44 protein-coding genes, 1 tRNA gene, 2 pseudogenes and 1 riboswitch (1 of these 48 only partly in view) are annotated in these 57671 nt (G+C 57.9%); of the genes and pseudogenes, 22 read left to right on the top strand and 25 right to left on the bottom strand.

From position 1 onward, the window contains the following. The first annotated feature begins 431 nt into the window (after window positions 1–431). A complete protein-coding gene (locus ACE2AA_RS10315; RefSeq protein WP_141301369.1) occupies window positions 432–1031 on the top strand; it encodes a sterol desaturase family protein in 600 nt (199 codons plus the stop codon). 19 nt (window positions 1032–1050) lie between these two features. Here the strand turns inward: ACE2AA_RS10315 and ACE2AA_RS10310 are convergent, their stop codons facing one another. Together ACE2AA_RS10310 and ACE2AA_RS10305 are read right to left on the bottom strand one after the other, a co-directional pair. Next, window positions 1051–2355: an LTA synthase family protein gene (locus tag ACE2AA_RS10310; protein ID WP_395369681.1), complete on the bottom strand. Its 1305-nt coding sequence runs from the start codon at window positions 2353–2355 to the stop codon at window positions 1051–1053. Between the two features lie 73 nt (window positions 2356–2428). Beyond that, window positions 2429–2767 carry a hypothetical protein gene (locus tag ACE2AA_RS10305; protein ID WP_395369679.1) on the bottom strand — a complete coding sequence of 113 codons (339 nt, stop codon included), beginning with the start codon at window positions 2765–2767 and terminating at the stop codon, window positions 2429–2431. A gap of 424 nt (window positions 2768–3191) precedes the next feature. Here ACE2AA_RS10305 and ACE2AA_RS10300 point away from each other — a divergent pair, with 424 nt between their 5' ends. After that, window positions 3192–4355 (top strand): beta-3-deoxy-D-manno-oct-2-ulosonic acid transferase, encoded by a 1164-nt coding sequence (locus ACE2AA_RS10300; protein ID WP_395369677.1) that lies wholly within the window; start codon window positions 3192–3194, stop codon window positions 4353–4355. Window positions 4356–4470: 115 nt separating this feature from the next. Here the strand turns inward: ACE2AA_RS10300 and ACE2AA_RS10295 are convergent, their stop codons facing one another. Both ACE2AA_RS10295 and ACE2AA_RS10290 read right to left on the bottom strand, forming a co-directional pair. After that, a complete protein-coding gene (locus ACE2AA_RS10295; RefSeq protein WP_395369675.1) occupies window positions 4471–5568 on the bottom strand; it encodes a hypothetical protein in 1098 nt (365 codons plus the stop codon). A gap of 291 nt (window positions 5569–5859) precedes the next feature. Further along, window positions 5860–7140, bottom strand: coding sequence for a hypothetical protein (locus ACE2AA_RS10290; RefSeq protein ID WP_395369674.1), 1281 nt, complete (start codon window positions 7138–7140; stop codon window positions 5860–5862). A gap of 791 nt (window positions 7141–7931) precedes the next feature. Here ACE2AA_RS10290 and ACE2AA_RS10285 point away from each other — a divergent pair. Continuing rightward, on the top strand, window positions 7932–9827 hold the full coding sequence (locus tag ACE2AA_RS10285; protein WP_227001016.1) for a glycosyltransferase: 1896 nt from the start codon (window positions 7932–7934) through the stop codon (window positions 9825–9827). Window positions 9828–10140: 313 nt separating this feature from the next. Then, complete coding sequence (locus tag ACE2AA_RS10280) at window positions 10141–10389, top strand: hypothetical protein (RefSeq protein ID WP_395369672.1); 249 nt, start codon at window positions 10141–10143, stop codon at window positions 10387–10389. Window positions 10390–10602: 213 nt separating this feature from the next. Here the strand turns inward: ACE2AA_RS10280 and ACE2AA_RS10275 are convergent, their stop codons facing one another. Together ACE2AA_RS10275 and galE (ACE2AA_RS10270) are read right to left on the bottom strand one after the other, a co-directional pair. Beyond that, window positions 10603–11403, bottom strand: coding sequence for an ABC transporter permease (locus ACE2AA_RS10275; protein ID WP_141261285.1), 801 nt, complete (start codon window positions 11401–11403; stop codon window positions 10603–10605). 469 nt (window positions 11404–11872) lie between these two features. After that, window positions 11873–12886 carry a UDP-glucose 4-epimerase GalE gene (gene galE / locus ACE2AA_RS10270; RefSeq protein ID WP_395369668.1) on the bottom strand — a complete coding sequence of 338 codons (1014 nt, stop codon included), beginning with the start codon at window positions 12884–12886 and terminating at the stop codon, window positions 11873–11875. Between the two features lie 806 nt (window positions 12887–13692). Here galE (ACE2AA_RS10270) and ACE2AA_RS10265 point away from each other — a divergent pair. The 3 genes and pseudogenes from ACE2AA_RS10265 (at window position 13693) to ACE2AA_RS10255 (ending at window position 17599) form a co-directional block, all read left to right on the top strand. Beyond that, the gene (locus tag ACE2AA_RS10265; RefSeq protein ID WP_395369670.1) at window positions 13693–15348 is read left to right on the top strand and encodes a glycosyltransferase family 2 protein; all 1656 of its coding nucleotides are present in this window, start codon (window positions 13693–13695) and stop codon (window positions 15346–15348) included. Between the two features lie 175 nt (window positions 15349–15523). Continuing rightward, a complete protein-coding gene (glf, locus tag ACE2AA_RS10260; RefSeq protein WP_141262615.1) occupies window positions 15524–16672 on the top strand; it encodes a UDP-galactopyranose mutase in 1149 nt (382 codons plus the stop codon). Between the two features lie 173 nt (window positions 16673–16845). Beyond that, window positions 16846–17599: pseudogene (locus ACE2AA_RS10255) on the top strand (IS5 family transposase). 97 nt (window positions 17600–17696) lie between these two features. Here ACE2AA_RS10255 and galE (ACE2AA_RS10250) read toward each other — a convergent pair. The 7 genes from galE (ACE2AA_RS10250) to ACE2AA_RS10220 form a co-directional block, all read right to left on the bottom strand. Next, window positions 17697–18710: a UDP-glucose 4-epimerase GalE gene (gene galE / locus ACE2AA_RS10250; RefSeq protein ID WP_395369668.1), complete on the bottom strand. Its 1014-nt coding sequence runs from the start codon at window positions 18708–18710 to the stop codon at window positions 17697–17699. 350 nt (window positions 18711–19060) lie between these two features. Further along, window positions 19061–20389, bottom strand: coding sequence for a polysaccharide biosynthesis/export family protein (locus tag ACE2AA_RS10245; RefSeq protein ID WP_227002442.1), 1329 nt, complete (start codon window positions 20387–20389; stop codon window positions 19061–19063). Between the two features lie 290 nt (window positions 20390–20679). After that, window positions 20680–21702 carry a UDP-glucose 4-epimerase GalE gene (galE, locus tag ACE2AA_RS10240; protein WP_395369667.1) on the bottom strand — a complete coding sequence of 341 codons (1023 nt, stop codon included), beginning with the start codon at window positions 21700–21702 and terminating at the stop codon, window positions 20680–20682. A 235-nt stretch (window positions 21703–21937) separates the two neighbouring features. Further along, window positions 21938–22999, bottom strand: coding sequence for a CorA family divalent cation transporter (locus ACE2AA_RS10235; protein WP_395369665.1), 1062 nt, complete (start codon window positions 22997–22999; stop codon window positions 21938–21940). Window positions 23000–23118: 119 nt separating this feature from the next. Beyond that, window positions 23119–23517, bottom strand: a complete 399-nt coding sequence (locus ACE2AA_RS10230; RefSeq protein WP_395369664.1) for a DUF3597 domain-containing protein — start codon at window positions 23515–23517, stop codon at window positions 23119–23121. Between the two features lie 77 nt (window positions 23518–23594). Continuing rightward, complete coding sequence (gene ahcY, locus ACE2AA_RS10225; RefSeq protein ID WP_141261278.1) at window positions 23595–24893, bottom strand: adenosylhomocysteinase; 1299 nt, start codon at window positions 24891–24893, stop codon at window positions 23595–23597. Between the two features lie 80 nt (window positions 24894–24973). Then, window positions 24974–26023: a dipeptidase gene (locus ACE2AA_RS10220; RefSeq protein ID WP_193557676.1), complete on the bottom strand. Its 1050-nt coding sequence runs from the start codon at window positions 26021–26023 to the stop codon at window positions 24974–24976. Between the two features lie 191 nt (window positions 26024–26214). Between ACE2AA_RS10220 and ACE2AA_RS10215 the strand changes: the two genes are divergently transcribed. From ACE2AA_RS10215 to ACE2AA_RS10195, 5 genes and pseudogenes are all read left to right on the top strand, one after another. Beyond that, window positions 26215–27051, top strand: coding sequence for an aldo/keto reductase (locus ACE2AA_RS10215; RefSeq protein WP_141261276.1), 837 nt, complete (start codon window positions 26215–26217; stop codon window positions 27049–27051). 214 nt (window positions 27052–27265) lie between these two features. Continuing rightward, window positions 27266–28444 carry a transglycosylase SLT domain-containing protein gene (locus tag ACE2AA_RS10210; protein ID WP_408887409.1) on the top strand — a complete coding sequence of 393 codons (1179 nt, stop codon included), beginning with the start codon at window positions 27266–27268 and terminating at the stop codon, window positions 28442–28444. A gap of 36 nt (window positions 28445–28480) precedes the next feature. Then, window positions 28481–29098, top strand: coding sequence for a peroxiredoxin (locus tag ACE2AA_RS10205; RefSeq protein WP_395369662.1), 618 nt, complete (start codon window positions 28481–28483; stop codon window positions 29096–29098). Window positions 29099–29175: 77 nt separating this feature from the next. Next, window positions 29176–29927 (top strand): annotated as a pseudogene (locus ACE2AA_RS10200) (IS5 family transposase). 162 nt (window positions 29928–30089) lie between these two features. After that, a riboswitch (cobalamin riboswitch) is annotated at window positions 30090–30269 on the top strand. Between the two features lie 26 nt (window positions 30270–30295). Next, window positions 30296–31021: a CbtA family protein gene (locus ACE2AA_RS10195; protein ID WP_395369661.1), complete on the top strand. Its 726-nt coding sequence runs from the start codon at window positions 30296–30298 to the stop codon at window positions 31019–31021. On the opposite strand, the gene ACE2AA_RS10190 is transcribed toward ACE2AA_RS10195, so the two are convergent. Beyond that, complete coding sequence (locus ACE2AA_RS10190; RefSeq protein WP_141301337.1) at window positions 31012–32205, bottom strand: extracellular solute-binding protein; 1194 nt, start codon at window positions 32203–32205, stop codon at window positions 31012–31014. The two genes, ACE2AA_RS10195 and ACE2AA_RS10190, sit on opposite strands and share 10 nt — an antisense overlap. Window positions 32206–32448: 243 nt before the next feature. Between ACE2AA_RS10190 and ACE2AA_RS10185 the strand changes: the two genes are divergently transcribed. The 4 genes from ACE2AA_RS10185 (at window position 32449) to ACE2AA_RS10170 (ending at window position 38261) form a co-directional block, all read left to right on the top strand. Next, window positions 32449–33567 carry a lysophospholipid acyltransferase family protein gene (locus tag ACE2AA_RS10185; protein WP_395369659.1) on the top strand — a complete coding sequence of 373 codons (1119 nt, stop codon included), beginning with the start codon at window positions 32449–32451 and terminating at the stop codon, window positions 33565–33567. A gap of 171 nt (window positions 33568–33738) precedes the next feature. Then, window positions 33739–35958 (top strand): EAL domain-containing protein, encoded by a 2220-nt coding sequence (locus tag ACE2AA_RS10180; protein WP_395372190.1) that lies wholly within the window; start codon window positions 33739–33741, stop codon window positions 35956–35958. A gap of 123 nt (window positions 35959–36081) precedes the next feature. Beyond that, the gene (locus ACE2AA_RS10175; protein ID WP_141261269.1) at window positions 36082–37815 is read left to right on the top strand and encodes a bifunctional diguanylate cyclase/phosphodiesterase; all 1734 of its coding nucleotides are present in this window, start codon (window positions 36082–36084) and stop codon (window positions 37813–37815) included. Continuing rightward, complete coding sequence (locus ACE2AA_RS10170; RefSeq protein WP_395369657.1) at window positions 37812–38261, top strand: hypothetical protein; 450 nt, start codon at window positions 37812–37814, stop codon at window positions 38259–38261. The genes ACE2AA_RS10175 and ACE2AA_RS10170 overlap by 4 nt, the downstream gene beginning before the upstream one ends. Window positions 38262–38359: 98 nt before the next feature. Here ACE2AA_RS10170 and ACE2AA_RS10165 read toward each other — a convergent pair whose 3' ends face one another. The 7 genes from ACE2AA_RS10165 to ACE2AA_RS10135 all read right to left on the bottom strand — a co-directional run bounded on the left by ACE2AA_RS10165 (window position 38360) and on the right by ACE2AA_RS10135 (window position 46196). Continuing rightward, window positions 38360–39367 (bottom strand): NAD-dependent epimerase/dehydratase family protein, encoded by a 1008-nt coding sequence (locus ACE2AA_RS10165; RefSeq protein ID WP_395369655.1) that lies wholly within the window; start codon window positions 39365–39367, stop codon window positions 38360–38362. Window positions 39368–39551: 184 nt separating this feature from the next. Beyond that, window positions 39552–40877, bottom strand: coding sequence for a UDP-glucose dehydrogenase family protein (locus ACE2AA_RS10160; protein WP_395369654.1), 1326 nt, complete (start codon window positions 40875–40877; stop codon window positions 39552–39554). A 59-nt stretch (window positions 40878–40936) separates the two neighbouring features. Beyond that, window positions 40937–42112 carry an AGE family epimerase/isomerase gene (locus tag ACE2AA_RS10155; RefSeq protein WP_395369652.1) on the bottom strand — a complete coding sequence of 392 codons (1176 nt, stop codon included), beginning with the start codon at window positions 42110–42112 and terminating at the stop codon, window positions 40937–40939. Next, window positions 42109–43569 (bottom strand): D-glycero-beta-D-manno-heptose-7-phosphate kinase, encoded by a 1461-nt coding sequence (gene rfaE1 / locus ACE2AA_RS10150; RefSeq protein WP_395369650.1) that lies wholly within the window; start codon window positions 43567–43569, stop codon window positions 42109–42111. Before rfaE1 ends, ACE2AA_RS10155 begins: the two co-directional genes overlap by 4 nt. Window positions 43570–43905: 336 nt before the next feature. Next, window positions 43906–43980: transfer RNA gene (locus ACE2AA_RS10145), tRNA-Thr, on the bottom strand. 98 nt (window positions 43981–44078) lie between these two features. After that, a complete protein-coding gene (gene dksA / locus ACE2AA_RS10140; RefSeq protein ID WP_010508899.1) occupies window positions 44079–44492 on the bottom strand; it encodes an RNA polymerase-binding protein DksA in 414 nt (137 codons plus the stop codon). Window positions 44493–44603: 111 nt separating this feature from the next. Continuing rightward, window positions 44604–46196 carry an efflux transporter outer membrane subunit gene (locus ACE2AA_RS10135; RefSeq protein ID WP_395372188.1) on the bottom strand — a complete coding sequence of 531 codons (1593 nt, stop codon included), beginning with the start codon at window positions 46194–46196 and terminating at the stop codon, window positions 44604–44606. A gap of 222 nt (window positions 46197–46418) precedes the next feature. Between ACE2AA_RS10135 and ACE2AA_RS10130 the strand changes: the two genes are divergently transcribed. The 3 genes from ACE2AA_RS10130 to ACE2AA_RS10120 all read left to right on the top strand — a co-directional run bounded on the left by ACE2AA_RS10130 (window position 46419) and on the right by ACE2AA_RS10120 (window position 50284). After that, entirely contained in the window at window positions 46419–47129 is a 711-nt protein-coding gene (locus ACE2AA_RS10130) for a TetR/AcrR family transcriptional regulator (RefSeq protein ID WP_141301332.1), read from the top strand. Between the two features lie 376 nt (window positions 47130–47505). Then, window positions 47506–49713, top strand: coding sequence for a TonB-dependent receptor (locus ACE2AA_RS10125; RefSeq protein ID WP_395369647.1), 2208 nt, complete (start codon window positions 47506–47508; stop codon window positions 49711–49713). Window positions 49714–49756: 43 nt separating this feature from the next. After that, window positions 49757–50284, top strand: coding sequence for a GNAT family N-acetyltransferase (locus ACE2AA_RS10120; protein ID WP_395369646.1), 528 nt, complete (start codon window positions 49757–49759; stop codon window positions 50282–50284). A gap of 173 nt (window positions 50285–50457) precedes the next feature. Here the strand turns inward: ACE2AA_RS10120 and ACE2AA_RS10115 are convergent, their stop codons facing one another. Together ACE2AA_RS10115 and ACE2AA_RS10110 are read right to left on the bottom strand one after the other, a co-directional pair. Continuing rightward, a complete protein-coding gene (locus ACE2AA_RS10115; RefSeq protein WP_141301326.1) occupies window positions 50458–51837 on the bottom strand; it encodes an ammonium transporter in 1380 nt (459 codons plus the stop codon). Further along, the gene (locus ACE2AA_RS10110) at window positions 51834–52172 is read right to left on the bottom strand and encodes a P-II family nitrogen regulator (RefSeq protein ID WP_141261259.1); all 339 of its coding nucleotides are present in this window, start codon (window positions 52170–52172) and stop codon (window positions 51834–51836) included. Before ACE2AA_RS10110 ends, ACE2AA_RS10115 begins: the two co-directional genes overlap by 4 nt. Window positions 52173–52395: 223 nt before the next feature. Between ACE2AA_RS10110 and ACE2AA_RS10105 the strand changes: the two genes are divergently transcribed. Both ACE2AA_RS10105 and ACE2AA_RS10100 read left to right on the top strand, forming a co-directional pair. Continuing rightward, window positions 52396–54102: an alginate export family protein gene (locus ACE2AA_RS10105; protein ID WP_395369643.1), complete on the top strand. Its 1707-nt coding sequence runs from the start codon at window positions 52396–52398 to the stop codon at window positions 54100–54102. 103 nt (window positions 54103–54205) lie between these two features. Further along, window positions 54206–55480: a chloride channel protein gene (locus tag ACE2AA_RS10100; RefSeq protein ID WP_395372187.1), complete on the top strand. Its 1275-nt coding sequence runs from the start codon at window positions 54206–54208 to the stop codon at window positions 55478–55480. Window positions 55481–55786: 306 nt separating this feature from the next. On the opposite strand, the gene ACE2AA_RS10095 is transcribed toward ACE2AA_RS10100, so the two are convergent. Together ACE2AA_RS10095 and ACE2AA_RS10090 are read right to left on the bottom strand one after the other, a co-directional pair. Further along, on the bottom strand, window positions 55787–55963 hold the full coding sequence (locus tag ACE2AA_RS10095; protein WP_162851937.1) for a hypothetical protein: 177 nt from the start codon (window positions 55961–55963) through the stop codon (window positions 55787–55789). A 107-nt stretch (window positions 55964–56070) separates the two neighbouring features. Continuing rightward, a complete protein-coding gene (locus tag ACE2AA_RS10090; protein ID WP_141261255.1) occupies window positions 56071–56922 on the bottom strand; it encodes an aromatic ring-hydroxylating dioxygenase subunit alpha in 852 nt (283 codons plus the stop codon). Window positions 56923–57104: 182 nt separating this feature from the next. Here ACE2AA_RS10090 and ACE2AA_RS10085 point away from each other — a divergent pair, with 182 nt between their 5' ends. Next, on the top strand, window positions 57105–57671 hold the 5' portion of the coding sequence (locus ACE2AA_RS10085; RefSeq protein ID WP_395369642.1) for a Rieske 2Fe-2S domain-containing protein. 99 nt of this gene lie beyond the right edge of the window; 567 of the gene's 666 nt are visible here — the first part of the coding sequence; it begins with the start codon at window positions 57105–57107; its stop codon lies off the right edge, out of view.

Genomic DNA, 57671 nt, shown 5'->3' with positions numbered 1-57671 from the left:
GACGGTTTGGGAAAATGAGATTGGACCATACAGTCATTGATGGATATATCATGATACCCATGTCGCGATCAGGAAGGGTGGGGATTATCCGGACGGGTATGAAACCTTCCCGCGGAATTGCTGTTACTCTGATGAGTGGTAGTCCGAGAGTGCATTTAAAGAGTAGGAATTGGAAAAATTCTTATTGATAGGTGCTTGCCTTCTGAGATGGACAACAGCCGGATCCGTCCCCATATATGACGCAATATGGACAGGGAAATCGTATAACTTGAGAAACTTGCCACAGATTAATAAAAAAAGACTTTCTTGCAGTGGAATGGCAGGGCTGCACCTCTGAAATAAGTTGTCTATAATGGGTCGTTGAGGCAGGGATACGCATTCATGCCAGATGGGAATGTTCGAGGGTAACCATGATGCAGCAGAAGCGTAGGATGAAGGAAGAGGCCCCCCTTCGCCTGTTCAAAAATCCTGTAATGGAATCCCTGACGCTGCTTTCCTTCAGTGCGTTTGTCGTTGTCTGGAGCATCATACTGTTTGCCGCCCTGTTCTTCGCGTGGCGGATGGCTGTCTCGATCAAGATGATGGCCCTGTACTGCCTGATCGGGTTTGTGGTATGGTTTCCCTTTGAATATCTGATGCATCGTTTCCTATTTCATTTTCAGGCAAAATCGGCATTCATCCAGTCAATGGTTTTCGTGATGCACGGCAATCATCATGAACAGCCCAACCATCCCTTGCGTAACCTGATGCCGCTGAGCGTCTCCCTGCCGCTGGCGCTGGTGATCTGGGGCGGATGTGTCTGGTCCATGGGCTATGGTGTTGGTGGGGCGGTAGCCGCCGGTTTTCTGTGTGGGTATGTGGCATACGACACGGTGCATTATTCATGCCATCAGTTTCCCATGCGTTTTCCTCTGCTGCGCAAGATCAAGATCCATCACATCAATCACCATTACCGGCAGACCGATGCCAATTATGCGATTACGGCGGTGTTTCTGGACAAGGTCTGCCATACGGAATGTGATCGTAACTGACCCACTGATGGGGCAGTGTTCAGGGCGATGAGCGCACTGACATTTCAATGATCAGATGATTGAGCTGGGCTGGCGTAAGGGCCGTAGGGGGCTGAGGTGCTGCCTTGTCTTGCAGCGGAAAGGAAATCGCGACGTACGGTACGTCGCGTATGGGCGACGGCGTGACAATGCCCGTGATTGATGGGCGATGATCGCCAAAAAATATCAGCAATGTCCTGGAATCCCTGGCTGACATGTTTTCAATCAGGTCCAGCAGCATTTGATCACTGTTCTGCACATGCCGCAGATAGTGTTCCAAGGGGGTCTGTCGATCCGCACCGGTTGGCCACGGCCCATGGTTTTCCATGGTGACGGTATAGAATAATGATGGTGTGGTGACCTGGTGCATCATGTCCACCAGTGTCTGTCCCAATGCGACATCGCCAAAATAGGGCATGTCCGGTGTCGGGATATGGGGTCCAGGATTGACCAGGCGGGAAAAGCCCATGGCTGGCATAAGCGTTTCACGATTATAGAATCGCAGGTCATGTGGGTGGATGAACGTGCTGTCATACCCTATGGTTTTCAGTCGGTTGCCAATGGCATGCGCGCGTTCGCGTTCTGCAGTCAGGAAAGGGTCATAACGCCGGAAACCAAGGTCGCGTTCTTCCTGCCCGAAAATAACGCCATATTCCGAACGCATGGTATAGGCGCCAAATCCACTTACGGATAAAGGTCCCCGGTGGGAGGCGATTTCATAGGCCCGCTTCAGACCCGGCATCGCCGGGAGGGCTATGTCGGCTGGCAGATTCAGTCGTGCCGGGTCGGCAAATGATTCACATTGAATGATCACGATCTGATCATAGGCAGGGCTGCCGCGAAGTGGGGCAGGCGATGAGAGGTCGGCGCTCGCCCGCCATTGTCGCCAGTACATTATAATACTTCCCGGCAGGCCCAGTAGCACGACATCACGTTCAATATCCGGGGTTGGCGCGAGTGTTCGCGGTGAACGGAGCCATAGCAGCAGCCCCCCCAGCAGCAATATCCCGGCACCTGCCAGATGGGGCAACAGTGCGGCTGAAGAGTAGATCCACAGCAGGACCGGGGCTGCAATGCTGATCGCCAGAAGGGCGATGCGTCCGGTCAGGGGAATGGAAAAAAGATAGAATTTGGGATGCTGCAGAAAGCTGCGGGCAACCACAACGTCACTGAACAGCAGGGGTTCACCCAGCACACGGAATTTGATGTTCGATGCCACGACCGTAACGGTCATGAGCGTCAAGACCATGATGGTAGCAATCGGGAGGCTTCCGGTCAGGGTCAGCCATCCCCCATACGCGACCATGCTGCATAAAACGTCCAGCAACCAGCGACGTGTCGACAGGCGTCGTTCTGCTCGTGGCATTACAACAGCGTATTCAATAGCTGGCGTCAGGAAGACGATAACAATAAAAGACGCCAGAACCTGAAATGGTAACATGAAAATCCCGTTGTGCAATCGGCATGGCACCCGTTGCGTTGGAGGTTGTTATCGATAACAGGCTCTTGTACAAGGTATCCCCGTTGGAATAAACACCGGGAACGTGGTTGGAAATTGCGGACCTATGAACGATTTGCATAAAGGTCTTTAACAAAGGCCATGACAGGCCAGAGGCAGCAATCATGACATTGGCATCGTATTCCTGTCTGTTACGGATGCCTCCTTTCCGGCGTGGTTTGCCGGTAATTGCAGTGCCTGCAATCGGGGAAACTGCCACGGCGAAGGCCGTGGCGGAAATTACCCAGCGGATTATTACGGACAGGACGGGCGGCAACTTCTGGGCGCTGTCCCCTTCCCATGTAAAACCTGTGCTGATCTGTGGTGGATATGGGATGGACGGGGCCAGCATGCGCGTGCTGGCACGTTTGCTGGAACGCCTTGTGACCGTTTTTCCTGCCCGTGACCTGCTGCTGGTTGCACCTGGGGCATATGGGCCGGCCGCACGGGTTGCCCGTAAACATGGTGTTCTTCACCTGCATACCCCCGTGGACCCGCATGGTCTGCTGGATCATGCGCAGGAAATTCATGAACTGGGGCGGGGCGATATCGGGGATCTTGCGGCGCTGCGGGGCCTGAAGGTAACGCGGTATGCCAGCCCTGACCATGGTCATCGTGTTGAGGGAACACAGGTCGCGCGACAGTTGATACAGGACTGGCATTATCGGGACCCGTACACGGGTAAAGCGACAACAATCCTGAAAGTTCTGGAATTTCAGGCATTGTGGCGGCGTATTATCGATGCCAACCAAAACATCGGGGTGTGTTTTGGCATGTCCCTGTGGAAACGCAGGCGCATTGCGGCTTTCTTCACGACCCCTCCCACTCACCCACCATTTTTCAGACAGGTCGGTCCTGCGGTAAAAAGGTGCGCTACCCAGGGCAGGGCGCTTGTCACATGGGCCACGCGCATGCCGCCAACACTGGCGCCGCAGGCACAGGCGGCAAAGGTGCCGGTGTGGCGTGTGGAGGATGGTTTTGTCCGTTCGGTCGGTTTGGGAAGTGGATTACAGGTTCCTGCCTCCATTTTTGTGGACCAGCGCGGCATTTATTACGATCCTTCTGAGCCCAGCGATCTTGAGCACATTCTGGCGACAGCAACGTTCGACAGTCATCTGCGGGAACGGGCGCGGTTATTGATTGACCATGTGGTTTGCAAGGGAATCTCGAAATATGGCCGCTCCGAACAGGGACAGGTAAGTGAATGGGGCATGCCTGGACAGCGTGTACTGCTGGTTCCCGGACAGGTCAGTGATGATCTGTCCGTCGTGAAGGGTGGCGGTCCGGTGCGGGGCAATCTGGAATTACTGCAGGCGGTGCGCCGATATAATCTTGATGCTTTCATAATTTATCGTCCCCATCCTGATGTGGTGGCCGGACACCGGCAGGGAAGGCTGCCGGATAAAGCGGTCATGGCTTACGCGGATCACATCAGTATCGGGGGCAGCATTACGGATATTATGGGGCAGGTGGATGAGATTCATACGCTGACCTCGCTTGCCGGGTTTGAAGGTCTGATGCGACAGCGCAAGGTCGTGACGTACGGCTGTCCTTTTTATGCAGGGTGGGGTTTAACCACGGATCTGGGGCAGGTTCCCACCAATCGGCGACAGCGTACTCTTTTACTGGAGGATCTGGTAGCCGGGGCCCTCATTCTCTATCCGCGTTACATCGATCCCCTGACACAGCTCCCCTGTGAAGTGGAAACAGTGATTGAGCGTTTTAATGATATGCGGCTGTGGCGCCCCACATTATTGATGCGTATCAAGCAGTTGCAGGGGAAAATAAAACATATGATGGCGCATTGAATGGGTTGGATACGTTCGTGACAATGTAATGAACCACGATGCATTATATTTTCAATGAAGTAATCGAGTGGGTATTTTTGGAAAGTAATTACTGGCTGGTAGGCATTCCGGTGTATTACAGTGCATCAAGTGCGACCTTCTTCCACTTGCCTTTGCTGGTGCAGAAATAGGCGTAGCTGTCATCATTCATGATAGCCCCCTTTTTACAGGTGGAGGATGCCGTCGGTGTATACCCGGCAGACGCGGCAATCCCCGCAAAGGTCGCATACCCGTTATCGTCGATTGCAGAGACTTTTGTGCCCGACGGGCTGAACCCTTCGAACATGGATCCTGTCCCGTCAGAGCGTGCATGGGCCTGATACGATACAGTGGCTTCACGAACGGAAACTCCTGTTGACCAAGGCAGCGGACCACCGGAATAATCACTGTGCTGGATATCGAGCGCCACCGAACTGGTGGTATTCCCCACTTTCCCGCCGCCTGTAATGAACAGGCCACGAGAAATGCCCCCGTCCCTGACCGTTCCATTGAAATTCAGGTCGATTTCCTGAACGCTGCCTGAATTGGAATCCAGGTTGAGAACAGGATTGAAAACTTCCATGGTGTAAGCCGTCCCGGGCTTTCCCCCTGTTCCTGTATCCGTGCCAGCGTACAGGCATGCCACCATGCGTCTGGTCATTATGGTATCGGTGTTGTTGGGCCTGTTCGGCAGGCATTCAAAAGCATGCCCGATCAGTGCTGAACCACTGCTCGGAAGGGATAGTGCAGCGGGGTCCATCTCTTCTTTGACGTTACTGACAATCAGCCATGGATTTGTGTAAAGCGAATTGAACCGGCCTGCACCGTTTTCCGGTCTACCCAGAGCCTTGCCGGAAAACACGTTACCATTAAAATTGAAACGCCCCAGCATCCTGTTGGTAAACGCACCCGACTGGATCACATATCCTTTTGGTGAATAGGGAAAATTGATTTCAGGATTGTTGGCCTCCGCAGCCGTAATTGCATTTTTGAACGCTGTTCCGTTATCCGTTGTCCTGTCGCCCACGGCACCGTAATCCCGGACATCTATTACCGATCGTGCCGTGGCGGCATTCTTCCTGTCAGCCTGCCAGTCCATGCGTTCCTGCGGGGGCTGGCTGGAGGATGACTGTGCATGGCTTGCCCCGTTCCAGGCAAACAATGCCGTGACCGACAGAAGAACAGCCTTTTTCATTCTCCGGTTTCTCCATCATGTGGCGGCGGGCCAGGTTTGATCGGGTTGCTATGGAGTCTGCGCTACCTGATCGGATTCCCTACCACAGACGGAACGCCCATCTGGCTGCCCAGCAGGCTGGTCGCAATATATTGATTGTGCTGACCAGCAGTGTATTACGCGCAAGGCCACTCGCGCGCATACTTCACCGCCGGTCAGCATGTGCGCATGGCGTCGCGGATGATCTGTCCATCCGTATTGTCCGCAACATCAACCAACGCCAGACCGAACCCGGCGTCCCTTCTGCCAGCTTCAGGCAAGCCGTGCCGCCTCACCGCCATCGCCATACTGGTTCTGTACGAAGAGGCTCCCTCCTGTCTCATCCAGCTTCAGCCGATCGATCAGATTCCGCCTTACCCAGTGGATCGTCCATTCATCGGCGCTGCCAGCCAGTCTGCCAAAATCGGAATCACTGCGTGCATGTCCGTCAGCTTCTATATGCACGACTTCCCCACTGAACCACCGCCAACGGCCCGTCAGTGCGGCACAGCCCCTCTGGTCAGCATCCGGCCGTTGCCCAAGGCGAAATCCGTTTTCCTCCTGAAGCAGGTGACGCAGACCAACGATATGATTGCCAACCGTCTCATGCCACATCTGATTGTAAAGATTTAAGCCGATAGCCGAGGAATTCCAGTTATTGAGCGCGCGACGGATCAGGTCCTGCGGACGGCGTATGGCGGCCCGATCAGGCGGAAAGCATGTTTTGCCGGCAAGTACATTCTTCCAGAAAAGCGAGGACAGCGCATGATCCGGCGCAATGTTGAAAAACCACGAAGAACCGTCGTTATAATCCCCGCTATCCTTCCATAGTCGCGTGGTTGGTTGCTCCAGGGCATGAACTTTCTTGCCAAAATACTGCGCTTCCGACAGGATTCCAGAGCGAATGGCAGCGACGGCAGCCACGTTCCTGCTGCCGAGCACGGCATAGAAATTAGCTGAGGCCGGGCGAAATCCCATGTTTTCCAGCAGGGTGATGTCCTCTGGCGGATCATTGGGCCGACAGATCATGTATCTTTCGGGATAATGTTCCGACAGATACTGGATTTTATGTTTATAATCATGCAGTGATACTTCATCGCCGTAATGTATGCTGTCTGCTCCCCCTGGCTGTTCTGTAAAAAACACCAGTGAGCCAGCGGGAAATTGGTGTTGTCCCAGATCCCGATAGCGAAGTGACAATGCCAGTGCCCTTGCTTCAACAGCGATGTCAAACGGAGGCATGGCAAATTCTGCCAGAATGTCCCTTGGTTCCGTTCTGTTGGTACTTATGGCAAAAATGTTGTCCTGCACCATGAAACGAAGCGGAGAAATACGGATATCCATGAAGGATACCCCGGTAGCATTCAGATCGAGGGCCTGCTTCTTTGAAATTTCATGACCTATGAGCAGTGTGCCTGGTTTCCGGTACGCTTCTGGCAGGTCGGCAGACATCTCCAGGGTAGACCAGGCGGGCTCCTTGCCCACGGCATGTTTTATGACCGGTTGAAATAGCGACAGGAAATCACTTATCCAGTCCTTCCTGTCAGTGCTCATGTAATTGGCACCTGATAAAAAAATTATATTGTCAAACACTCGGTTAAATCCTGTTATTTTATATATGTTTCAAATACTTCTGATGTCTGTGCCTGCATGCCAATATCAAGCATGGATCAGGAGCAGCGGTCGTAACCCTATTTTCACACATAACCGGATTGAAGCCTACAGGCTCAGTTCTCGTTTCCAGACCAGAGGCAGGATGCCTGTCACAGGAAATAGGGCCGGGTGAAGACGCGGTATCGGGTAGGAGGGGTAGGGCTTCGGCAGTAGAGAGCCCTTTTCATGGGTGCGGAAACATCCGGGCGCCTGGTACGGACCATATCGATAGGTCCAATCATTCACTCATAAATTCAATAATGGATATGTCTTTTTTTTGTGTCATGCCATGATTGGACCTGCCCTGGCTTGAACAGGTCATGAGCGGAGATAAGCCAGACAACGCATCACTTTGCGGGACTGCCTGTAAATGAATGATGTTCTGTTACGTAATGCTGGCCATTCTGTTTCTTTGCCCCGGCGACCATATTCAGAGCTTGAATCGCGTGCAAGATTGCTTGAAAATCAACCCTTCAGATTGAATTTGCACAAGGGCGCCGATTTTTTATGTGCCTTGCATGAGGGTGTATTTCATGGTCATTCTAGGACCAATAATCTGAAATCTGGATACCTTGTGCATTATGAACCTCAAAGCCAAAGATGACACTTCGGAACTTTCTGTCAAGAAAGTGCGTGAGTTCCCCTTCTTCCCGATTAATTTTGCCCTGGCGCAAAAAATCAAGCCACTTTACATGAACAGCCCCTTCCCTGATTTTGAGGAAGACGGCTCCATTCTTATTGAATGTGGGGAGACTGTCACATTCGATGGCTTTCTGACGGCACTGTATGAACGGGAAATAAACCAGATCATCCCGGATGCAAAACTGTATCTGGAGCTGAGCGTTATCGGGAACTGTCGTGTCGGTCTTTATCACCGCGCACAGGATGGTGAGGTTACGGAATTCGTAAAGCGCAAGTATGTCGCCGAAGAAGGCGAGCAGGGCGTCAGGAAAATTCGTATTGACTTTGACATTACGGGTTCCGAAGCCACGATTGGCCGATGGTATTTCGTCATCGAAGCATTAACGTCCGATCTTATGGTAAAGGGCGCCTGCTGGGGCATGTATGACGCCATGGTGCGTGATGTGCGCCCATGTTTTGTCATCTGTACCTTTAAACGCGAAAAACAGCTGGGCGCCAATGTGGACCGCCTCGTTTCGGCTCTGACGGAACATTCTCCGAACTTTGGCATCATGGTTGTCGATAACGCATGCACGATCAGGCGTGCGGAACACTGGCCTGAAAACGTCCGGCTGATTCCCCAGCGCAATGTCGGCGGGGCTGGCGGTTTTGGACGCGGCATGTTCGAAGCCCTGCAGGACGGGTCATATACGCATGTCATCATGCTGGATGATGACGCGGATGTCGAACCAACCGCCATTACACGCCTGACCAATCTTTTCAGCGTGGCGTCCGACCCTTACCTGTTCCTGGGGGGCGCACAGCTGGATGTCTACAATCCGGTTATGCTGGCGGATGGTGGCGCGCACTGGATACCGGATCGGTTTGAACGCCCGTTTGGTCGACTGCCGCCTGCCAATCTGGGTAAGATCGAGACCAAAGATGGTCTGATGCGCAATCATCAGCTCAACTTTAATGGCTGGTGGCTGTTTGGCGGCAGTGTTGAAGGATTCAAGAAATTCGGTATGCCGCTACCGTGTTTTGTCCATCTGGATGATGTGGAATACGGTATCCGCATCTCGCTGGGTGGGGGGCATATCCTGTCTGTTCCCGGTATCGGGGTCTGGCACGAACCGTATTATGCCAAGCCTGAAGGCTGGTTCGCATATTACAATATCCGCAACGAATTGATCCGGCTTTCCTGCCATACGGAAGCGCTTTACGCTCGTCTACTGCAGGATAACTTTGAAACATACCATGATGACGTGCAGAAGCGTATTGAAGCACTGATGCGTCGCGTGGCCCGGCTTCTGATCCGTCGTTTCTACAATTTCATCAATATTTATCACTATGGATCAGCCATGCTGCTGGTTCTGGCTATCGAAGATTTCCTGAAAGGTCCGAATATTCTGGCCAAGACGGATGCTGCTGACCTGCATGCAAGCATCATGCAGGTTTACAAGCGGTTTAATACCAATTACCAGTTCAGTCCCGATCTGCCGATTGGTGCCATTCCCACACCTCCCGGGACATCTGGTAAGTTTATTGTTCCGTGGATACAGAAGACCAGTTCCAAGCGTAATCTCCTGGCTCAAACGTACAATCTGTACCAAAAAATCAGCCATAACGGGAATGTCTCGCCGCTACGGTTCAAGAACTCCCCGCTGGGTATCCTGAGCACCCGCAGACGGCAGATAACCGTTTTCAAATCCCGCAATGACATCAACTGGCGCGATATCCGTGCTGGCCGCGACTGGGCATATTATGACCCGCAGAAGATCGGGTATCATATCTTTGCCTATAACCCGGACCTGTACCACGAAGCGCATGAACGGTTGCAGGCAGTGCTAAAAGATTTCAAGAAACACGTCGGGCAGATACAGGGTGAATGGGCTGGGGCCTATGAGCGGCTGATCTCGGAACCATTCTGGGCGGACCTTGTCCGTACGTTTGAAGTTAAAGAATAGATAAAGCGGTTTTATTGTTTCTGGCAGGCTGGTGGCAAAGCTGGCCTGTCTGGATCTGTCCTGATCGGGGAATGCGGGAGCTCTGCCGGATTGAATGGTAGTTCCGGATACTATCTTTACTGACGCGTATATGCAGAAATTCCCGTGTTGCCTGGTTGATAAAGCGGGATAAGGCTTCGGTCATATCCGGGCATTGGGAACGCAACGACCGTCTTTCCTGCGGCATCGACAACGGCATGGATTTTGGTGGTCAATCCATCATGGAACTGTCCGATGCCTGATCTGCGCGCTCTTTTTAACGGGCACCTGGATCATGCTGGCAGGAGCGGACAGTCGTGCTGTCGAGCATCATGTATTCATTGTCATGGTCGGCTGCTGGATGCCGGAAAATCTGTTCATGCACGTCGCTTTTGCATCAGCGGCGAAACCCTCTGTGCGCATTCCTCCAGTCACCGAAGTGGGTGGGCAGATCACGTCAGGGGACGCCTGCTCGATCATGATACAGCACGGTAAACAGATGGTTATCTGCGGCCATTCTGCCGGCATGGCCTTCATGACATGAGAGAAGACTCTTTATCGGCTTCCACTAAACTGTGTCACTTGGATCGGGCCATGCCCGCGATATCTTCATTTCTCCCTGCGTAACAGGGAGAAAACATTACGTATAACCTAATAGTCCAAGCCTCACAGAGCCGGGCGCTGCCTGACGACACGCTCCGGCTGTGTTATTTAGGAAGTCAGATTAATCTTAAAAAATTACATAACAAACATATTATTATTGAACCAATATAAAGCGGCGAACACGTTGTGCTGAATAAAAACCTAAAATAAGAAGAAGAAGCGTTATCCAGAAATCGTAGAATATATCGTAATGGGCATGGGCATTTAATCCAAATTCTCCTTCTCTGATCATTTCTATATTGTCGACGCTAGGTGAGATCATCATATACCAGCGGTATTTTGGCGGTAGCCAATTGACCATTGTAAATGCACCGGTAAATGGAAGGGAAAGATAGCTTAAAATTCCAACTGCTTTTTCAACCAAGTTGGACATTTCGCTTAACGAAGCAAAAATCATGGCTATCGCCAGGCAGAATACCATCTGAAACCCCAGTCCAAGGTATAGCATGCCATAATACTGTGGGGGTTTCATGAATCCGGCAAAAATTGCCGCGCAAGTAACCAGTACGCCCGCCATGGTCGTGCCTATTATTTCCAGACTGGCGCGTGCGATAATAATGCAGGTCGGGGTTACCTGACGATGGAAAAGAAGGCTACCGTTTGCTTCAAAAGCCTTCACGGAATGTCCCAGACAGTGCCGCCACATTGTCAGCGGCACATAGCCCGTCACCACAATCGCGGTCATCGGCAGGCCATGTTCATGTGAAGGGCGTATCGCAGTCCATAAGATGGCGACACCAGCACAAAATAAGATTGGCTCGCCCAGAACCCATAAGAAACCAAGATTTTCTCGACCATAACGTGTATGAATTTCACGCATCATCAAGGCATAAATAACTTGTAACTGGATTCTGAAATCTTCTTTCAGCTCCGCCAGTTTGTCATATATGGTCATTCGTATTCTCATTCAGGGTCATGATCTCGGCAACTTATTTCCGGGTGACTATAGATTGGACAGTGAAGTGAGGCGAGAAAAGAATATAAGAATCCGTGCTACGCCAACCTGCATGCCAACCCCAAAAAGATCAGCAGCCAAAGGGATCATATGTATCCGGGGCGTGTCGTTAGGTCAGCCTGATGATGGCGCAGACGCGGTGGATGGGGCGCGGGGAAATTGATTTCAGCCCGTCATAAGGCGTTGCAGATGTCTCTGCACAGTCTTCCAGTCGCTGAAGCGGACGGGCAGATCATGTCAGGGGATGCCTGTGTTAATTACGATACAGCGCGGCTTTCACAAACAGACGATTGTCTGCGGCCGTTCTGTCGAGCCGCTCTGATAGATCCTTGCTCAACAGGCATCTGTCATGGCGCATGATGAATATGGCCCGGGCCACATTGCCCAATAATGTCTTGCAACCTGACAGTTACGTAGCCACGAGATCATGTGACTGTTTTTCACGATATCCGTAAGGATGTGCTTCTCGCCATCGGAGGGCCGTTTCAACAATCTGATCCAGATCGTGATATCTGGGCTTCCAGCCGGTGTCCCTGCTGAGCTGTGTGGAATTGGCGACCAGCACGGCCGGATCCCCCTGTCGGCGCGGCGCCCATTCCCAGGGTACCTTGCGCCCGCTCACACGCTCAACGCTCTGGACAACTTCCAGATTACTGAAACCCAGCCCGTTCCCAATATTGTAGGTCACGGATCTGGTATCGAGCAGGGACAGGACCCGGATATGCGCGTCAGCCAGATCGGTCACATGGACATAGTCGCGAATGCAGGTGCCATCATGTGTCGGATAATCATTGCCAAACAGCTTCAGCCCCGGACGACGCCCCAGGATGCTGTCAATTGTCAGCGGGATCAGATGTGTTTCAGGCTGATGATCTTCCCCCAGCCGTCCCAGAGGGTCAGCGCCTGCTGCGTTGAAATAGCGCAGGCTGGCGCTACGCATGCCATGAATGCGGTCTGCCCATACAAGCGCCCGCTCGATAAAGAATTTGCTTTCGCCATAAGGGGAGCTGGGGTCGATACGGGCATCATGAACGATCGGCTCCGAACCATGGTCCCCGCCGAACAGGGCTGCCGTTGAGGAAAATACAAACCGTGGCACGGCATGCGCGGCGCACGAACGGATGAGGTTCAGTGCCGTGACATAGTTGTTATGCAAATAGTAAAACGGGTCTCGCATACTGTCCCCGACAAGGGACAGTGCCGCGAAATGCAGGACTGCATCCCACTGATCACTTGCAACGACCCTGTCCGTGGCAACAGGATCTGCCAGATCTACATTAAAAAAACGTACGCCCGGTGCGACTGCGGATAAATGACCTGTGCTGAGATTATCAAGTACCGCCACTTCATGGCCTGCATCCAGCAGGCTTATGACAGCATGGCTACCGACGAATCCCGCTCCGCCAGTCACAAGACACTTCATTACATTCCTTTTCTATCAACGGGCATGCGCAGCCTGCATCAAGATGTGATTTAATATTAAAGACCCATCTAACCAAAAATACGCCGGAATGCCAGCACTACTTTGCTAGAATGCTTGGGAGGACAGAAGGTTTCCACAGTGTAGGCATTACCTGCAGGACCGGACTGATCCATCTGCAAAGCGGGTAGTCCGGCTGCCTCTGGTTCCACGATATCAGCCCCGTTTACAACGGGTCTTTCATGAAACACTGGTCATACCCGTTGAGAATTTTTATCCCGAATATTCTGCCAAAGTGCTGCTGGGATGGCAAAGTTGATCGCTTTCACACCAACATATGAAATATTTTTTAATCTTTTTCTATTAAGAAACAGTAAATGTTATAGGGATTATTTTGTGAAGATCATCTGGCAGCGGTTTACGTCCCGTAACCTATAATGGCCTGCCTGTCTGGCATCTGCGCTTCCCTCTGCCGGTCTTTTCTTCAAGAAATTACGTTCAAACGCTGCTGCGCAGCGGCCAGCATTAGCTTGCTTCTGGATGTCATAATTTCATCCAATCTACAATATTTTCTCCCTATTTCGGGCGAAAACCGTGAACGCAACGCCATGATGCAAGCGACAGCGGCGCAGGCAAACGGATTTTCCTGCATTGGGTAGAAGCACTCACCACCGTCAATGGTGTCCTATTATCCCGGGCTGCTTCTAAACCCACTGCATCTGGGGTATAGGTCTGGGTGACTTCTGCTCCCATGGCGTTCCTTCCGTCTGCATTTGCCGGAAAGAATTTTCTTTTGATTCTGATGTTTGATGACCAATATATCCGCAGATAAATTCTTTACGCTCCAGACCGTTTGCATGGATCCGGCTTCCCCGCAGTGGCAGGCTGATTTTTTTCCGCGTCCGTGGGCAGTCTATGCGGAAGTGGGCGCACTGGGCCTGCGTATCCGCACGGGGCAGTCCCGTCATGTTTTCATTCGTCAGGGAGGAACTGACGGCCAGGTCCTTGTTCAGCAGAGATGCGCGCCGGGTCTGACCGTTCTGCCCATTGGCAGGGCCGACGCCTGCGGAGACTGGCTGATTTGTGAGGTCGAGAACACCGCAGTTCCCGATTCCGATCTGAAAATTGAATGGGTGTGTTCCGCGCCCCCCGTGCATGCTCCCGCCATTGCAATTATTATCTGCACGTTTAATCGGGATCAGCAGTTGCGGTTGGTGCTTGATGCGTTAGGGAAACAGCGCGAAGCGATCGGTCATATCTGCATCGTCAATCAGGGGCATTCCGGACTTGCCGCACGGGTTCGTCGAGAGGATGATCCTTCATTTCTGCAGATTGTCGAACAAGCCAATTATGGCGGCGCGGGAGGCTTTACGCGTGGCCTCATGGAAAGCCTGAAAATGCGCGGTATGACGCATTTTCTGTTTATGGATGATGATGTCGAGATTTCAGATACATTGATCATCCGGCTGAAGGCCATATGTGCCTATGTGCCGGATTCCATATGTATTGGCGGCGCGATGCTGGATATCCGTAACCCGGATTCCGTTGTGTCCCTGGGGCACAGGATTGATGTCAACAAATGTGCCGTTCGGGATATTGTTCCAAAAGAGGGAATGTCCCTGAATGATGAAGGGACATTACGGCAGATGGCAGAACTGCCCGATGTCGATTTCTGTGGATGGTGGTGTTTCTGCTTTCCGCAGCGGGCGGTTGAGCAGTGCGGACTGCCCCTGCCTTTTTTCATTCGGGGAGATGACGCAGAATATGGCCTGCGTCTAACCCATGCGGGTTTTCGTACCGTGATGTGGCCCGGTATTGCGGTGAAACATAATGCGCTGACATCACAGACACAGGCCTGGCATCATTTCTATGATCGACGCAACGCGCTGCTCTGCAGCCTGCTGTATAGCCCGAAGGGGCAGGCTCCATCCGTTGCGTCTCTGGTTCGCGGTATCATCAACGCGATGGTGACGTATCGCTACGATTTTGCTGAGGCCGGGATCGGTGCCCTGCGGGCTTACCAACGCGGCGCAGACGCCCTGGCCGAATGGGGGGCGGAATCCCATCGGCGTCTGCTGGCCAACAGAATAAAGGACGAGGCTGCCCCTGTGGAACGTCCCGTTGCAATCACATGTTATCCGACTCCTTTTTTTCGAACGCTGATAAGCGTGATGCGCATCATTCATGATTACTTTGCACCACAGTCACAAATAAATCATATGCCAGTTGTCAATAATCGTGACTGGGTAAGCGGCACACGGCAGCGCCCGGAAGGCATTCTGGCAAAAACCGGAGATAAGGTTACACGCCTTGTCCGTGATCCAAAGCGTTTCCGCGCTATATTTCATTCATTAATTAAAGGACTTGTTGCTCAATATTTCCGAAAACCGCCTTCAAAACAAAATATATGGAAGATGACAACTATCGAATGGTGGGAAAATTTTCTTAAAATCAGCGGGAAATAAAGGTCTGTCTGCGGACGTAAAAAAATGAGAAAAGCTTTGACTGCGTCATAAAAAAGCCGTTCATTACCCCAAAATTTCGCTCCAGATTCCCTAGATCACTCATTGCATTGCTTGATTTCCATTTATGGAATGAGTGGGTAATAATAAGGTACATTTACACAGGTGTTGGGATAATATGAGATATTGTATAGTTGGGTGTGGATTCAGCGGCGCGATTCTTGCTCGCCATCTTGCCACAAACGGCCATAAGGTTCTGTTGCTTGATGAACGCGATCATCTGGCTGGGAACTGTCATACGGAACGTGACAAATCCACCGGGATCATGGTTCACAAGTTTGGCCCTCATATTTTTCACACCGCTGACAGGCGCGCGTGGGACTATGTTCAGCAGTTCGGCACGTTCCGTCCGTATGTGAACCGGGTGAAGGCGATATCAGAGGGGCGCGTTTACACGCTGCCTGTCAATCTTCTCACTATCAACCAGTTCTTTGGGAAGACCCTGGGACCTCGGGACGCTAGGCAATTCATCTCGGACAAGGCCGACCGCAGCATTGTGGAGCCGCGCAATTTTGAAGAGCAGGCGCTGGCGATGATCGGCCCGGAACTCTACAAGGCCTTTTTCTACGGATACACGCGCAAGCAGTGGGGGTTCGAGCCGACTGAACTGCCTGCCGCCATCCTGAAGCGTCTGCCCGTCCGGTTCAATTATGATGATAACTATTTTAACCATCCCTATCAGGGGATGCCGGAAAATGGTTATACATCGATTATTGAAAATATTATCTCGGTACCCGGTATCGAGGTGCGTCTGGGGATGCCGTTTGAAGACGTGAAAGAGACCTTTGCCCACGTATTCTATACAGGCCCTATTGACCGGTATTTCAATTTCCGTCTGGGACGTCTTGGTTACCGGACCCTTGATTTCGAACGTTTTGAAGATGAAGGCGATTATCAGGGCACGGCAGTCATGAATTATTGTGACGAGAAGGTACCCTATACCCGTATTTCAGAACACAAGCACTTTGCACCGTGGGAGCAGGATAAATTCTCCCGCACCGTTTACTTCCGTGAATATAGCCGCCTGGCGGAGCCTAAGGATGTTCCGTACTATCCGATCAGGTTGGTAAACGAAAAGCGCAAGTTGCACGAATACATTGAACTGGCACGTGAACAGACCGGTGTTTCGTTCCTTGGCCGGTTGGGGACATATCGTTACCTGGATATGGACGTGACCATTACTGAAGCCCTGAATGCCTGTGACCAGATTGATAAATTGCTCGGATCTGGTCAGAAAATCCCGGCATTTTTTGTTGATCCTGCCTGACTGAAACGGAAGGAGCTGGCAGGGCTGGCTCCTTTCCCAGCAGATTCATACGGAAATCTGGCATTTCGTCGTAAAACGTGCATAACGCTGACAACCGGTTACTTACCGCCTCAGATGATCCGCTTTCGGGTATCGTCTTTTTTTTAAGTATCTGAATGTGATTCAAAATCCATATGGATCGCTTCGTACTGACAGATGCCCAATGGGCGAAAATGGAACCGCTGTGCCTTGGCAGGAAGACGGATCGCTGTCGCAGCGGGCAGGACAACCGTCTTTTCATTGAGGCGATCTTATGGATTGCCCGGACCGGCAGTCCATGGCGGGACCTTCCGACGTATTTCGGGCATTGGAACTCAGTCTATTCCCGTTACAGCGACTGGATGAAAGCCGGTGTTTTCCAGCGGCTTTTTGAAGCGGTCTCTGACGATGCCGACATGGAATATGCGATGATCGACGGCACGGTCATCCGGGTTCACCGCCATGGCCTGGGCGCAAAAGGGGGACCCGAAGTCAGGCGACAGGACGCAGTGTGACGGGATGGTCAACCAGAGGATCATCGCCATGACTGATGCCCTGGGCAATCTGGTCCGCTTTACGCTTGTCCCCGGTCAGCATTACGACACGGTCGGGGTGGCGCCTCTTCTTGAACAGGCGGATTTCAGGGGGCTTCCTGCTGACAGGGTGTTCGACGTCCACTGGATCGTGGACGCCCTACGTGCGCAAGGAGCCTGTGTGGTCATTCCCCAGCGCAAAAACCGCCTCGACAGACGCCCGTTTGACGGGCCCCTGTTCAAAGCGCGCCATCTCATCGAAAACTTCTTCTGCAAGCTCAAGGAGTTCAAGCGCATCGCCATGCGGAGCGACAGGACAGACAGATCATTCGCAGCGATGATTTATCTCACCGCCGCAGTCATCAATTCACGTTAATTCCCAACAGGCCCTGAAAAAGCTTCATCAAAAACGCTTTTATGACTGCCAGATGTTTTCCGGGCAGGCTGTTTCAAGGGGCTTCTTGATGTCTGTATTATGTAGCCACGAGATCATGTGACTGTTTTTCACGATATCCGTAAGGATGTGCTTCTCGCCATCGGAGGGCCGTTTCAACAATCTGATCCAGATCGTGATATCTGGGCTTCCAGCCGGTGTCCCTGCTGAGCTGTGTGGAATTGGCGACCAGCACGGCCGGATCCCCCTGTCGGCGCGGAGCCCATTCCCAGGGTACCTTGCGCCCGCTCACACGCTCAACGCTCTGGACAACTTCCAGATTACTGAAACCCAGCCCGTTCCCGATATTGTAGGTCACGGATCTGGTATCGAGCAGGGACAGGACCCGGATATGCGCGTCAGCCAGATCGGTCACATGGACATAGTCGCGAATGCAGGTGCCATCATGTGTCGGATAATCATTGCCAAACAGCTTCAGCCCCGGACGACGCCCCAGGATGCTGTCAATTGTCAGCGGGATCAGATGTGTTTCAGGCTGATGATCTTCCCCCAGCCGTCCCAGAGGGTCAGCGCCTGCTGCGTTGAAATAGCGCAGGCTGGCGCTACGCATGCCATGAATGCGGTCTGCCCATACAAGCGCCCGCTCGATAAAGAATTTGCTTTCGCCATAAGGGGAGCTGGGGTCGATACGGGCATCATGAACGATCGGCTCCGAACCATGGTCCCCGCCGAACAGGGCTGCCGTTGAGGAAAATACAAACCGTGGCACGGCATGCGCGGCGCACGAACGGATGAGGTTCAGTGCCGTGACATAGTTGTTATGCAAATAGTAAAACGGGTCTCGCATACTGTCCCCGACAAGGGACAGTGCCGCGAAATGCAGGACTGCATCCCACTGATCACTTGCAACGACCCTGTCCGTGGCAACAGGATCTGCCAGATCCACATTAAAAAAACGTACGCCCGGTGCGACTGCGGATAAATGACCTGTGCTGAGATTATCAAGTACCGCCACTTCATGGCCTGCATCCAGCAGGCTTATGACAGCATGGCTACCGACGAATCCCGCTCCGCCAGTCACAAGACACTTCATTACATTCCTTTTCTATCAACGGGCATGCGCAGCCTGCATCAAGATGTGATTTAATATTAAAGACCCATCTAACCAAAAATACGCCGGAATGCCAGCACTACTTTGGCAGAAAATTTGGGACAGGGATTCCTGCTGGCTGCGATCAGTGTTTCATGAAAGGCCCGTTATAGTGAAAGGCTGGCGATGAATGATAACTGGCGATCGGGTCTGGAAGTGTGGTTCGAGCCATTTCTGGCTGCATTGGGCCGTAAAGCGTCGAGGCGGATGCGGCCAACCCTGTGGGCAATGCCGCGGCCTGTGGAAACCTTCCAATTCACATCCCACAAGGTATTTCCCAACGTTTTCCCTGGTTATTCTATCGGGGATATAACAGTAGTAATCAAGCTGAAGAATTTATAGAATCTGTTACTTGATGCATTGGCAATATAGATAAGATCGTGATCCCGCATCATGAAACGTTCCGCAAGGAAATAGCTGCTGGGGTTCATCATATCCAACTGATAAACCACAGGTGCCGTTGTCGCGCTATCAGCAATCGGCATGCCAAGGCGGCGGACGATGTCTGCATTTTCAAAGCGGAACAGATACACCGCATTGGGGTCCGCACGGGAATCAATCGGGCCACCATTACGTGAAATGGCTTCGGCCATGGTCAGGGTCGGGGTCGTGAACTGGGTCTGGGTTACCCGACCACTTGCGCCAAAAACCGAATAACTGCGTGGTTTGAAGGTTAACTGTACCCGATCGCCAGGCTGCATCAGGATATTCTGCGCCGGCGTATTTTCAATTGTCTTGAGCGGCAGTTCAGCGATCTTGCCGTTGCGCGTCAGGCGCACGACATAATCTTCATCCGGCTGGTTGGGGTGATCCGCACCACCGGCCAGAGCGATGACATCCAGGATATGTTCCCGATTTGGTGTCAGGGGGACACGGCTGGGCCGTCGTACACCACCATAAACCATGACTGAATTGGCGATATCCGCCATAATCCGCACCAGAACCTGCGGCGAGAGGGATTTCTGCTTCAGTCGTGCCCTGATTGCTTCCGCCACCTGAATGGTGGTCATGCCAGCCACATGGATTTCGCCCACAAAAGGCACCCGGATATTGCCGCTGGCATCAACGCTAAGTGGGGGCAGGTTGGAACCCGAAGACGTACTCGGTATCGTGCTTGCACCACCGGCCGCATTTGTCGAGGCGGCCATATTCACGCTGCTGAGACTGAACAGGGAACTCCCGACCTCGTATATCGAAACCTGCAGGATATCGCCCGGGCCAACCGTATCGTTATGGGTGTAATTAACAGGCGTATTATTCTGGTCCAGACTGCTGAACAGGGGTGGCGCCTCACTTTCCAGAAGGGAAATGAGGTCCGGGCTGACCTGGACAATAGCATACCCGACCGCATTGCGTTTCGGGTCACGCTGGGCGTGGTTGACCTGCGCTTCCGTTGGTCCGCTATCTGGCAGGGAATTGCAACCAGCCAGTAACAGGAGTGTGCCACCGATCACAGCAAGATGCTGACCTTTTCGACCACGCTGTAGAATTGAACCCAAATTTTTCGGAAAGCAGAAATTGGTCAATGTAGCACCGCGACTGGAGGTTATAGTGAAGGTAGCAAACAGGTTTAAGGACGTATTCCCATGTCTACGGCATGTTGTGTGGACGTGGCCGGTCAATATCTATGCGGAAACTTTTATCACGTCGTATTTTAACTGGCTATGTTAATTCATGACGTGAGAGGCTTCACCCTGAAAATGGCTGAAAACTGCCGTAAAAAGCAATTTTTATCCTTGATGTCCGGCTGGTGGTGGCTGTCCCTGACCGTTCTGAAGGAATGTCGTGCCCGCTGCAGGCGCTCCTGTCGGGACGGTCTGGTTTTTGGTCCTGCGGCAAAAAATGCAGACATTCAATTAGCATCTTTATGGCCAGCAGACGGCATCGTGAAGGTGGAGTGTCATCAGTTTTTTCAGGACCATAATTCCGGCAGGACCGACCGGCTATTATAATCATCATACCCATGCGGGTGCCGTTTGCGCCACTGCAGGGCGGTTTCTACAATTGCATCGATACTATGGTATTTGGGGTTCCATCCGGTTTCACTGCGCATCCGTGATGAATCAGCCACCAGGATGGCTGGATCTCCCGAACGGGGCGGGGCCCATTCCCATGACACTTTCTGTCCGCTTACGCGTTCTACGCTCTGGATGACTTCAAGGTTGGTAAATCCCAGACCGTTGCCCAGATTATACGAAACCGACCTTTCATCCAGTTGATCAATAACACGGATATGCGCATCTGCCAGATCGGTTACATGGATGTAATCGCGAATGCATGTACCATCCCGTGTGTCGTAATTATTGCCAAATATTTTCAGGCAGGGACGCACACCCAGAGCTGTATCAATGGCAAGGGGGATCAGGTGGGTTTCCGGTCGATGGTCTTCTCCCAACCGTCCCCTGGGGTCAGCGCCAGCAGCATTGAAATATCTCAGGCAGGCACTGCGCATGCCATAAATGCGATCCGCCCACAGTAATGCACGTTCAATGAAAAATTTACTATCACCATAGGGAGATGTCGGATTGACCAGTGCATCATCCGTAATCTGGGGTAAATCGCTTTCATCACCGAACAATGCCGCAGTGGAGGAAAAAACAAAGCGCCTTACATTATGGAATGTGCATGCCTCGATCAGGTTAAGGGAGTTCATGGTATTGTGCCGCAGGTAGTGGAACGGCTCGGAAATGGAATGCCCTACCGATGAAAGGGCGGCAAAATGGAATACGACATCCCAGTTTTCCCGTGCCACAGCGTCATGTGTCGCCTGCGCGTCTTCCAGATCGACATTCCAGAAGCGAACCCCTTCAGGAATGGCGGCAATATGACCTGTGCTCAGGTTATCCAGAATAACGACGTCATGTCCGGCATCCAGCAGGCTTATTACAACATGGCTACCCACATAACCTGCCCCACCTGTAACAAGACATTTCATAATAGTTGCCGGTTTCCCTATGATCCTGAACGTATGGGGAGATTTGAAAAGCTGAAAATTATACAATATATGCCTGTCTATGGCAATATACAGGCATATGCTCTCGCCCTGCCTGCATGGCCTGCCGTCAGCATTGATCCGGCCGGATAGCGCCAGTACCCATCATGCAAAACAATCCTGAAAAAATCTGAAGCATGTGCCCTGTCTGTCCGGCAATTTTCTGAAACAGGCGGGCCTATAGCAGTTTCATGATCTTGAGCAGCAGCCATGTAATCATCATGAACACGAAGCAGATCCCGCCGGCTTCCACGGTTCCCAGTGTGCCGGTGGCCAGAAACATGCCGCCAGTATTCATGCCGAAAAAGCCCGTCACAAAGGTTGCGGGCAGCATGAGTGTCGTCACGATGGATACGGTATACAGGCGGCGGTTGGTTTCTTCCGCCTGACCGGACGCCAGTTCGTCCTGCAGCGATCGTGCACGATCCTGCAGGGCCAGCAGGTCATCAAGGGCCGCATGGATCTGTCGCTGCGAACGGTCGCGGATGTCATCTTCCGCCCATTCGGGCAGTTCCAGATCCTCGTTATGGAAAATACGGTCCACGGGCGAGATCACGCGGCGCAGTTCGGTTGAACGGCGGCGCACGCGCCCGATCAACCCGCTTATGCGACCAAAATCAGTGTGCTGGTCCAGCGTCAGCAGCAGGTCCTCGGCCCGGTCCAGCTGGTCATCCAGCATGGCGATATTGCGCCGTACGGTATCGGCAAATTCCAGCAGGGTATGATCCACCACCTCGGCAGGGGAGTCGTAAGAAGCCCGCTGCATGGCCCGGTAAATCACCCCCAGAGCCGGAACCGGCTGTCGGCGTGTGGTAATCAGCAGGTCGGGCAGGACCGCAAAACGCCATGCAGACAGATTCTTGTCGTCTTCCGACATGGCGTCGTCAAAGCCGGGCAGGGCGCCATAGACGATGTCCCCTTCCGCTTCGACATTGGTGCCCCGGTCCGTGCTGCCCAAAGCAAGGCGCACTTCTTCGGACAGGCATGGAATGGCCTGGATATGGGCACGGCTGGCAGTGTGAACAATATCGTAATGCAGCCAGACCCACGTGGCTGGCTCACTGGGGGGGCTGCCTTCCAGCGCGCGGGCAATCTGTTCATCTGTCAGACGCTCGGGCTTCTGACCCGGCTGGCAGGCAATGGCCCATACAAGACCATTGGACACAGAAGACGCGGATAACATGTCAACAGACAGCCCGGTGGCGTTGTCCATCATGGGGAAGTCGGGGACGTTTTCCATCGCGTATCCCTCCGTCATGCTGCCGGTCTGGCTGGTTCTGGTGGCCCTGTCCGTAGCTGATACGAAACGGGCGGCCGGTGGCCAGTGGCCACGCGCCCGCCCGTTTCGCCAGCGGCGTATTACTTCATCAGGTCAGGGGAGACCTTGCCACCATTTGCGGCCAGCTTCTGCATGACCTGCTTGATCAGCCAGACGTTCATGGAAGCAGAATCGTTCATGTCACCGGTGTAGTGCAGTTCCGTCGCCAGTTCCTTGCGCGCGGAAAGCGAGCTGTCCAGACCCAGCAGCTTCAGCAGGTCCACGATGGAGGTCTGCCAGTTCAGCTTTTCAGGGTTCTTGGCAGCCAGCGCGCTCAGCACCGCGTCCACGTCAACCGGCTGTGCCGGGGCGGTGGGAGCCGCAGCTGCTGCAGGTGCTGCCGCTGCTGCAGGTGCAGCAGTGGTTGCGGTACCCGGCGTAGCGGCAGCAGCTGTGTGGCTTCCGAAGATCTTGGACAGGATTGAACCGAAAATGCTCATGTTCTCTTTCTCCATCACATGATGTGGTCCGGCGGATGCCGGACCAGTCACGCATATGTTAGGGACGTTTGCAGCACTTAGTAACGATACAGGTCATTCTTGAACGGGCCATTGACCGGCACGCCAATGTAATCCGCCTGCGTCTGCGACAGCTTCGACAGCTTCGCACCCACTTTTGCGAGGTGGAGGAAGGCTACCTTCTCATCCAGGTGCTTGGGCAGGGTATAGACCTTGTTTTCGTACTTGCCCGCCGGTGCCTGCCACAGGTCGATCTGCGCCAGCGTCTGGTTGGTGAACGATGCGGACATGACGAAGGACGGGTGGCCCGTCGCGTTGCCCAGGTTCACAAGGCGCCCTTCGGACAGGACGATCAGGCGCTTGCCGTCAGGGAAGATGACCTCGTCCACCTGCGGCTTGATGTTGTCCCACTTGTAGTTGCGCAGCGCGTTGATCTGGATTTCGGAATCGAAATGCCCGATGTTGCACACGATGGCACGGTTCTTCATCTCGCGCATGTGCTCGATGGTGATGACGCCCTCGTTGCCGGTCGCGGTGACGAAGATATCGCCACGCGGCGCAGCATCTTCCATCGTCACGACCTCATAGCCTTCCATCGCGGCCTGCAGCGCGCAGATGGGGTCGACTTCGGTCACCAGCACGCGGCAGCCCGCGTTGCGCAGGGATGCGGCCGAACCCTTGCCCACGTCGCCATAACCGGCAACCACGGCAACCTTGCCCGCCATCATCACGTCCGTGCCACGGCGGATCGCGTCCACCAGGCTTTCACGGCAGCCATACAGATTGTCGAACTTCGACTTCGTGACGCTGTCGTTGACGTTGATGGCCGGAACCTTCAGCAGGCCCTTCCTGGCCATGTCCCACAGACGATGCACGCCGGTCGTGGTCTCTTCAGAGACGCCCCGCACGTCATTGAGCATGTCGGGATACTTCTCGTGCATCAGCGTCGTCAGGTCCCCGCCGTCGTCGAGGATCATGTTCGGCGTCCAGCCGTCAGGCCCCTTGATGGTCTGCTCGATGCACCACCAGAACTCATCCTCGGTCAGACCCTTCCACGCGAACACGGGCACGCCAGTCGCGGCGATGGCGGCCGCCGCCTGGTCCTGTGTCGAGAAGATGTTGCACGAGGACCAGCGCACCGTGGCGCCAAGCGCCGTCAGGGTCTCGATCAGCACGGCGGTCTGGATCGTCATATGCAGGCAGCCGGCGATACGCGCGCCCTTCAGCGGCTTGGACGCGCCATATTCCTCACGGAGCGCCATAAGCCCCGGCATTTCGCCTTCCGCGATCGAGATTTCCTTGCGGCCCCACTCGGCAAGCGAGATGTCCTTGACCTTGTAGTCGGTGCTGGTGGTCATTTCTTATCCTGTATTCGTCAATGCGGCACAGGATATACCCCGTTGGGCCCGCGTGATCCAGAGCGCGCGGGATTCCATATTCACGCGATCGTGCTGGCGACCTCTTCCGCCTGCTTCAGGATACGCAGGAAATTTTCTCCCCACAGGGCCGCGATCTGGCTGCGGTCATAGCCACGGCGCAGCAGTTCTGCCGTAAGATTGGGCGATTCCGATGCATCGGCCCAGCCGCGTATGCCGCCTCCGCCATCGAAGTCGGACGAAATGCCAACATGCTTGATCCCGATTCGCTGCACCGCGTAATCGATATGGTCCACGAAGTCCGCCACCGTGACCGGGCGTATGTCGCGCACGTCACGCGGGCGCAGGAAGGCATCCATGGCGGTAATGTGGATGACACCGCCACAGGCCTTCAGCGCATCAAGCTGTCCATCATCAAGGTTGCGCGGGTGATCGCACAGGGCGCGCACACAGGAATGGCTGGCGAAGACCGGCGCGCGGGACAGATCGACCGCCTGCATCATGGTGTCGCGTGACGTGTGCGATACATCAACCAGCATGCCCGCGCGGTTCATCTCGGCCACCGCATCCCGGCCAAGGCCGGACAGCCCGCCATGCAGCGTTTCGGGATCATCAAGGTGATGCATGGGCCGAGCCGAGTCGGCCAGCTGGTTATGTCCGTTATGCGTCAGCGTCATGTAACGCGCGCCCAAGGCACGGAAACGCGCGATAAGCGACAGCTCCTCGCCAATCGCATAACCGTTTTCCACGGCGGGGATGATGGCGATTTCCCCTGCGTCATAAGTGGCGCGCACTGCCGCTGCCGTATCGCATACCCGCACGCCCGGAATCTGGCCGGTCTGCCCGATTACGCGCAGCATCGCTTCCGCCCGGGTGGAGGCCGCCTCATGCCCCGTCACGTCACGTGCGCCCTGTCCTACATAGGCGACAAGACAGGCCGCCCGCAGGCCGCCTGCGCGCATGCGTGGCAGGTCCACCCGTCGCGACGGGGCACCCGTGGCGAAATCATCCCGGTCCGGCCAGGGGATGTCCACATGGGTATCGATGGTCAGCAGCGTGCGGTGCAGTTCGATCGCGTCCGTGGCGGATATGTCGGTTGGTGTGTCAGTCATGGGGCCTCCAGCAATGGTGACAATGAACCACATGCAGCCCAGTCCTGAAAACTGGGCATAAACCAAAAGTGGTTGCCTGTCGTTAGGGTAGGGACCGGCGACGCACGTCCAGCCCCCGGCCCGGTCGCCACCCCGCCGCCTGCGCGCCGGGGCACCATGAGCCGCCGGGAGCGCCTGACGAAGGAACGACCATGACCACCTCCATTCCCCTGCTTAAGCTGAATGATGGCCACAAGATCCCCGCCATGGGGTTCGGCACCTATCCGCTGGACAATCCGCAGGCCGAAAAGGCCGTGCGTGAGGCCCTGACGGCGGGCTATCGGCTGTTCGATACCGCGTCGCGTTACGGAAATGAAAGCGGGGTAGGGACCGGGCTGGTCAGCTTTGACGTGGGGCGTGAGGACATTTTCGTCACCACCAAGCTGCGCGGCGCCGATCAGGGATATGACAGCACGCTGCGCGCGTTTGATGAGAGCCTGGCACGTCTGAAGATGAGCTATGTCGACCTGTACCTGATCCACTGGCCGCTTCCCGCCAAGGACCAGTATGTCGAAAGCTGGAAGGCGATGATCCGCCTGCAGAAGGAAGGACGCGTCCGCTCGATCGGTGTTTCCAACTTCCTGCCTGCGCATCTGCAGCGCCTGATTGATGAAACCGGCGTCACCCCCGCCGTCAACCAGATCGAGATGCATGCCGATTTCGCGCAGTCGGAACAGGTCGCGCTGCACAGGAAACTGGGCATCCTGACCGAGGCATGGAGTCCGCTGGGGCGCGGGAAGCTGCTGGAAAACCCCGTTGTCAAACGGATCGCGGACCGGCATGGCAAATCCACCGCACAGGTCCTGTTGCGCTGGGTGATCGATTGTGGCGTGGTGCCCATTCCCAAGAGCGCGCATCCCGATCGTATGCGCGCGAACCTGCATTCATTCGATTTCCAGCTGACATCGGATGACATGAGTGATCTGGCAACACTCGATAGCCCCCACAACCGCACCGGTGGCGACCCGGCCACCTACGTCGAGGAATGAGAGGTCATTAAAAGGTAAAAGGTTTCGGGTGCCGCCTTTTTTCAAAAGGGCGGTATTCTTCTGAAGCTTTCTGCCTGCAAAAACTTCACTAGGCATTGTGACAGGCCCATATCAACCTGACCCGCCGGTTACGTCATGGACATGTTAACGGGTCAGGATTGCACAAGCCGAAGTCACGCTGTTATGGTGCGGCGCCCGTCCCGTCGGGCGGGCCATGTTGGCGCGTCTGCCATGGGAAAATGGGCATGACCGGGATCATACCACCAGCATGGCACCAGCGCAGGCAGTAGCGGCATCTGACGAACATGACGGTCTGGCGCAGGCTTCCTCCAGGCGTCGGTCACTGCGATGGCTGGCGCTGGGGTTCGCGGGCATGCTGGCCGCCTGCGCTCATAATCCTTCTTCTGAAATGAGCGAGGAGCAGATCATTCACGAGGCCGAGTCCTATCGTGCCCGTGCCCACGCCAACTATACCCCGCCAGGGCCGCCGGAAGACCCCTGGGGGCCTTATATCAACGAGGCCGCGCAGCGTTTCGATGTGCCCAGCGTCTGGATTCGTGAGGTCATGCGGCGCGAGTCGGGGGGCCAGCTTTACCATAATGGCCAGTTCGTGACCTCACTGCCGGGCGCCATGGGACTGATGCAGCTTATGCCGCCGACCTACGATATAATGCGGGCGCGCTACAACCTTGGCCCTGACGCCTATGACCCGCATGACAATATCGAGGCGGGCACGGCCTATATTCGTGAAATGTACGACATTTACGGCTCCCCCGGTTTCCTTGCCGCCTATAATAGCGGGCCGGGACGACTGGATGATTTCCTTGACCGTTACCATACCCTGCCCAAGGAAACGCGCGATTACGTCGCTTCCATCGGGCCACGGATCGCGGGCAGCAGCCCGGTCAACCGTTCACAGGCCGACCTGCTGGTGCAGGCGCGCGCCCTTGCCCGCGCGCAGGCGGCGCAGAATGCGCGTGGCGGCCGGAGCCGTGGCCGCCAGCTTCTGGCATCCGTGCCGCGCGGGGCTGCGGCTGATACGCCATCGCCTGAGGCTGCCGCAGTGCGCGCGGCATGGAGTGCCCGGGAACAGAATGGACTGGCCCCGATGGCCGCGGCCGGAACCCGCCCCGGCGTCATCAGTATGGCAAACAGTCATGACTGGGTGGTGCAGGTCGGTGCTTATGGATCGATCGGGCAGGCGGAGCATGCGGCGGGGCAGGCACGGGCGAAGGTTTCGTTCAGTGGCGTGCATACGCAGGTTGCAACCGTTGCATCGGCGCGCGGTCATGTCTATCGTGCAAGGCTGACCGGCCTGTCGCACGAAGCGGCCCAGCAGGTCTGTCAGCGACTGGGTGGATCAGGATGCCAGATTCTGCCGCCAACCACATGATGGCATAAACCCTGTCCCACAGGGTGATGAGGATACATGAGGTATTTTTACAGGCGTTCACGCTGGTCCCTGCCGGGGCTGTGCCTGCCGCTGGTCGGTGTCATGGCGTTTGCCGGCTTTGTCTGTTTTTCCTCCGCGCGCGCGGCCCTGCCGGTAGGCAGCCAGGCCCCCATGTTCAATGCGCAGGCTACCACGAATGGCAGCGAGTTCGATTTCCGGCTGGCCGATGCGCTGCGTCAGGGACCCGTAGTGCTGTATTTCTATCCCGCTGCCTTTACCCGTGGCTGTACCATGGAGGCGCATGATTTCGCCAACGCCATGGATCAGTACAAGGCGCTTGGTGCCACGGTCATTGGTGTTTCCACCGATGACATGCCAACCCTCGACCGTTTTTCCGTAAGCGAAGGTCATGGCCGCTTCCCCGTCGCGACCGACCCGAAGGGCCAGATTGCAAAGATGTATGACAGCCGCCTGCCGCTGGTGAACCGCGCCAGCCGCACGTCCTATGTCATTGCCCCGGATGGCAAGGTGATTTACGCCTATAGCGCCCTGTCGCCCAAGGGACATGTCAGCGGGACGCTGGGGGCGCTGAAGCAGTGGCACGCGGCGCAAGGTAATGCCAGCAAGGTCACGCTGCCCGCCACATCCCGGTAAAGACCTGTTTCCAAAAAATATTGGGGGCTGTTGGGAATTGAGTTTTCTAAAGGGCCATGATGTGTTTCAAAGACCATATGGATCGCTTCATACTGACGGATGCCCAATGGGCGAAAATGGAACCGCTGTGCCTTGGCAGGAAGACGGATCGAGGTCGCAGCGGGAAGGATAACCGCCTCTTTATCGAAGCGGTTTTATAGATAGCGCGGACCGGCAGTCCGTGGCGGGATCTGCCGACGTATTTCGGACATTGGAACTCGGTTTACTCGCGCTACAGTGACTGGATGAAAGCCGGTGTTTTCAAACGGCTTTTTGACGCTGTCTCTGACGATGCCGATATGGAATACGCGATGATTGACGGTACGGTGGTCCGGGTTCATCGCCACGGCCAGGGCGCAAAAGGGGGACCCGGAATCAGGCGATAGGACGCAGTGTGACGGGGTGGTCGACCAAGATCATCGCCATGACCGACGCCCTGGGCAATCTGGTCCGCTTCACGCTTATTCCTGGCCAGCATTACGACACGGTCGGGGTTGCCCCCCTTCTCGAACCGGCGGATTTCAAGGGGATTCTCGCTGACAAAGCGTTTGACGTCCACTGGATCGTGGACGCCCTACACGCGCAAGGGGCCTGTGTGGTCATTCCCCAGCGCAAAAACCGCCTCGACAGACGCCCGTTCGATGGGGCCCTGTTCAAAGCACGCCATCTCATTGAGAACTTCTTCTGCAAGCTCAAGGAGTTCAAGCGCATCGCCATGCGCAGCGAAAAAACAGACAGATCATTCGAAGCCATGATCTATCTCGTTGGCGCAATCATCAATTCAAGATAATTCCCAACAGGCCCTGATAAAGATAAAAGTTTTTTGAGTGCCGCCTTTTTCAGAAAGGCGGCGTTTCCTGGAGCTTTTTGAAAAAAGCTTCACCAAAAACTTCTTATGATTTCACATAGACTTCTGAAGTAGCCCTCAGGGCCGCAACATTGACTTGCGCTCTCTGCGCGGTATTGACTGGTCTCTCCGTATCCGTGGGGAGAAGCCGGTGGGATTCCGGCACGGTCGCGCCACTGTACACCGCAGCCCATGCGGAAGTCAGACCTCCCGGCGGATAGAGCTTCATTCCGTTACGGGACGCGCTTTCCCGACAGGAGATCTGACCCCATGTCCTTTATTTTTCCCCATATGCATCGGGATATGCCCTGATGGCCGGACGCCTTCTGCTGCGTGGCATGCTGGCTGGCATTGCCGCCGCTGCCCTTGCGTTCCTGTTCGCCCGTGTGTTCGGCGAACCGCAGGTCAACCTTGCCATCGCCTTTGAATCCGCCATGGATGCGGCGGCGGGTGAACCGCCGGAACCCGAACTGGTCAGCCGGGGCGTACAGGCATCCCTTGGCCTGCTGACGGCGGCCGTTATGTATGGCGCGGCCTATGGCGGGCTGTTTGCGCTGGTGTTCTCGCTGGCGTACGGCCGTATTGGCCGCTTTTCGCCGCGCATGCTGTCCATGCTGCTGGCGGGGGCGGGGTTTCTGGCCGTGGTGGTGGTGCCGGACCTGAAATACCCGGCCAATCCCCCCGCCGTGGGGCAGCCGGAAACCATTGGCCTGCGCACGACCGCCTATTTTGAAATGGTTGTCTTTTCGCTGTGCGCTCTGACGCTGGCGGTCCTGTCGGGTCGCGCACTGGCTGTACGCCTGGGCAACTGGGGTGCCACGCTATGTGGGGGGGCGGTGTTCGTTGTGCTGGTGACGCTGCTGCAATGGGCACTGCCCGACATCAATGAAGTGCCGGACAATTTCCCCGCTACCCTGCTGTGGCGCTTCCGTGAAGCCGCCCTTGGCATGCAGATCGTGCTGTGGGGCGGCCTCGGGCTGGTGTTCGGCATGATGGCCGATCGGCTGCTGGGACGCGGTGCGCCGCGTTACGGCTGATCCGGCGTATCATCCCCATCGTTCTTTCCGCCCATTTTGTCAGGCGTCGGGGCGGCGGTGGGGGTGTTGTCCTTCATGACCCTGTCCCATATTGCGTGCAGCTTGGTGTCCATGGCCTCATCCAGCACGGGGAAGGAATGGCTTGCCGCGATATAGGCAGGCTGCTGGTCCCAGTGCAGTGCGGCTTTCGTGTCCGCATCAAGCGGCGCGCCTGTATTGGCGGGCATGCCCCAGAAACACGATGACGTTGCCAGCCGTGCCTGTGCCGCAGGCGTGCGCAGGTATTGCGCGAATGCCAGCGCCAGTGCCTTGCGCTGCGAGGCTTCGATGATCGAGATGCCATGCTGCCACCGGATACCGCCCTGCCGTGGCAGGGTGAATGTCAGGTCCGGCCGCTGTTTCGGGATATCGGGTTGTGCCGTGGGCGTACTGACCGTGCCACCTTCGCCAACACCCGCCGTGGTCCATGCGCCACCGCCAACGACAATATCCACCACGCCATCGGCCAGCGCCTGTTGCACGCTGGCGCTATCGCCCACCAGTGTTGCATTGGCGCGCAGGGCCACAAGCCTGTCCTGCAATGCGGGCAGGTCGGCGTCCGTCAGATGCGCGGGATCAAGTCCCAGCGCCAGGGCGATATAGGACAGGATGGGCAGGTAGCTGTCATAAATTGCGATATGCCCGTGATAACGCGGCTGCCATACCGCGTTGATGTCCTGCATGTCCTGCGCGCTGACATGGGCCTGATTGAAGGCGACGGCGTGGAAGCCGTATTTTTCCGGTACCGAGTACAGCCGCCCCTGGTACGAACCGCCTGCCGGATTGGCAATGGCGGCAGGAATGCCGTCCGATGGGAAATCCGCTGTGTCCAGCGGCGCCAGCAGGCCGGCGGCGGCCAGTTGCGGGGCGGCTGTTTCCTCCAGGATCACCACGTCCCAGTCGCCTGCCTGCGACTGGCGCAGGATGGTCCGTGCAGCGGCGGTGCTGTCGATATCCTTGAAATGGACCCGTACCTTGTTCGCCTGTTCAAAAGGGCCGAGCAGTTCCGGGTCTTCATGGTCGCACCATGTCAGCACGTTCAGCACATCATCTGCCGCCCGTGTCGGGCCGGGCTGGATGGCTGCAAGGATGATGAGGGCGGTCGTGGCGGCAACAAGGGGGCCGCGACGGCTGCATGCGGACATAAGGGACAACTCCTGAAGGATAGGGGCCCAACATGGACGGGTATGCACGATGGGTCCAGTCAGGAAGGATTACAGATGTGACAAACGGATCGCATGACGCGCATGGATATTCATGCATCCATAATATGACCGTATGATGAAAGGGTTGATGCATGCCGCGTCGTTGCGTGCAGGACACGTCCCGTGCCTTGCACGCTTTCGCCATATTGTCGCGTCCCATCAGGTGGGGCTATGGATAGGCGCATGATCGCCGATTTCATCCGCCGCCTTATCCGGCGTCGCTCTCCACAGCCTGTGTCCCGGTCCACGTCGCGCGCTGCCCGTCCGGTCATTGCGCCCCAGCCCGGGTCGGTTGCGGAACGGGCCATCGCCACCACAACGGTCCTGCCATCGGGGCGCATACGCGCCTGTGCCCGGACCGTGCGCGGGGTGGGCCGCCTGGCCGCCATTACCGTGTGGGTACCACTGTCGGTCGGGTTCGAGGCGGTGCTGCTGCTGGTGCCCGGCACGGCCAAGATCCGGTGGACGCGGATGGTCTGGGGCGGGCTGTGCCTGCTGCTGTCGCTGCGTATCCGCGTTGTGGGGCGCAGGGCCGGCGGCGTGGGTGGCAGGCGCGCGCGACAGAATGGCGAACGCCCGGTAATCTATGTGTCCAACCATTCGTCATGGCTGGATGTGCCGGTGCTGGGAACGGTGCTGCCGTCCAATTTCGTAGCCAAGGGCGATATCGAGGGCTGGCCCATCATGGGACTTGTCTCGCGTATTGGCCGGACCATATTCGTCAGCCGCCAGCGCAGCACGACAGGCCGGGAACGGGACGAAATGCTGCACCGCCTGATGGTGGAAGGCGACAACCTGATCCTGTTCCCCGAAGGCACGTCGTCCGACGGGTCGCGGGTGCTGCCGTTCCTGTCGGCCTTTTTCGCCATTGCCAAGCCGCCGCGCCTGCCGCCGGGCAAGGCCCCGGCGGCACCGGAAAGCGAGGCGGAAGCCATCGCGGCGCGTCCCGGCATGACGCCGCTGATCCAGCCGGTATCGGTGGTGTATGACCAGCTGGAAGGCGTGCCGGTCAACCGCGGACGTCGCCCGGTCTTTGCCTGGTATGGTGATATGGAACTGGGGCCGCATGTGTGGCAGCTGGTCAAATGGCGTTCGATGCGTGCGACCGTGCTGCTGCATGCACCGTTGGACCCCAATGATTTTCCCAGTCGCAAGGCGCTGGCACAGGCGGCATGGCGGGCGGTGGCCGCCGGGGCCGCCGAACTGCGCCAGAACCGGCCCCAGCCGGAAAACGAAAGTGCGTATGCCTGCCGCCCGCTGGCGGGCATGCTGCCGCAGGATCTTGAACGGAGCCGGAACTGAAGGCTTTGTGTCAAGATTGAGGCATGTCATGTTTTCCCTGTTCCTTACCCCGTAGGGTAACCCCCCAATCGACGGTCCCGGTGGTGTCTGCCGCCGTGTAGGGCTGGTCTGCCCGGCGTGGTATCGCAGGCGTACCCGCCACGATCAGGAAAAGTGATCTCACATGGCGCGATGTGTTGTGCCAACGTTCTGGAGTTTACGGTGGATCAGCCGAAGATAAGCGCCGATGTCCTGCTGTCCGCAATGGAGCAGGCCATTGATCCCATGGTCGTGATTGATGAGCATAACCGCATCATCTTCTTCAATGCCGCGGCCGAACGGATATGGGGCCTGCCGCGCGCACAGGTCATGGGACAGAATGTCAGCTGCCTTGTGCCGCAGACGGACCGCGCGCTGCATGACAGCTATATCGACCGTAACCGTGAGACGGGCGTAGGCCGGATTGTCGGCACATCGCGTGAGGTGGAATTCCGCCGCGCCAACGGCGAATATGTATGCGGTGAACTGTCGATTTCCCGCGTGCAGGTGGGTGAGGCAGGCAGGATCTACTACATCGCCGTCATGAAGGACGTGACGGAACAGAGCCGCCAGCGCAGGATCCTGATCCTGCAGAACGAAGTGCTCCAGTCGCTGGCATCCGATGTCACCCTGCAGGAAGTGGGCGACCAGCTGTGCCGCCGCGTGGACAGTTTCGTGCCCGGCGGTGTGGCGGCCCTCCTGATGTTTGACGGCGCGCACAAGGTCTCCGTCACGTCTTCCCCCGGCATGCCCAACCGCTACCGTACCGCGCTGGACAGCATGCAGCTGACGCCGGAACAGATGGATGCGCTGCGCAGTGATCCCGCCAGCAGCAACACCGTGGTGTGGGATGGCTATTCCTCCCTCGCCCGTTCGCTGGGGCTGGAGCGATGCTGTTCGTCCGCCATCATTTCCCGCAAGGGGCAGGTCATGGGTGTGTTCGCCCTGTATCTGCGTGATGACGAGCCATCGCTGGCATGGCCCGAACGGGTGGTTTCGACCTGCATGCCCTTCTGCGCGCTGGCGATCGAACAGAACCAGACGCGCCAGCACATTGCCCAGCTATCCAATTTCGACAGCCTGACCGGGCTGTTGAACCGTACGTCGCTGCATAATGTCATCGAACGCCTTATCATGCGTGGCGGTGATAGCCAGTTCTCGCTGTTCATGGTGGATATCGACCGCTTCCGTGATATCAACGACGCGCTGGGTCATGTAAACGCCGACCGTTTCCTGATCGAGATCGGTCGCCGCATTCGCGCGTTGGTCAATGATGAATATATCGTCAGCCGTTCGGGCGGGGACGAGTTCATCATTGTCGTGCCCGACTGTTCGCACAGGCGCGCGGAACAGTTTGCCGAAAACCTGATCAATTCCATCGCCAAACCCCTGCAGGTCGGTGAGAACACGCTGAGTATTTCCTGCTGCGTAGGCATCAGCACGTTCCCCGAAAACGGGCCGGACAGTGAATCCCTGCTCAGCCTGGCCGATGCCGCCGCCCGTCAGGCGAAAGAGGACGGGCGTGGCCTGTACCGCTTTGCCGGGCACGAAAAGAACCAGGTGGCGCAGGAACGGCTGATGCTGGGGTCCGCCCTGCGGGACTCTCTGGCCAGGGGCATGCTGAAGCTGCATTACCAGCCGCAGGTGGAAACCATGACCGGGGGCCTGTACGGGGTGGAAGCCCTGTCGCGGTGGCATCACCCGACATTGGGCAACATCTATCCTTCCCGCTTTATCGCGGTGGCGGAAGATACGGGGCAGATCGAGGCCATTGGCCGCTGGTCGCTGCAGGAAGCCTGCCGCCAGATGGTGAAATGGGACCGCGACGGGGTGCATGTCCCCACGGTTGCGGTCAACCTGTCGGCGGTGCATTTCCGCAATCGCGCACTGCCGGAATATATCGCCAACCTGCTGAAGCATCATAACCTGACGCCCGACCGCCTGACGGTGGAAATCACCGAAAGCGTAATGATGGATAACAGCAGCGACACCGAAGAGGTGCTGTACGCCATCCGCAGGCTGGATGTCGGCCTGTCGATGGATGATTTCGGCACGGGGTATTCGTCCCTGTCGCGGCTGACGCGCCTGCCGCTGACGGAAATCAAGATCGACCGCAGCTTCATCAATGATTTCGAGCATGATACCAATGCCCAGGCCGTAACCATGGCTGTGATCGGCATCGGTTCGCGTCTGGGCATGACGGTGGTGACCGAAGGGGTCGAGACCGAGCAGCAGTGGCGCCTGCTGGAAGAACTGCACTGCGATGTGATGCAGGGCTACCTGTTTGCGAAACCCCTGCCGCCGGAGGAACTGGAAAAGTGGTTTCGCGAGCGACAGGAACGCGGTTCGTTCCTTATCCCGACCAAGGTATAATATGGCGTGGTCTCTGGCATGACGAAGCTGCATGGGTATATCATGCACCGTTCCGGTCCTGTTGCCGGGCTGATTTCATGAAGCATTCTGTTCTGTTTTTTATTGTAGGTTCCAGGCGGGAATATGGCATTGCAACACGATGATCGGCTGCGGGCACTGACACATCAGGATTCGGATTTCTGGGCCGACCTGGTTGATAGTGTCCTGATCGTCGCCATTACCGACACAAAGGGGGTCATCACCTATGTGAATGACCGTTTTTGTGAAATCAGTCAGTACTCGCGTGAGGAACTGATCGGTTCCACGCACCGTATCGTCAATTCCGGCTATCATGACGCGGATTTCTTCCGTGACCTGTACCGCACGATCGAGGCGGGCGAACTGTGGCAGGGCAATATCTGCAACCGCGCCAAGGACGGGTCACTGTACTGGGTGGCGACCACCATCATCCCCAAGAAGGACAGACAGGGCCGGATACAGGGGTATGTTGCCAGCCGGTTTGAGATTACCGAACTGATGAACACCCGTGACCGCCTGTGTGAACTGGCGGAAACGGATACGCTGACGGGGCTGCTCAACCGGGGCGGGTTCAATACTGCCCTGGCTGACGAGATCGCGCGCTGCCGCGAAACCGGTGGTGGCGGGGCGCCCCAGCCAGCCCTGGCCATGTTCGACCTTGATGGTTTCAAGCAGATCAACGATGTGCATGGCCATCATGCCGGTGACATCGTGCTGCGCGCCATTGCCTCGCGTCTGATTGAAATGACCCACCCGGATGACCCTGTCAGCCGTCTGGGCGGGGATGAGTTCGCGGTGATCCTGCACCGCACGCTGGAGGATGTATCGCTGGAGCGGTACATGGACCGCCTGCAGGGCGTGCTGGAACGTCCCATCGACATTGAAACGGTGACCGTAAGTGTCGCGGGCAGCATTGGCGCGGTGCTGCTGGATGGCACCGACACGATGGAAGACGTTCAGAAAAACGCCGACATGGCGATGTATGCGGCCAAGCGTGCGGGTGGCAAGCAGTCGCAGATGTTCACCCGCAGCCTGCGTGAGCGCGCGCAGGCCCGTGTGTCCATCCTGAGCGAGGCGCGGTGCGGTGTCGAACGCAACCAGTTCGAGGTCTATTACCAGCCGATCCTGAACTGCCGCACGCGTGAAGTGGACCAGATCGAGGCGCTACTGCGCTGGCAGCACCCTGAACGCGGGCTGCTGGCGGCGGAAGATTTCTCCGATGTGTTTACCGATGCCGGCCTGGCGCAGGCCATGGGCCCACGCATGATCGAGGCTTTCCGCCATGATGTGTGCATGTGGAACGAGAAGGGCCAGCCCCCGCGCCAGCTTGCCATCAACCTGTCGCGCATGGACCTGATCCGCGATGACTACCAGCGCGAACTGGAGGAATCGCTCAGGCGTTTCAACATGTCCCCGGACAGCTTCGTGCTGGAAGTGACCGAGGCGATGCTGCATGGCCGCCGGGCGGATCAGGGGATCCGCAACCTGCGCGAACTGGCCCGTTCGGGTTTCCGCATTGCGCTGGATAATTTCGGCAAGGGGATTACCGTGCTGAACCACCTGCGCGAACTGCCCTTTTCACAGGTCAAGATCGACCAGAGCATGGTCGCCAACATCGTCGGCAATCCCGATGCCTGCATGGTCCTGTCCAGCCTGATCGACATGGGGCAGGGATTCGGGATGGAAATCACGGTCGAAGGCGTCGAAAACCGTGAACAGTTTGACCTGGTCATGCAGATGAAGCCGGAACGGATACAGGGTTTCTATATTTCTTCCGCCCTGTCATCGCAGGATATACTCAAGCTGCCATCGCATTTTGATGGGACAACCTGCGCATGACCGATACCCCCCGTACCGTTGCCGCCCGGATTGGTGACGACCTGCCGCGTATCGATGTAATCGAGCTGGCCAATACGCGGCGCATCATGCATGCCGAACGGCATAATGACGGGTCGCGCATGCCCATGTTCATTCCGACTGCGGCATGGGCAAGGCTGTTGGAACTTCATTGCACCGGTGACGGCCCGCCAGGGCACCCGCGCCTTGCCCCATCACGTGTCATGGATGGGCTGGAACGTGCGCTTGGCCGCATCATGACGGAGGTGGCGCGCCATGACGCCACGGACGATGAACCCCTGCGTCCGGCCTATGTCGTGACATCCGATCTGTTTGGCGCGGAAGGCCCGGTGGATATCCGCATGGTGGTGGACCGCACGACCGGGGTTGCCTGCATGCTGGCGGGGCCGCCTGCGGATATTGCGGCCCTTGGGCTGGATAGCCTGTAATCAAAGAAATTCTGGTGAATCTTATTTTCAAACAGCTTCAGAGAGCGCCGTCTTTTTGAAATAAGGGGGCATGCAAAAACTTTTATCAGTTAGTATGCTTATGCAGTCTGTGGCACGCGGTAGTACTGCCGGTACCAGTCCACGAACGCATCCACCCCTGCCTGCACCGGTGTCGCAGGGCGGAAGCCGGTCAGGGTCTGCAGGGCGGAACAGTCGGCCCATGTGCGCGGCACGTCACCGGGCTGCATGGGCATGTAGTTGCGGATGCAGGGACGGCCCAGCGCCTTTTCAATCGCTTCGATAAACGCCATCAGGCTGACGGGATGGCTGTTGCCGATATTGATGACCCGGTAAGGGGCAACCGGACTGGCACCGGGATCGCTTTCGCCCGGACCGCGTGGCGGCTTTTCAGACAGCAGGCAGATCGCTTCCACCAGATCGTCGATATAGGTGAAATCACGTTCCATATCACCGTTGTTGTAAACGTCGATCGGTTGGCCTGCCAGCGTATTGGCTGTGAACCTGAACAGCGCCATGTCCGGCCGACCCCAGGGGCCATAGACGGTAAAGAAGCGGAAGGCGGTGATCGGCAGCTTCCAGATATGGGAATAGGAATGCGCCAGTTCTTCCGTAGCCTTCTTGGTCGCGGCATAGACGCTGAGGGGATGGTCACAGCGCTGGGTTTCCGAAAAGGGCACGTCTTTGCTGGCCCCATAGACGGATGAGGTTGAAGCGATCATCAGATGTGCGGGCTGGCATCGCCGGGCCTGTTCCAGCACATTGAAGGTGCCCACCATGTTGGCGCTGACATAGGTGCCGGGATTTTCGATGCTGTAGCGCACGCCCGCCTGTGCCGCCAGATGGACCACCAGTTCTGGATTGCAGCGCGTAAATGCGTTTTCCATCGCCTGCGCATCTTCCAGCATGAATTCATTGCAGGTGAAGTGTTCGAATTCACGCAGTATGGCATGGCGTTTCTGCTTCAGCGTGACATCGTAATAGCTGGTCATGCCATCAATGCCGGTGACCGCGTGCCCATCGCGCAGCAGGCGGCGGGCAAGGTGGAAACCGATGAACCCGGCCGTGCCGGTAACAAGGATACGCATCCCCGAACTCCCAAAAATCCGGACAGTCCTGGCAGGCTGCCCTGTTCACGTCCTTACGTCACGTGGTCTGCTTTTCCGTTATCGGCCTGCAAGGTGGTTCGCCGGGAAAAGCGCATCATCTTCAGGCGGATAAATGGAACACGGGCCACGATACGACCAACGGTAAAAACGGATGGCAGCCCTTTCAGGCAGATTTGGGGCCGGTGTGGCCACGACCCACGCCGGTATAGGAAAAGCCGGCCTTTTCCACGTCACCGGGGTTATAGACATTGTGCAGGTCCACCAGAACGGGCGTGTTCATGAGGTTGCGCATGCGTGCAAGGTCCAGCGCACGGAAGGCGTCCCATTCGGTCACGACCGCCACGGCATCCGCCCCGGTGACCGTTTCATACGCATCGGTGCAGAAGGTGATGCCGTCCAGCACCCGCCGCGCCTGTTCCATGCCAATCGGGTCAAAGGCGCGTATATGCGCCCCGGCATCGTGCAATGCGCGGGTTATGGCGATGGAGGGGGCGTCGCGCATGTCATCGGTATTGGGCTTGAAGGTCAGGCCCAGCAGGGCAATCGTCCGGTCCCGCACGTCACCGCCTGCTGCCCGGATGATCTTGCGGCCCATGGCGCGCTTGCGCTGTTCATTCACATGGGCCACGGCTTCGATGACGCGACCCGGCACGCCGTAATCCTGCGTGGTTTTTATCAGGGCGCTGACATCCTTGGGGAAGCATGACCCGCCAAAGCCGGGGCCTGCATGCAGGAATTTCGACCCGATGCGGTTATCCAGCCCCATGCCACGGGCGACATCCTGCACATTTGCTCCCGCGCGTTCACACAGGTCGGCCATTTCGTTGATGAAGGTGATCTTGGTGGCAAGGAAGGCATTGGCCGCGTATTTGGTCAGTTCCGACGTGCGGCGGTCGGTAAACAGGATCGGGGCCTGATTGAGGAATAGCGGACGGTAGACTTCCGCCATCACGTCGCGTGCGCGTGGGTCGGTCGTGCCGATTACGATGCGGTCGGGGCGCTTGAAATCACCAATGGCGGCCCCTTCGCGCAGGAATTCGGGGTTGGAGGCCACGGCAAAATCGGCATCAGGCCGGGCTTCGCGGATCAGGCGTTCGACTTCATCGCCCGTACCCACCGGCACGGTGGACTTGGTGACAACCACGGTATAGCCCCGCAATTCGGCAGCAATGTTGCGCGCGGCATCATATACATAGCTCAGGTCTGCATGCCCGTCCCCCCGGCGTGACGGGGTGCCCACGGCAATGAAGACGGCATCCGCATCGCCCACGCCCCATGCCAGGTCCATGTCGAAGCACAGGCGGCCTGCCGCCATATTGGTTGTAATCAGTTCCGCAAGGCCGGGTTCATAAATCGGAACCCTGCCCTGCCGCAGGGCCGCGACCTTGTCCGGGTCCGTGTCGATACAGCGGACTTCATGTCCAAAATCGGCAAAACAGGCACCCGTGACCAGTCCGACATAGCCAGCCCCGATGACAGCAATCTTCATTCCATTCCCTCCTTGTCGGGAAATCTGCCTGTGCGACAGCTAATCCGGTCGGGTTGATATCATGGTTCGGAATGCGAAAGGCTGTCCGCCGCATCCTTATGTCCTGCGTTCCTGCCATCGGTCAGGTCACAGACCGCCCCGTAAATATGGTACAGCGAACTGGCGGGCATATGATCCATTGCCGGGGTCCCGTCCGCATTCAGGCGGTCAATCCATCCTCCGTTCAGGTGGGGTGGAATGTAATGGGTGGTGAAATGGGCCAGCACGCCCGCGATCACGCCGGATGAGACCGCTGTGGAATGGTTCATGCCAAGGGAGCGGATCAGTTCCGTCTGGGGCCAGATGCGCGTCCCCCCATCCACGACCCGTCCGTCCTGCCCCACGGTATTGCGGATGACGGGGGGATGGATGGGCGCTGTATGGGCCAGCGCAGTTGAATGGAGCCGTACGGCGACCTGCCGGATACTGTCCGCATCCCGTGGCGCGCACAGGCGCAGGTATTCGTGCAGCAGCCACGACCATTCCAGCAGATGACCGGGTTCCGCACGGTTCTGCCCCGCAGGGTGAAGGGGCTGCCAGTTCGCAGTAAAGTCCTCCAGCAGCAGGCCGCTTGCCGGGTCAATGAAGCGTGTGATGGCCAGCGTGACCAGTCTGGCTGCGCGGTCGCGGTAAATATCCTCTCCCGTAGCTTCAAACAGGGCCAGCCACGCTTCCAGCAGGTGCATGTGGGGATTCTGTCGCCGGATGGCGTCATGGGGCGGGACGGCATCCATGAATCCCGGGCCAGGGGTGTGGAATATGGTCTCCAGTTCGGTCGCCGCATCCCCCGCACGGCGTCGCAGGCCCGGATCACCCGACAGGCGGTAGGCCCATGCATGGGCATACAGGATGAAGGCATGGCCATACAGGTCACGCCGCCGGTCAGCGGGCCGTCCATCGGGCGAGAGGGAGAAGACCCAGCCCGCCGCGCCATCGGCACGGTGGTAGCGGCGTTTGACTTCCGCAAGGCAGTGCAGGGCCATCTCTCCTGCGGGGTGATCACCGCGCAGGGCCGCGCGGCAGTAGGTCGCGATCTGGCGCGCCTGCACCATCAGGCGCAGGGCGGGCAGGATGATCGGGCGGCCACTGAAATCCAGCCGTTCATGGAACAGGGTCCGGTCCCTGTCGAACCCATTTTCAGACCATAGCGGCAGGGCTTGCCGGACAGCCCATGTCTGGAAGTGGTCGGGGGTCACGCTGTGGTATCAGTCTCGGCCCGGGGCTCGCCGCCTGCCTGCCGCACAAGCGATGTGGTTGACCGGCCGGGCATGATGTCAACCAGCACGACGCGTCCGCCACTGGCCTTTACAATATCGCCGCCCACCACTTCATCCTCGCGGTAATCGGCACCCTTTACGATGACATCAGGCAGGATCGCGCGGATGGCCTCTTCCGGCGTGTCCTGATCGAACAGCACCACCAGATCGACATTGCGCAGCGCGCCGATCACGGTAGCCCGTGCGCGTTCATCCTGTATGGGGCGGCTTTCCCCCTTCAGGCGGCGGACGGAGCGATCGGTGTTCAGTGCCACGATCAGCTTGTCCCCCTGGGCTGCGGCCCCCTGTATCAGCGAAATATGGCCCGGATGCAGCAGGTCGAAACATCCGTTGGTAAAGACAACCCGTGCCCCATGGTGCCGCCAGTCCCGCGCCATGGCAGCCGCCTGTTCGAGGGAGACGCATTTTCCCGAATCCGGCATGTCACGCATCAATGCGTGGCTGAGTTCGGCGCGTGAAACGGTGGTCGTGCCCAGCTTGCCCACTGCCACGGCAGCGGCCGTGTTGGAAATTGTTACCGCCGTTTCCATGGAATGACCCGCCGAAAGGATCGCGGCCACGGTTGCAACCACGCAGTCCCCGGCGCCCGAGACGTCAAATACTTCGGCCGCCTGGCTGCGCACATGGCTGACCGCCCCATCATCCCGCCACAGCGTCATGCCTTCTTCCGAACGGGTGACCAGCACGCTGCCGCCAAACTGTGCGCCCGCCATCCGGGCTGCGGCAATGATCTGCTCATCCGTGCGGACCGGCAGCCCGGTGGCCCGTGCCAGTTCCTGCCGGTTGGGCGTGACCAGTGTCGCCCCCCGATAGGCGGCAAAGGATGTGCGCTTGGGATCGACAATCACGGGAATGTTCCGTGCGCGGGCGCGTGTGATGATTTTTTCCAGCACACCGTCATCCAGCACGCCCTTGCCATAATCCGAGCAGATCAGGATATCGGCCCCGTCTATGGCCATATATGCCTTTTCCACCAGTTCAGCCTGTATGGCGGGGGCAGGGGCGTGAGTGTCTTCGTTATCAATGCGCACGATCTGCTGGCGACCGCTCATGACCCGTGTCTTGGTCGTGGTCTGGCGGTGGGTATCCTGTACCAGGCCATGGGTGTCGATATGGTCCCAGCGTGCAAGGGTACGGGTCAGACAGGTTGCATGATCGTCAGCCCCCACCAGTCCAACAAGTGCGACGCGGGCACCCAGTGCCGCAGCATTCGCCGCCACATTGGCGGCTCCGCCGGCAACGGTATTGAGGTGTTCATGCACCAGAACCGGCACGGGGGCCTCGGGGGAGATACGGTCAGTCCGGCCGGAAATATAACGGTCCAGTATCACATCGCCCACAATGGCAATGTTTCCGAAATGCATGTTCTCGATCATGAGGTGCCTACCGTTCCCGTCCCCGCCTGCGGCACTGCTTTAATATGGGATCCATGCCCTTCACAAGAACAAGAGACTCCCTTTGCCCCGCCTGCATTGTGACCGGAACAGGCAACTGCGGCAGCATATTCGGCCACATGCACCCGGTCGAGAGGGGAAAGGCATCAGAATGTCTGATTGCTGCGGATATGGGGACAGGGCAGCCCGGTCGGGCAAAAGGGCGGGATATCCATGCGCCCGGTCAGCCATACTGGCCCAGACGGACGCGGCATGTGCGTTTTATTCCATGGCCCACCCGGACCGGAAACATGCAAGGCGGAATATGTAGGGAAATCATGGTGCTGCTGGACAGGATTGAACTGTCGACCTCTCCCTTACCAAGGGAGTGCTCTACCACTGAGCTACAGCAGCACTGTATGCGCGCTTCCTAACTTTTCCTGCATCGGCTGGCAACCCCCTTTTGTCGTATTCTGGAAAATTGGGGGCATCCAGCCGGGAAGCAGGCGTCATCAGTCGTCGCGGTGGATGCGTTCCATGCGTTCGTGACGTTCCTGCGCCTCGATCGACAGCGTCGCGATGGGGCGGGCTTCCAGCCGTTTCAGGCCGATGGGTTCACCCGTTTCCTCGCAATAGCCGTAGGTCCCGGCCTCGATGCGCAGCAACGCCTGGTTGATCTTGGAAATCAGCTTGCGCGCCCGGTCGCGCGTGCGCAGTTCCAGTGCACGGTCCGTCTCGACACTGGCACGGTCGGTAATGTCCGCTTCGTGAATGCCGCCTTCGGACAGGCTGGCAAGTGTCTCGTCCGCTTCCTTGAGGAGGTCTGCTCGCCACTTCAGCAGTTTGAGGCGGAAATATTCCACCTGCTGCGGATTCATGAATTCCTCATCATCCGAAGGGCGATAATCGGGGGGCAATGTAATCATGATGACAGGTCCCTGCGCCGTGGTTCCGTGTGGCGGCGTATGCCCATCCAGTCGGGAACGGGGCGGCTTATACTAGCAAGGCGCGTGCACGCCAAGCCTTTAACGCCGGTTTCAGGCCGGTTGGTGCAATGTGGTGGGGGCAGGGCTGGTTGCGGGCGTGGTGGTCGTGACCGGGCCCTGGGCCGTATTCGTCTGCTTCGTGCGGGGAACAAGTTCGGGATATGTGGTTTCCCAGCCACCGCCCAGTGCGTTGTAAAGACGGACAAGATTGCCCGATATGGTGGCCGTGCTGGTGGTCAGGTCGGACTGCGCGCCCAGGTACTGGCGCTGGCTGTCCAGCACGTTCAGATAGGTCACCATACCGTGACGGTACTGGTCCTGCGCCAGTTGCAGGGCATGGTGGCTGGCTTCCATGCGCTGGGTCAGGTTGTCGTGGCGGATCTGTTCATCGGAATAGGCGGTCAGCGCGTTGTCAATGTCATGCCATGCGCCCAGCACGGTCTGCTGGTAGCTGATGGCGGCTTCCTTCTGGGCTGCCTTGCGCAGTTCCAGCTGCCCGCGCAGGCGTCCGCCCTGAAAGATGGGCAGGGTGATGGACGGGCCGACATTCCATGCCTTCGCATTCCAGAAACCAAGGTCGCGGAACGACAGGGATTCAAACCCGAACCCGGCATTGATCGTCACGCGCGGATAGAATTCGGCCACCGCTTCGCCCACCTGCGCTGTTGCGGCGTGCAGGTTGGCTTCGGCGCGGCGAATATCGGGACGGCGGCGCGCCAGTTCGGACGGCACGCCCACCGGCACACGCGGCGGGACGGGGGGAATGGCGGATGCGGTCAGCAGTTCATCGGACAGGGCACGCGGCGGCTCACCCATAAGCAGGCTGAGCGCATTGACCTGTGCCACCAGCTGCTGTTCCAGCTGAGGCAGTTGCGCCAGCGTGTTCTGGTACTGCACGCGGGCCTGTTCCACTTCCATGTCGCTGGCCAGTCCCCTGGTGTAGCGCTGCTGGTTCAGGTCCAGCATGGATCTGGCCACGTCGCGGTTTTCCATGACGATGCGCAGTTGTTCCTGCGTATTGCGCAGTTCCATGTAATCGCGCGCCACTTCGGCCTGGCGTGAAATCAGCATGCCGCGTCGGGCTTCGTTCGTGGCCTGTGCCTGGGCAGCGGCGGCTTCATACTGGCGACGCACGCGGCCCCACAGGTCAATTTCCCATGTGGCGTCAATGCTGTCGCGCCACTGGTTGAATAGTGGAATCTTGGCCTGTCCGGGTGCCGGCGCGTATTGGGAAAATACGGGGTTGTTGCTCAGCTGCGGATCGCTTTCCACATCGGTTACGATCCGCTGCAGCATCTTGGTGCTGTACTGCTGGCGGGCGTATGACCCGCTGGCTGACATGGCGGGATAGCGTTCGGCCCCTGCGATACGCAGTTCCGCGCGGCTTTGCGCCATGCGGTAGGCATAGCGGCGGACATCAAGGTTGTCGGTCGCGACGCGCTGTTCCAGCTTTGTCAGCTCGGGATCGTGGAAAATGGTCCACCATGCGGTATCGGGGTCATCCGACGAGGTCTGGCTTGCCACCGGCGCGGGCGTGCCATCCTTGCCGTTCGTGGCCTGAATGCGCTTCGGACCACCATATTCCTTGGGCGTCCACGGGGTTGGCTTGTGGAAGTTCGGGCCAACCGCACATCCGGCGGTCATGACCGACAACCCAACCACCGCCGTGCGCCATGAAAATCCCTTACCCACCAACGCGGCCCCCTGTTGTCCCGGAAACAGTTAATATAAATCTGTATGCTCTTGGCATGGTTTCGTGACCATGCCATGAATTGACCGATCAGTTCGGTCAGTCCCCTAGCCTATCGGCTTTCCACACGGGGTCAATCGAAAGTACGCACCGATAATGGGAGCAGGATGATTTCCATGGGTACCACGCCAGACCATCCGGGCCAGATACAGGCCGAAAGCTGCCCGCTGTCCGGTGCGTCCGCGGCCAAGCGCCAGCAGATACTGGCCGGTGCCGCGCGTGTTTTTGCCCAGCAGGGATATGAAGGGGCCAGCATGTCGGGCATCGCGCGGGATGCGGGCGTGTCCAAGGGAACGCTGTATAATTATTTCGAAAGCAAGGCCATGCTGTTCTCCGCCTTTGTGGAACAGTGTGCGTGCGAGAAAATGCCCCTGCTGTTCAGCCGGATTGACGAAGGGGCGAACCTTACGGAATCGCTCGAACACCTTGCCGTGGCCATGATCCGGCTGCTGACATCGCCGCTGTCGCTCATGCTTAACCGTATCATCATTTCGGAAGCGGGGAATTTTCCTGACCTTGCCGAAACTTTCTGGAAACACGGGCCGCAGAAGGCCATTGGCATCCTGTCCGCGTGGCTCATGCAGCATAATGACGCGGGCGTGCTGAACATTCCCGATCCGGTTTTCGCGGCGGAACAGTTCTATGGCCTGTGCCAGACCCGAATCGTGGCGCGTGCTCGGCTGCAACTGCCGGTCAATACGGATGAGGCGCATATCGAATTCATCGCCCGGTCCGCCGTGCGCACGTTCCTCAATGCGTACCTGCGTGATGCCCCACGCCTGCCGCCCGTCGTGATGGAACGCCCGGCATCCGGTTCAAGGTCATAAAAGTTTCTGGATGCCGTCTTTTTTCAAAAGGCGGCATCCCCTGGAGGCTTTCTGAAAAAAGCTTCACCAGAAACGCGGGCAGGGTAGCCCATATACTCCGCTGTTTCCTACCTGTTGCGGAGTGACAGGATCACGACGTCCCGACTGGTGACGCATCGCGATCCCGTCTGTCCTTTTCATCTGAAACGGCTGGCTTTCTGGCCTGATGCCATCGTTGTCCTGCTCATAGATCAGGGCGGTCATGCTTATGTTGCATAAAAACAACATTCTGGCTGCGTCGTGAAGAAGTCTGCTTTTTTAGATTGTTATGTTATATTGTACCAATATACGGCTGGGTCATCCGAAATCTCCTGACTGGATGCGAGCCCACTCTGATATGACGCGCTTATGGTTTTCCCGCCACCCGCTGTCTCCCGCCGTGCTGGCGGCCATGACCGTGCTGACACCGGTTTCCTCCCTCGTGGCGCAGACCACGACGGGGGAAAGTGTGCCCACCCCCACTGACACCACCATCGTGCAGGCGACGGATCTGGAGAGCACGCGCCGGTCTTCCGCTCCGGACGCCATGACGGTCACCGCCCGGCTGGATCGTGCGCGTATCCAGTTGCAGCCTGCCACCGGGGCCACGGTGCATGCCTTCAGCCGCAAGGCGCTGGAAACCATTCCCGGTGGCGATAATGCCGGGATGAACAGCGTGCTGCTGCAGGCCCCCGGTGTGGCGCAGGACAGCTATGGCCAGATCCATGTCCGTGGTGACCATAACGAGGTGCAGTTCCGTCTTGATGGCGTGCAGTTGCCCGAAGGTCTGAATGTGTTCGGGCAGACGCTGATGACCCGTTTTGCCGACAACCTGTCGCTCTCAACCGGTGCGCTGCCCGTGCAGTATGGCTTCCTGCAGGCCGCCGTGGTGGACATCAACACCAAGAACGGATCCACCAACAAGGGCGGCAACGTATCCATTTATGGTGGGGCGCGGGATTATTTCTTTCCCTCCGCCCAGTATGGGGGACAGTCGGGCAAGTGGGATTACTTCTTTACCGCCGATTACGTGCATGACCGGGTGGGGATCGAGAACACGACCCCGTCCTTCAATGCGCCGCATGACCTGAGCAATCAGTACCATTTTCTGGGCCACGTGCGGTACACGGTTGATGAGAATACGCGGATCAGCCTGATCGCCGGTGTATCCAATGCCGAGTACCAGCTGCCCAATATTGGCGGCCAGCCGATGTTTGGCGATAATTACAGCAGCCTGCTGCCCCAGGCGCCGGGCAGCAGCAATCTGAATGAACGCCAGAAGGAAATTACCGATTTTGGTATCCTGTCGCTACAGAAGACGATTGGCGCGTTCAGCCTGCAGACATCGGTTTTCTCGCGTTACAGCAGCCTTGGCTACAGCCCCGACCCCAATATGGGTGACCTTGCGTATATGGGTATAAGCCAGCATGCCGAACGTTCGGTCATGTCCACCGGCACCCAGAGTGACGTGACATGGCGTGTCCGCCCCGACCACACCATCCGTTTCGGCTTTCAGGTCTTTGCCGAACGCAACATCACCAAGGCCGATGCCACGGTGTTCAATGATGCAAACCAGCAGATCAACATCCACACGGGCAATGGCCGCACCGGCGATATCTACGGCCTGTATGTGCAGGACGAATGGCAGCCGACGCACAACCTGACGGTCAATTACGGCCTGCGCTTTGACGGTGTCGGGGAATACACCGACGAACACCAGCTCAGCCCGCGCATCAACGTGGTGTGGCGCGCATGGAAGGGGGCGGCACTACATGCAGGGTATTCACGCTACTTCACGCCGCCGCCGTTCGAAGTGGTGGGGGGCACCGACCTGCGGCAGTTCGCCAATACCTCCGCTGCGACCGATGTCAGCCGTAGCGATACGGTCAAGGCCGAGCGTGACCATTATTTCGACGCAGGCATCGAGCAGGTCATCCTGCCCGGCTGGCGCGTCTCGGTCGATGCCTATTACAAGCTGGCCCATAACCTGATTGATGAAGGGCAGTTCGGCGCGCCCATCATCCTGTCCGGATTCAATTACCGGCGTGGTCAGGTCAACGGGTACGAATTTTCCACATCCTATGATCACGGGCCGCTGTCGCTGTATGGCAATTTCGCGTGGTCGCGGGCGATTGGCAAGGACATTACCAGCGCGCAGTTCAACTTTGACGCCGATGACCTGAAATATATCAGCCAGCACTGGATCCATCTGGATCATGACCAGCGCTGGACGGCATCTGCCGGTGGGTCTTACACGTTCTTCTATCGCAGAGGACATCCCACGCGCGTTTCGGCCACCATGGTCTATGGCAGTGGCCTGCGGCAGGATTCGGACGTGCCTAATGGCGGCGTCATTCCGCAATATGCGACCTTCAACATGTCGGTCGTGCAGTCCTTCCGTGACCTGTTCCATTCCCGCTTCCTGCGCACCACGCAGTTGCGGCTGGATGTAACCAACCTGTTCGATCACCCTTACATGCTGCGCAGCGGCACCGGCGTGGGCGTGGGCGCACCGCAATACGGGCTGCGCCGGACCATCCTGACCGGTATTTCACAGTCGTTCTGACGGGTGTGCTAGGGTCATCCCGTTACATAACCGGGATGACCCTATGTCTTTTTCCATCCGCGTGGCGGTCGATGATGACGCCAGCTTCCTTCCCGCCATCGAACGATCGGCCGGGCAGGCTTTCCGTAGTGTGCCCGAACTGGCCTGGGTGGCGGATGACGGGGTCATGTCCGTTGACGCGCACCGGGCCTGCATCGCCACGCGCACCTGCTGGGTCGCGGTTGATGAACAGGGGCGGATCGCAGGTTTCCTCAGCGCGCAGCCGTGTGGGCAGGATCTGCATATCCTTGAAATGTCGGTAGATCATGACCGGCAGGGAAGGGGGCTGGGGCGACGGCTGTTATCAGCGGCGTATGGCGGTGCGCGTGCGCTCGGTCTGTCCGGGCTTACGCTGACAACCTTCCGCGCGCTTCCGTGGAACGCCCCGTTTTATGAAAAATCGGGCTTTTCCCTGCTGTCGTCCGACAGGCTGGATGCGCGTCTCGCGGCCGCGCTGCGGGAGGAAGCACAGGCGGGCTTTCCCGCCGGATCACGCTGCGCAATGCGGCGGGATGTGACGGCTGCAGATTAAAAAGAAGTTTTTGGCGAAGCTTTTTTCAAAAAGCTTCGAAGAACGCCGCCTTTTTGAAAAAAGGCAGCACCCAAAAACTTTTATTTTCATCAATGGATTATTGCGCATGAAAAAAGGGCGACCCGTCAGGGCCGCCCTCAGTTTCAGGGGATGGCAGGAACAGGCAGAGGGAATCAGGAATTGATCCGCTCGCCATGCAGGCTCATGTCCAGCCCTTCCATTTCCTCGTCGCGTGTAACGCGCAGGCCGATGGTCAGGTCGATCAGCTTGAGCAGGATAAACGTCAGCACCGCGCACCAGGCGATGGTGATGCCAACGGATTCCGCCTGCGCCACGAACTGTGAAAACGACCCGCTGACCCCTTCGGGACTGGCGTCGGTGGCCGAAAGTGGGCCATAGGCGAACACGCCGGTCAGCAGCGCACCTACGATGCCGCCAATGCCATGCACGCCAAAGGCGTCAAGGCTGTCGTCATAGCCCATCATGTGCTTGAGGCCCGTCGCCCCCCAGAAGCAGATCAGGCCAGCAGCCAGACCGATCATCAGCGCGCCACCCGGCAGCACGAAGCCCGCCGCAGGCGTAATGGCCACAAGGCCGCCTACGGCGCCGGAAATGATACCCAGCACGGTCGGCTTGCCGGTTTTCATCCATTCGGCGCACATCCATGACACGCCAGCGGCGGCAGCCGCGATCTGGGTGGTGGCCATGGCCATGCCCGCACGGCCGTTCGCGCCTACGGCGGACCCGGCATTGAACCCGAACCAGCCCACCCACAGCAGGGACGCGCCAATGATGGCGTAGGTCAGGTTGTACGGGGACAGGTCTTCTTCCCCATAACCTTTGCGCCGCCCGATCACCAGGGCCGCGACAAGACCCGCGATACCGGCGTTGATATGAACGACGGTGCCACCGGCGAAGTCGATCGCGCCAATCTTGCTGGCGACCCATCCATCCGGTCCCCAGACCCAGTGGGCAACCGGCACGTACACGATCAGCGACCACAGGATGGTGAAGACACACAGCGCGCTGAACTTCATGCGTTCGGCAAATGCGCCGGTAATCAGCGCGGGCGTGATGATGGCGAACGTCATCTGGAACGTCATCCACACGCTTTCGGGAATGGTCATGGTCGTTGCGGCGGGCGTGCCGGCAGCCATGGTGAAGGCCACGTCGGACCCCTTGGAGATCCCTGCGCCCAGGCCGTTGAGCATCACGCGCGACAGGCCGCCGATGAACGCGTTGCCCGACGTGAAGGTCAGGCTGTAGCCCAGCACCATCCACACCACCGTCATGATACAGCAGATGCTGAATGACTGCATGAGTGTCGCCAGCACATTCTTCTTGCGCACCATCCCGGCATAGAACAGGGCAAGACCGGGGATGGTCATCATCAGCACAAGGCCCGTACTGATCAGCATCCATGCCGTATCACCCGTGTCGATCGCGGCGGGGGCCGCATCAGCCGCCATGGCGGGCAGGCAGCCCATGGACAGCGCGACAGTTGCGGCCGCAGGCCCGAACTGGCGGGCGCTCTTGCCAATCTTTGTGATCACAGCGCGTTTTCTCCGGTTTCCTGTGTCCTGATACGCATTGCCTGCTCAAGGTCGAGTACGAAAATCTTGCCATCGCCGATCTTGCCGGTGCACGAAGCGGTCTGGATTACCTCCACCACCTTGTCGCACTGCGCGTCCGCCACCGCGATCTCCAGCTTGATCTTGGGCAGGAACTGGATGTTGTATTCGGCGCCGCGATAGATTTCGGTCTGGCCTTTCTGGCGGCCATACCCCTTGACCTCGGTTGCGGTCAGGGCGTCCACCCCGATGGAATGCAACCCTTCACGCACCTCATCGAGCTTGAATGGCTTGATGACGGCAATAACGAATTTCATTTCGTTCCCTTCCTGCCTTGCCCCTGAAACATCATTTCGCTGTCTCTGTTCCGTACAGGTAACCATATCCGGAAGCAATATGAACTTGCTACCGCCTTTGGCCCCGGTTGTGCAGTGCCTGTGTGTTGCCATTACGGAGCCGCCGTGTTCCCGGTTTTCGTTTGCGATATGGGGAAATGCCGTTATTGGAATTGTTTCGTAACGAAAGGTGCTTTTCCACTTTATGTCTGATCTTTCCGTCCGCACGGTTTCGCGGCGTGTCCGGCCTTTGGGGCGACGTCCTTTTTCCGCCCTTGTCCTGCCGGTATCGGGTGCGCTGGCATGGGGCGCGCAGCTACCCGCAGCCTTTGCATCCGTCACGCAGCCGGGACGCAGTGCGCCGGAAAACATCCATGTGCACGCAGTCCCCGTACCACCGGTTGAGTACCTGCCATCGGCCAACCCCGTGGGCCAGCCTGTTCGCATGCCCGCCATGGCGTATCGCCGCCCGTCGGGCCACCAGTATGACTGGGGCGTGTTCAACCGCGACAGCGGCGAGGCGGCAGGCTTTGGCCCGGTCGGCCGGTATGGCGTGGCCCGTTGGGCGGAGGACTGGAGTAGCCTGCGCAGCAAAAAGAAGGGTGATGATCCCTTCGATATTCTGAAATACATTCCCCTGACCCGCAGCGGTAGCGTGTGGATCAGTTTTTCGGGTGAGACGCGGGCCCGCAACTGGTTCGAGAACCGTCCGGTGCTGGGGGCGGCGCATGTTGCGGATTCGGGTCGCTTTACGGTGCGTAACCTGTATGGGGCGGACCTGCATCTGGGCACGCATGTGCGGCTGTATGGCGAACTGATCAATGCCGATGCGGGTGGCTGGCGACCTTATGGCTATGGCGACACCTATCGCAAGCAGCTTGATGTGCAGCAGGCCTTCATTGAAGTGAAGGGGCATGTGGCGGGGGCGAAGGCGGGCTTCATGTTCGGTCGGCAGGCCTTTCTCGATATGCCGGCCTATGTGCTGTACTATCGCATGTCCTCTTCCGTGCCGCTGGCGTGGAACGGGTTCCGGGCTTATGCCGCATGGTCGCGCGTGCGGGTGGATGCGTGGGATTTTGTCGGCACCGACATCACGCCAGATGGCATTTTCCACGATACGGAAGATTACGGCACCCGCCTGTATGGCGTGGAGACCACATGGGCACCGCCTGACTTCGTCTTCATGGGGCAGACGGGCTACTCCTTTCTTGACCTGTTCTATTTCGGCACCAAGGCGGGCGGTGGGATCAGTGGCGTATCTGCGCCATCATTCGCGGTGCAGCCCGGCATGGCCACGCGCAACAACTTCGGCGGCCGGTGGCACGGCATCGCGGGACCGATCGAGTTTTCGGTGGGCGGCATATGGCAGGGCGGCGCCTTTCGCGCCACGGGGGCAGACAGCCCGTCGCGCCCCATTGATGCATGGTCGTTCAGCAGCAATGCGGGCTACCGTATCCCGCATGACCGTTTCCATACCTTTGTGGGTCTGCAGGCGGACGTGTTTTCGGGGGGCGATGCGCGGCGTAATACGGTGGGCACGTACAGCCAGCCGTTCAACCCGCAATTGACCTATGTCGATGCCTCGCTCACCGTATCCGAATCGAACATGGTCGATATCGCGCCAGAGGTGCGCATGACGTTCTTCAGGTCGCTCAGCATCATGGCGCGCTATCCGCTGTACTGGCGCTACAGCACGCAGGCCCCGCTGTCACGGCCGGGTGCGTTGCAGTATGCATATCATTACAACGGTTCGTTCATTGGCATGGCCCCGCAGGCCACGCTGACATGGCAGATCGGGCCCCATCTTTCATGGGCGCAGACCCTGTCGCGGTTCATGACCGCGTCGGCGCTGAACCGCGTGGGGGGCAGCAGCGGCACCTATTACATGTCCAACCTGTCCTTCCGCTTCTGAAACCTGTCTTGCGCCCGCACCCTGATCCGGCATACCCCATGCAGCCATGACCACACCCGCTTCGCCTTCCGTTCCGCCTGCTGCCTCCACGCCCTGGCCGGTCATGGCCATGGCGGTTGTCTGCACGGGTATCCTGTCCGGGCTGGGCGGCACGGTGCTGTCGCTGCTGCTGCACGTGATCCAGCATATCGCCTATGGCTACGGGCAGGCGGGCGGGCCGCATAACTTCCTGCTCGGCGTCAGCGCGGCCCCCCACTGGCGGCGTATCGTGGCCCTGTCCGTTGCGGGTGTCGTGGCCGGTGTGGGATGGTGGGCGCTGGGGCGTTTTGGCAGGCCGCTGGTCAGCATTGCCGCCGCTGTTGGCAAGACGGGGCCGGGCAAGCCGATGCCGCCGCTTTCCACCGTGATCCACCTGCTGCTGCAGATCGTGACCGTGGGCCTTGGCTCGCCGCTGGGGCGTGAGGTTGCACCGCGTGAACTGGGCGCGGTGCTGGCGACCGGGACGGGTCGTATGCTGAACCTTGCGGCCGATGACCGGCGTATCATCATCGCCTGCGGCGCGGGGGCGGGACTGTCGGCGGTCTATAACGTGCCGCTGGGGGGGGCGCTGTTCATACTGGAGGTGCTGCTGGGCACTGTCGGGCAGCGGGCCGTGCTGTGCGCGGTGGCGGCGTCAGCCATCGGGGCGTTCGTGCCGTGGGCAGTGCTGGGTAACGTGCACCAGTATGAGACCGGGGCGATGGGGGTGACCGCCCCTGTGGTGCTGTGGGCGATATGCGCCGGTCCGGTCATTGGAATTGGCGCGCATGTTGCCAGGCGGCTGATGGGTATCGTGCAGAACCGTGCGGCGAAGGGTGTTTCGCGCATTGGCTGGTGCCTGGTGGTATTTCCCCTGCTGGGGGGGCTGGCCTGTTTTTACCCACAACTGCCGGGTAACGGGCGCGGGCCGATGCAGCTTGCGCTATCGGCCCGGCTGGGCATGGAACTGGCGGCCATCCTGCTGGTGCTCAAGGTCGTGGTCATCATGGGGGCATTGCGCGCGGGGGCGGCGGGCGGCCTGCTGACACCCAGCCTGACCATGGGGGCGCTGCTGTCTACCGTTCTGGCGGGGGTGTGGAACATGGTGCTGCCTGCGGTGGATGCAGGCAGCGTGGCGCTGCTGGGTGGCATCGCCTTCCTTGGCACGTTCATGTCCATGCCGCTGACGGCGGTGGCGCTGGGGATCGAGTTCACGCATCTGGGGCATGACATGTGGATCCCGGTTTTCATTACATCCGCCGGTGCGCTGCTGGCCTTCCGGGTCTGTACGCGGTTGGGAGGACGGATGGCAATCCAGACACAGCCCGGCGCGCCGGGCAGCATGTCGGTCCGGTCCTGACTGCCTGAATGGAAAAAGGCGGCATCGGTGCCGATGCCGCCTTTCCCTGAGGACAGTCGCCGTTTTCGTTTCAGCAAAACCGTCAGCGCCATTCATTCCACGCGGACCAGCCTCCCTACAATGGGGGGAACACTCACGTTTCAATGACCTCACGTCATCGTGGCCCTGCCGTTGCGCCATCGTGCAAATTATAAAGAAGTTTTTGGTGAAGCTTTTTTCAAAAAGCATTCGAAGAATGCTGCCTTTTTTAAAAGGCAGCATCTGAAAAATTTTTATTATTATAAATAACTATCTGAAATTAATATATTATTTTTCGGAAAATGGATCGAAGTCGCCGTCATTTTCACGCACGCTCCACCAGCCTTTGTTCCACTGTTCATAGGTGGGCAGGGTCTCGTCAAACGGGTTTTCGATCAGCGGTTCGCCCCTGGTGGCGGCTACCTTGCCCTGTTCAAAGGCGTCGGGCTGGGTCTGGTCGGTCATGGGTTTTCCTGACTTGTCTCTGTCTGGTGATGCGTGACGCTTACACCATGTGTCCCGCGCGGGCAGCCCCACCCGGCGGAAGGGGGTAATGCGTCAGGCGCAGGTGTTCAGGCTGTCGTGCCATAGGTCACCTTGCGGTCGCGCAGCCACCGGCGATAGGCGACGGACATGCGGTCCGCCATGGTGGGGATTTCCGCCCCGGCCGAAAGCGGCAGCCGGCGCGGGCGCTGGTTTTCCAGTATGATGCGGTCCTGCAGGAAGATGGTCTGCTGGAATTCGATCAGGCTGGCCTGGGACGAGACATCGTCAACCAGGAACATGACCGGATGCGCACGTGAACATTCCTGCGTCATGGGCTGCACGAACAGGGCAATGACATCAAAGCGTTCGGGCTGCGCGGGGCAGGTCTTGTACAGCAGCGTCACGAACGGCCCCGCCACGCGGTACAGGTATTCCGTATCCAGCCCGTCGGTGGCGGACAGGGCGGCCTGTGGCTGGAAGAAATGGCAGTCCGTAGCCCAGACCTCGTTACCGTCTTCACGCATCTCGATGGTGTAGCGGGCGACTTCGGTGTTCGGCTCGGCGCCAAGGATATTGGTGTGGACAAAGGGAAAATGCGCCATGTCGAGGAAATTCTCGACAATGCGCGGTGCCGATGTCCGCACCGTGAAGACCCCGCAATCCACCAGCCTGCGGTCTGGTTCCTGTGCTTCGTCAATGGCGGGAATATCGCCTGCGGGCGTGCCCAGACAGGTCCACAGACAGCCATGGCGGGCACGGACCGGCAGGCTGCGCCTGTCCGTCACGTCGCAGGCGAAAGGATTGCCCTGCGCATCAAGGCCAAAGGTGATGTGCCGGTCCAGCAGCATGGTGTCGGTGGGCGTGGTGCGCAGTTGTGACAGGGGACTGATTACATGCCAGTCGGACAGGATGGTTTCATCGGCGGTGATCTGTGTCATTGCCCGGTTCCTGTTTGCGGTATGCCATCGCGTTGGGCGCGGATTGCCGTGACGATGACGTAATGTTAGCTGCCTCCGTGGTGGTACGCCATGGTGTTGCGTGAAAGAATACACGCTGTTGTGTCCGGTAAGCCCGGCGGTGTGCAATCCTCAGGGTCTGATGGAAGAGAAGTGGGGAACGTATGAAAAGATGGCAGCCGGTCAGTGTCCTGTCCGATATACGCCGTGGCGAGGTCGCGGGTGTGCGGATTGATGGCCGCGAAGTCGTGTTGTGGCGCGAGGACACACCCACTCCCGCGCTGCATGCGTGGGAAGACCGCTGCCCCCATCGTGGCATGCGGCTGAGTTTCGGCTTCGTGCGTGATGATGCGCTGGGGTGCCTGTACCATGGCTGGCAGTTTGGCGGCGGTGCACGGTGCAGGCTGATCCCGGCCCACCCGCAGGTACGCGTGCCCGCCTCGATCCATGTGCATGCCTACAGCGTGCGTGAACATGCAGGCCTTGCATGGGTCAGCATGGACGGGGCGGAGGATTTTCCTGTCGGGGGGACAGGACCGGACAACGTGCAGCCGGTGCGCACCCTTCACGTCAATGCATCCGTGGGGGCATTGCGCCATGTGACCGGCATTGCGCCTGATGCAGGGATTGCATGGCACGGGCCGGTTGGCCTTGCGGTGCATGAACCGGTGGCAGGGCAGGGCATGCTGCATGTGGTGCGGGTGGCGGATGCGGAGGAAGTACCGCTCCCC

The sequence above is a fragment of the Komagataeibacter diospyri genome, assembly GCF_043995075.1.
Taxonomy (GTDB): Bacteria; Pseudomonadota; Alphaproteobacteria; order Acetobacterales; family Acetobacteraceae; genus Komagataeibacter; species Komagataeibacter diospyri.
The sequence above is the reverse complement of the archived record's forward strand: the minus strand, read 5'-3'. Positions and strand labels throughout refer to the sequence as shown.

What these genes read in the sequence shown, in the direction of transcription:
- ACE2AA_RS10105 (WP_395369643.1), top strand. Translation starts at nt 52,396, where the DNA reads ATGTCTGATCTTTCCGTCCGCACGGTTTCGCGGCGTGTCCGGCCTTTG.
- ACE2AA_RS10310 (WP_395369681.1), bottom strand. Translation starts at nt 2,355, where the DNA reads ATGGTCGCGTATGGGGGATGGCTGACCCTGACCGGAAGCCTCCCGATT.
- ACE2AA_RS10220 (WP_193557676.1), bottom strand. Translation starts at nt 26,023, where the DNA reads ATGACTGACACACCAACCGACATATCCGCCACGGACGCGATCGAACTG.
- ACE2AA_RS10295 (WP_395369675.1), bottom strand. Translation starts at nt 5,568, where the DNA reads ATGAAAAAGGCTGTTCTTCTGTCGGTCACGGCATTGTTTGCCTGGAAC.
- ACE2AA_RS10090 (WP_141261255.1), bottom strand. Translation starts at nt 56,922, where the DNA reads ATGACACAGATCACCGCCGATGAAACCATCCTGTCCGACTGGCATGTA.
- ACE2AA_RS10290 (WP_395369674.1), bottom strand. Translation starts at nt 7,140, where the DNA reads ATGAGCACTGACAGGAAGGACTGGATAAGTGATTTCCTGTCGCTATTT.
- ACE2AA_RS10210 (WP_408887409.1), top strand. Translation starts at nt 27,266, where the DNA reads ATGTTGGCGCGTCTGCCATGGGAAAATGGGCATGACCGGGATCATACC.
- ACE2AA_RS10215 (WP_141261276.1), top strand. Translation starts at nt 26,215, where the DNA reads ATGACCACCTCCATTCCCCTGCTTAAGCTGAATGATGGCCACAAGATC.
- ACE2AA_RS10235 (WP_395369665.1), bottom strand. Translation starts at nt 22,999, where the DNA reads ATGGAAAACGTCCCCGACTTCCCCATGATGGACAACGCCACCGGGCTG.
- ACE2AA_RS10205 (WP_395369662.1), top strand. Translation starts at nt 28,481, where the DNA reads ATGAGGTATTTTTACAGGCGTTCACGCTGGTCCCTGCCGGGGCTGTGC.
- ACE2AA_RS10135 (WP_395372188.1), bottom strand. Translation starts at nt 46,196, where the DNA reads ATGACCGCCGGATGTGCGGTTGGCCCGAACTTCCACAAGCCAACCCCG.
- ACE2AA_RS10285 (WP_227001016.1), top strand. Translation starts at nt 7,932, where the DNA reads ATGAACAGCCCCTTCCCTGATTTTGAGGAAGACGGCTCCATTCTTATT.
- ACE2AA_RS10095 (WP_162851937.1), bottom strand. Translation starts at nt 55,963, where the DNA reads ATGACCGACCAGACCCAGCCCGACGCCTTTGAACAGGGCAAGGTAGCC.
- rfaE1 (WP_395369650.1), bottom strand. Translation starts at nt 43,569, where the DNA reads ATGATCGAGAACATGCATTTCGGAAACATTGCCATTGTGGGCGATGTG.
- glf (WP_141262615.1), top strand. Translation starts at nt 15,524, where the DNA reads ATGAGATATTGTATAGTTGGGTGTGGATTCAGCGGCGCGATTCTTGCT.
- ACE2AA_RS10230 (WP_395369664.1), bottom strand. Translation starts at nt 23,517, where the DNA reads ATGAGCATTTTCGGTTCAATCCTGTCCAAGATCTTCGGAAGCCACACA.
- ACE2AA_RS10165 (WP_395369655.1), bottom strand. Translation starts at nt 39,367, where the DNA reads ATGCGTATCCTTGTTACCGGCACGGCCGGGTTCATCGGTTTCCACCTT.
- ACE2AA_RS10315 (WP_141301369.1), top strand. Translation starts at nt 432, where the DNA reads ATGAAGGAAGAGGCCCCCCTTCGCCTGTTCAAAAATCCTGTAATGGAA.
- ahcY (WP_141261278.1), bottom strand. Translation starts at nt 24,893, where the DNA reads ATGACCACCAGCACCGACTACAAGGTCAAGGACATCTCGCTTGCCGAG.
- ACE2AA_RS10190 (WP_141301337.1), bottom strand. Translation starts at nt 32,205, where the DNA reads ATGTCCGCATGCAGCCGTCGCGGCCCCCTTGTTGCCGCCACGACCGCC.
- ACE2AA_RS10125 (WP_395369647.1), top strand. Translation starts at nt 47,506, where the DNA reads ATGACGCGCTTATGGTTTTCCCGCCACCCGCTGTCTCCCGCCGTGCTG.
- ACE2AA_RS10170 (WP_395369657.1), top strand. Translation starts at nt 37,812, where the DNA reads ATGACCGATACCCCCCGTACCGTTGCCGCCCGGATTGGTGACGACCTG.
- ACE2AA_RS10180 (WP_395372190.1), top strand. Translation starts at nt 33,739, where the DNA reads ATGTGTTGTGCCAACGTTCTGGAGTTTACGGTGGATCAGCCGAAGATA.
- ACE2AA_RS10120 (WP_395369646.1), top strand. Translation starts at nt 49,757, where the DNA reads ATGTCTTTTTCCATCCGCGTGGCGGTCGATGATGACGCCAGCTTCCTT.
- ACE2AA_RS10185 (WP_395369659.1), top strand. Translation starts at nt 32,449, where the DNA reads ATGATCGCCGATTTCATCCGCCGCCTTATCCGGCGTCGCTCTCCACAG.
- ACE2AA_RS10130 (WP_141301332.1), top strand. Translation starts at nt 46,419, where the DNA reads ATGGGTACCACGCCAGACCATCCGGGCCAGATACAGGCCGAAAGCTGC.
- ACE2AA_RS10175 (WP_141261269.1), top strand. Translation starts at nt 36,082, where the DNA reads ATGGCATTGCAACACGATGATCGGCTGCGGGCACTGACACATCAGGAT.
- ACE2AA_RS10275 (WP_141261285.1), bottom strand. Translation starts at nt 11,403, where the DNA reads ATGACCATATATGACAAACTGGCGGAGCTGAAAGAAGATTTCAGAATC.
- ACE2AA_RS10110 (WP_141261259.1), bottom strand. Translation starts at nt 52,172, where the DNA reads ATGAAATTCGTTATTGCCGTCATCAAGCCATTCAAGCTCGATGAGGTG.
- ACE2AA_RS10100 (WP_395372187.1), top strand. Translation starts at nt 54,206, where the DNA reads ATGGCCATGGCGGTTGTCTGCACGGGTATCCTGTCCGGGCTGGGCGGC.
- dksA (WP_010508899.1), bottom strand. Translation starts at nt 44,492, where the DNA reads ATGATTACATTGCCCCCCGATTATCGCCCTTCGGATGATGAGGAATTC.
- galE (WP_395369668.1), bottom strand. Translation starts at nt 18,710, where the DNA reads ATGAAGTGTCTTGTGACTGGCGGAGCGGGATTCGTCGGTAGCCATGCT.
- galE (WP_395369668.1), bottom strand. Translation starts at nt 12,886, where the DNA reads ATGAAGTGTCTTGTGACTGGCGGAGCGGGATTCGTCGGTAGCCATGCT.
- galE (WP_395369667.1), bottom strand. Translation starts at nt 21,702, where the DNA reads ATGAAATGTCTTGTTACAGGTGGGGCAGGTTATGTGGGTAGCCATGTT.
- ACE2AA_RS10160 (WP_395369654.1), bottom strand. Translation starts at nt 40,877, where the DNA reads ATGAAGATTGCTGTCATCGGGGCTGGCTATGTCGGACTGGTCACGGGT.
- ACE2AA_RS10265 (WP_395369670.1), top strand. Translation starts at nt 13,693, where the DNA reads ATGACCAATATATCCGCAGATAAATTCTTTACGCTCCAGACCGTTTGC.
- ACE2AA_RS10280 (WP_395369672.1), top strand. Translation starts at nt 10,141, where the DNA reads ATGCTGGCAGGAGCGGACAGTCGTGCTGTCGAGCATCATGTATTCATT.
- ACE2AA_RS10195 (WP_395369661.1), top strand. Translation starts at nt 30,296, where the DNA reads ATGGCCGGACGCCTTCTGCTGCGTGGCATGCTGGCTGGCATTGCCGCC.